This is a genomic window from Bacteroides sp. An51A, from assembly GCF_002161565.1.
In the GTDB taxonomy this organism is placed as follows: domain Bacteria; phylum Bacteroidota; class Bacteroidia; order Bacteroidales; family Bacteroidaceae; genus Phocaeicola; species Phocaeicola intestinalis.
Genome location: NZ_NFIC01000002.1, coordinates 173,015 through 230,685, shown reverse-complemented (window position 1 = coordinate 230,685; position 57,671 = coordinate 173,015). Strand labels below are relative to the sequence as shown.

Annotated in this window: 47 protein-coding genes and 1 pseudogene (2 of these 48 running past the window's edge); 8 read left to right on the top strand and 40 right to left on the bottom strand. The window is 42.3% G+C overall.

Annotation, left to right across the window (positions count from 1 at the left end; translation table 11 throughout):
* The 8 genes from secDF to dapB form a co-directional block, all read right to left on the bottom strand.
* Nucleotides 1–2,528: the 5' portion of a protein translocase subunit SecDF gene (secDF, locus tag B5G04_RS04560; RefSeq protein WP_087396021.1), read on the bottom strand. The gene continues 466 nt to the left of window position 1, outside the view; only the first 2,528 of its 2,994 coding nucleotides appear in the window; it begins with the start codon at nucleotides 2,526–2,528; its stop codon lies beyond the left edge, outside the window.
* A 291-nt stretch (nucleotides 2,529–2,819) separates the two neighbouring features.
* Complete coding sequence (locus B5G04_RS04555; protein ID WP_087250004.1) at nucleotides 2,820–3,899, bottom strand: endonuclease/exonuclease/phosphatase family protein; 1,080 nt, start codon at nucleotides 3,897–3,899, stop codon at nucleotides 2,820–2,822.
* A complete protein-coding gene (locus tag B5G04_RS04550) occupies nucleotides 3,896–4,795 on the bottom strand; it encodes a rhomboid family intramembrane serine protease (protein WP_087207121.1) in 900 nt (299 codons plus the stop codon). The genes B5G04_RS04555 and B5G04_RS04550 overlap by 4 nt, the downstream gene beginning before the upstream one ends.
* Nucleotides 4,767–5,444, bottom strand: a complete 678-nt coding sequence (locus B5G04_RS04545; RefSeq protein WP_087207123.1) for a rhomboid family intramembrane serine protease — start codon at nucleotides 5,442–5,444, stop codon at nucleotides 4,767–4,769. The genes B5G04_RS04550 and B5G04_RS04545 overlap by 29 nt, the downstream gene beginning before the upstream one ends.
* A gap of 81 nt (nucleotides 5,445–5,525) precedes the next feature.
* Nucleotides 5,526–6,170: a WbqC family protein gene (locus tag B5G04_RS04540; RefSeq protein WP_087396018.1), complete on the bottom strand. Its 645-nt coding sequence runs from the start codon at nucleotides 6,168–6,170 to the stop codon at nucleotides 5,526–5,528.
* Nucleotides 6,171–6,173: 3 nt separating this feature from the next.
* Nucleotides 6,174–7,085 (bottom strand): S26 family signal peptidase, encoded by a 912-nt coding sequence (locus B5G04_RS04535; RefSeq protein ID WP_022039294.1) that lies wholly within the window; start codon nucleotides 7,083–7,085, stop codon nucleotides 6,174–6,176.
* A gap of 77 nt (nucleotides 7,086–7,162) precedes the next feature.
* A complete protein-coding gene (locus B5G04_RS04530) occupies nucleotides 7,163–8,587 on the bottom strand; it encodes a S26 family signal peptidase (RefSeq protein ID WP_022039295.1) in 1,425 nt (474 codons plus the stop codon).
* A 9-nt stretch (nucleotides 8,588–8,596) separates the two neighbouring features.
* Nucleotides 8,597–9,352, bottom strand: a complete 756-nt coding sequence (dapB, locus tag B5G04_RS04525) for a 4-hydroxy-tetrahydrodipicolinate reductase (RefSeq protein ID WP_022039296.1) — start codon at nucleotides 9,350–9,352, stop codon at nucleotides 8,597–8,599.
* A gap of 84 nt (nucleotides 9,353–9,436) precedes the next feature.
* Between dapB and B5G04_RS04520 the strand changes: the two genes are divergently transcribed.
* From B5G04_RS04520 to B5G04_RS19655, 6 genes are all read left to right on the top strand, one after another.
* Entirely contained in the window at nucleotides 9,437–10,708 is a 1,272-nt protein-coding gene (locus tag B5G04_RS04520; RefSeq protein WP_022039297.1) for a DUF2851 family protein, read from the top strand.
* Between the two features lie 146 nt (nucleotides 10,709–10,854).
* On the top strand, nucleotides 10,855–11,259 hold the full coding sequence (locus B5G04_RS04515) for an acyl-CoA thioesterase (protein WP_087396016.1): 405 nt from the start codon (nucleotides 10,855–10,857) through the stop codon (nucleotides 11,257–11,259).
* Nucleotides 11,256–12,368: a DNA-processing protein DprA gene (gene dprA, locus B5G04_RS04510; RefSeq protein ID WP_022039299.1), complete on the top strand. Its 1,113-nt coding sequence runs from the start codon at nucleotides 11,256–11,258 to the stop codon at nucleotides 12,366–12,368. The genes B5G04_RS04515 and dprA overlap by 4 nt, the downstream gene beginning before the upstream one ends.
* Nucleotides 12,369–12,410: 42 nt before the next feature.
* Nucleotides 12,411–12,650 carry a hypothetical protein gene (locus tag B5G04_RS19660; protein ID WP_158100045.1) on the top strand — a complete coding sequence of 80 codons (240 nt, stop codon included), beginning with the start codon at nucleotides 12,411–12,413 and terminating at the stop codon, nucleotides 12,648–12,650.
* Between the two features lie 40 nt (nucleotides 12,651–12,690).
* The gene (locus B5G04_RS04505) at nucleotides 12,691–13,659 is read left to right on the top strand and encodes a DUF5106 domain-containing protein (RefSeq protein WP_087396320.1); all 969 of its coding nucleotides are present in this window, start codon (nucleotides 12,691–12,693) and stop codon (nucleotides 13,657–13,659) included.
* Nucleotides 13,660–14,086: 427 nt separating this feature from the next.
* Complete coding sequence (locus tag B5G04_RS19655) at nucleotides 14,087–14,257, top strand: hypothetical protein (protein ID WP_158100044.1); 171 nt, start codon at nucleotides 14,087–14,089, stop codon at nucleotides 14,255–14,257.
* Here B5G04_RS19655 and B5G04_RS04495 read toward each other — a convergent pair.
* The 27 genes from B5G04_RS04495 to B5G04_RS04365 form a co-directional block, all read right to left on the bottom strand.
* Nucleotides 14,254–15,486 (bottom strand): hypothetical protein, encoded by a 1,233-nt coding sequence (locus tag B5G04_RS04495; RefSeq protein ID WP_087249993.1) that lies wholly within the window; start codon nucleotides 15,484–15,486, stop codon nucleotides 14,254–14,256. The genes B5G04_RS19655 and B5G04_RS04495 overlap by 4 nt on opposite strands.
* Nucleotides 15,473–16,186: a hypothetical protein gene (locus B5G04_RS04490; RefSeq protein ID WP_143270426.1), complete on the bottom strand. Its 714-nt coding sequence runs from the start codon at nucleotides 16,184–16,186 to the stop codon at nucleotides 15,473–15,475. The genes B5G04_RS04495 and B5G04_RS04490 overlap by 14 nt, the downstream gene beginning before the upstream one ends.
* 347 nt (nucleotides 16,187–16,533) lie before the next feature.
* A complete protein-coding gene (locus tag B5G04_RS04485; protein ID WP_087396010.1) occupies nucleotides 16,534–17,691 on the bottom strand; it encodes a hypothetical protein in 1,158 nt (385 codons plus the stop codon).
* Between the two features lie 498 nt (nucleotides 17,692–18,189).
* Nucleotides 18,190–18,684, bottom strand: a complete 495-nt coding sequence (locus B5G04_RS04480; RefSeq protein WP_087396009.1) for a hypothetical protein — start codon at nucleotides 18,682–18,684, stop codon at nucleotides 18,190–18,192.
* Complete coding sequence (locus B5G04_RS04475; protein ID WP_087396007.1) at nucleotides 18,681–19,208, bottom strand: type II toxin-antitoxin system antitoxin SocA domain-containing protein; 528 nt, start codon at nucleotides 19,206–19,208, stop codon at nucleotides 18,681–18,683. The genes B5G04_RS04480 and B5G04_RS04475 overlap by 4 nt, the downstream gene beginning before the upstream one ends.
* A 252-nt stretch (nucleotides 19,209–19,460) precedes the next feature.
* A complete protein-coding gene (locus tag B5G04_RS04470) occupies nucleotides 19,461–20,873 on the bottom strand; it encodes a hypothetical protein (protein ID WP_087396005.1) in 1,413 nt (470 codons plus the stop codon).
* A 39-nt stretch (nucleotides 20,874–20,912) separates the two neighbouring features.
* A complete protein-coding gene (locus B5G04_RS20695; protein WP_087396003.1) occupies nucleotides 20,913–21,584 on the bottom strand; it encodes an acetyltransferase in 672 nt (223 codons plus the stop codon).
* Nucleotides 21,585–21,600: 16 nt separating this feature from the next.
* On the bottom strand, nucleotides 21,601–22,743 hold the full coding sequence (locus tag B5G04_RS04460; RefSeq protein ID WP_087396000.1) for a DegT/DnrJ/EryC1/StrS family aminotransferase: 1,143 nt from the start codon (nucleotides 22,741–22,743) through the stop codon (nucleotides 21,601–21,603).
* A 10-nt stretch (nucleotides 22,744–22,753) separates the two neighbouring features.
* Nucleotides 22,754–24,160 (bottom strand): lipopolysaccharide biosynthesis protein, encoded by a 1,407-nt coding sequence (locus B5G04_RS04455; RefSeq protein WP_158100042.1) that lies wholly within the window; start codon nucleotides 24,158–24,160, stop codon nucleotides 22,754–22,756.
* 36 nt (nucleotides 24,161–24,196) lie between these two features.
* Complete coding sequence (locus tag B5G04_RS04450; RefSeq protein ID WP_087395996.1) at nucleotides 24,197–25,129, bottom strand: glycosyltransferase; 933 nt, start codon at nucleotides 25,127–25,129, stop codon at nucleotides 24,197–24,199.
* Nucleotides 25,130–25,330: 201 nt separating this feature from the next.
* Entirely contained in the window at nucleotides 25,331–25,927 is a 597-nt protein-coding gene (locus B5G04_RS04445; protein ID WP_087395994.1) for a sugar transferase, read from the bottom strand.
* 10 nt (nucleotides 25,928–25,937) lie between these two features.
* Nucleotides 25,938–27,098 carry a glycosyltransferase gene (locus tag B5G04_RS04440; protein ID WP_087395992.1) on the bottom strand — a complete coding sequence of 387 codons (1,161 nt, stop codon included), beginning with the start codon at nucleotides 27,096–27,098 and terminating at the stop codon, nucleotides 25,938–25,940.
* A 19-nt stretch (nucleotides 27,099–27,117) separates the two neighbouring features.
* Complete coding sequence (locus B5G04_RS04435) at nucleotides 27,118–28,212, bottom strand: glycosyltransferase family 4 protein (RefSeq protein WP_158100041.1); 1,095 nt, start codon at nucleotides 28,210–28,212, stop codon at nucleotides 27,118–27,120.
* Nucleotides 28,202–29,224, bottom strand: coding sequence for a Stealth CR1 domain-containing protein (locus B5G04_RS04430; protein ID WP_087396318.1), 1,023 nt, complete (start codon nucleotides 29,222–29,224; stop codon nucleotides 28,202–28,204). Before B5G04_RS04430 ends, B5G04_RS04435 begins: the two co-directional genes overlap by 11 nt.
* On the bottom strand, nucleotides 29,214–30,209 hold the full coding sequence (locus tag B5G04_RS04425; protein ID WP_087395988.1) for a glycosyltransferase: 996 nt from the start codon (nucleotides 30,207–30,209) through the stop codon (nucleotides 29,214–29,216). The genes B5G04_RS04430 and B5G04_RS04425 overlap by 11 nt, the downstream gene beginning before the upstream one ends.
* Entirely contained in the window at nucleotides 30,199–31,032 is an 834-nt protein-coding gene (locus B5G04_RS19280) for a hypothetical protein (protein WP_140406936.1), read from the bottom strand. The genes B5G04_RS04425 and B5G04_RS19280 overlap by 11 nt, the downstream gene beginning before the upstream one ends.
* A 454-nt stretch (nucleotides 31,033–31,486) precedes the next feature.
* Nucleotides 31,487–32,701 carry a hypothetical protein gene (locus tag B5G04_RS04415; RefSeq protein WP_087395986.1) on the bottom strand — a complete coding sequence of 405 codons (1,215 nt, stop codon included), beginning with the start codon at nucleotides 32,699–32,701 and terminating at the stop codon, nucleotides 31,487–31,489.
* An 11-nt stretch (nucleotides 32,702–32,712) separates the two neighbouring features.
* Nucleotides 32,713–33,954: an OmpA family protein gene (locus B5G04_RS04410; RefSeq protein ID WP_087395984.1), complete on the bottom strand. Its 1,242-nt coding sequence runs from the start codon at nucleotides 33,952–33,954 to the stop codon at nucleotides 32,713–32,715.
* Nucleotides 33,955–33,981: 27 nt separating this feature from the next.
* Nucleotides 33,982–36,381, bottom strand: coding sequence for a tyrosine-protein kinase family protein (locus B5G04_RS04405; RefSeq protein ID WP_087395982.1), 2,400 nt, complete (start codon nucleotides 36,379–36,381; stop codon nucleotides 33,982–33,984).
* A gap of 10 nt (nucleotides 36,382–36,391) precedes the next feature.
* On the bottom strand, nucleotides 36,392–37,180 hold the full coding sequence (locus B5G04_RS04400) for a polysaccharide biosynthesis/export family protein (RefSeq protein ID WP_087395979.1): 789 nt from the start codon (nucleotides 37,178–37,180) through the stop codon (nucleotides 36,392–36,394).
* Nucleotides 37,181–37,202: 22 nt separating this feature from the next.
* A complete protein-coding gene (locus B5G04_RS04395; protein WP_087395977.1) occupies nucleotides 37,203–37,748 on the bottom strand; it encodes a UpxY family transcription antiterminator in 546 nt (181 codons plus the stop codon).
* A gap of 575 nt (nucleotides 37,749–38,323) precedes the next feature.
* Nucleotides 38,324–38,983 (bottom strand): tRNA (5-methylaminomethyl-2-thiouridine)(34)-methyltransferase MnmD, encoded by a 660-nt coding sequence (gene mnmD, locus B5G04_RS04390; protein ID WP_204246996.1) that lies wholly within the window; start codon nucleotides 38,981–38,983, stop codon nucleotides 38,324–38,326.
* Nucleotides 38,984–39,041: 58 nt separating this feature from the next.
* Entirely contained in the window at nucleotides 39,042–39,503 is a 462-nt protein-coding gene (locus B5G04_RS04385) for a YqaA family protein (protein WP_087213074.1), read from the bottom strand.
* Nucleotides 39,479–40,420 (bottom strand): hypothetical protein, encoded by a 942-nt coding sequence (locus B5G04_RS04380; RefSeq protein WP_087213072.1) that lies wholly within the window; start codon nucleotides 40,418–40,420, stop codon nucleotides 39,479–39,481. The genes B5G04_RS04385 and B5G04_RS04380 overlap by 25 nt, the downstream gene beginning before the upstream one ends.
* Nucleotides 40,421–40,470: 50 nt before the next feature.
* Nucleotides 40,471–41,745 (bottom strand): phosphoribosylamine--glycine ligase, encoded by a 1,275-nt coding sequence (purD, locus tag B5G04_RS04375; RefSeq protein WP_087395973.1) that lies wholly within the window; start codon nucleotides 41,743–41,745, stop codon nucleotides 40,471–40,473.
* A 110-nt stretch (nucleotides 41,746–41,855) separates the two neighbouring features.
* Nucleotides 41,856–44,138, bottom strand: a complete 2,283-nt coding sequence (locus B5G04_RS04370; RefSeq protein ID WP_087395971.1) for a DPP IV N-terminal domain-containing protein — start codon at nucleotides 44,136–44,138, stop codon at nucleotides 41,856–41,858.
* 131 nt (nucleotides 44,139–44,269) lie between these two features.
* Complete coding sequence (locus B5G04_RS04365; protein ID WP_022038717.1) at nucleotides 44,270–45,784, bottom strand: THUMP domain-containing protein; 1,515 nt, start codon at nucleotides 45,782–45,784, stop codon at nucleotides 44,270–44,272.
* Nucleotides 45,785–46,082: 298 nt separating this feature from the next.
* On the opposite strand from B5G04_RS04365, the pseudogene B5G04_RS04360 reads away from it, so the two are divergent.
* Nucleotides 46,083–47,424, top strand: a pseudogene (locus B5G04_RS04360) (phage integrase SAM-like domain-containing protein).
* A gap of 70 nt (nucleotides 47,425–47,494) precedes the next feature.
* Nucleotides 47,495–48,793: a PDDEXK nuclease domain-containing protein gene (locus B5G04_RS04355; RefSeq protein WP_087395969.1), complete on the top strand. Its 1,299-nt coding sequence runs from the start codon at nucleotides 47,495–47,497 to the stop codon at nucleotides 48,791–48,793.
* Between the two features lie 85 nt (nucleotides 48,794–48,878).
* Here B5G04_RS04355 and B5G04_RS04350 read toward each other — a convergent pair whose 3' ends face one another.
* The 5 genes from B5G04_RS04350 to B5G04_RS04330 all read right to left on the bottom strand — a co-directional run.
* Nucleotides 48,879–49,859 carry an IS982 family transposase gene (locus B5G04_RS04350; protein WP_087395967.1) on the bottom strand — a complete coding sequence of 327 codons (981 nt, stop codon included), beginning with the start codon at nucleotides 49,857–49,859 and terminating at the stop codon, nucleotides 48,879–48,881.
* Nucleotides 49,860–49,985: 126 nt separating this feature from the next.
* Nucleotides 49,986–52,316, bottom strand: coding sequence for a GH92 family glycosyl hydrolase (locus tag B5G04_RS04345; protein ID WP_225226155.1), 2,331 nt, complete (start codon nucleotides 52,314–52,316; stop codon nucleotides 49,986–49,988).
* A 16-nt stretch (nucleotides 52,317–52,332) separates the two neighbouring features.
* Nucleotides 52,333–54,267 carry a glycoside hydrolase family 97 protein gene (locus B5G04_RS04340; protein WP_087395965.1) on the bottom strand — a complete coding sequence of 645 codons (1,935 nt, stop codon included), beginning with the start codon at nucleotides 54,265–54,267 and terminating at the stop codon, nucleotides 52,333–52,335.
* Nucleotides 54,268–54,290: 23 nt separating this feature from the next.
* Nucleotides 54,291–56,462, bottom strand: coding sequence for a GH92 family glycosyl hydrolase (locus B5G04_RS04335; RefSeq protein ID WP_087396314.1), 2,172 nt, complete (start codon nucleotides 56,460–56,462; stop codon nucleotides 54,291–54,293).
* Nucleotides 56,463–56,494: 32 nt separating this feature from the next.
* Nucleotides 56,495–57,671 carry the 3' portion of a glycoside hydrolase gene (locus B5G04_RS04330; RefSeq protein WP_087395963.1) on the bottom strand. Its footprint extends 851 nt past the window's final position, so the window shows 1,177 of its 2,028 coding nt (coding positions 852–2,028); its start codon lies off the right edge, out of view — the gene reads right to left on this strand; the stop codon is at nucleotides 56,495–56,497.

Here is a 57,671-nt window from a genome sequence, read left to right as displayed (position 1 = left end):
TTGAACCGAATCAAGATATACAGACCGATAGCAATCAAGGCAAAGATGACCGACCATACAGCAGATGTCTTCAAGTCGTCTGCTACGCTCGGACCCACCTTCTGCGAACTGATGATGGAACATCCTTCCGTATTGTCACGGTCAACAAACTGCTCGAGAGTCAAGCCATCGGGCAACAGATTGCCTTCCTTGAAAGCGTTATACAAAATACCTTCTATTTCGGCATCTACATTCGCACCATCCTCTGCTATACGATAGTTGGTGGTCACACGGATACGGTGTCCGTCAGTTCCCAAGGCAATGGCTTGGATATTGGCATCATCCACCTTGTTTTCCAATAAGTCGCGTACGGTTTCTGGCTGAACCACCTTGTCGAACTGTACAACAAAGTTACGTCCACCTGTAAAGTCAATACTGGGCGACAAACCACGAACCACAAACGAAACCACGCATACCAGAATAAGAATACCCCATACGGTAAACGAACGTTTGATGATTCCCATAAAGTTGAAATGCACATTCTGGAACAGGTTCTTCGATATGGAAGTAGAGAATGTCAGGTTACGGAGCTTTCCTTTTGCCAGGAAATGTTCGTAAACCAGACGGGTCATATACACTGCTGTAAAGAACGAGCAGATGATACCGATAATCAATGTAGTAGCAAATCCGCGGATAGGTCCGGTTCCGAAATAGAACAGGATAACACCCGTAATGATAGATGTCAGGTTAGAGTCGAAGATGGCCGAGAAAGCACCTGAATAACCCGCATTGATTGCTTCTTTCATTGTCTTTCCAGCCTTCATCTCTTCCTTGGTACGTTCGTGAATCAACACGTTGGCATCCACCGCCATGGCCAGCGAAAGCACCATACCGGCAATTCCGGACAATGTCAATGCGGCTTGGAACGAAGCCAGAATACCCATCGTAAAGAAGAAGTTGAATATCAATGCAAAATTGGCAATCATACCTGGAATAAAACCATACATCAGGCAGAGGTAAGCCATCAAGGCAATCAAGGCTACTATAAACGAAACCAATCCCTGATTGATAGACTGCTGTCCGAGCGAAGGTCCTACGATATCTTCCTGTACGATACGGGCAGGAGCCGGCATCTTACCCGACTTCAGCACGTTAGCCAAGTCTTTAGTTACTTCCGGAGTAAAATTACCGGTGATTTCCGAATTACCTCCCGTAATCTCAGAATTTACACGCGGCGCACTATATACATAACCATCCAGTGCAATAGCTATTTCCTTGCCGATATTTTTCTTGGTCAGTGCAGCCCAGCGGCGCGAACCGTCGGTATTCATCGACATTGTTACACAAGGCTTGTTAAACTGGTCGTATGAGTCGCGTGCATCTGTGATGACATCACCTTCCAGCGGAGCACGTCCGTTACGCTCGGTTACGCGGATGGCATACAATTCGAATATGTGACCCGTCTGGTCCATTTCCGAAGCCTTCACGCCCCACATCAACTTCAGGTCACGCGGCAGGATTTCTTTCACTTGCTTCAGATTCAAGATGTTGTTTATGGCAGCTGTATCCTTATAGTCAGCATATCCTACGATAGCTCCTATACCGCTTTGGTTGGGCTGGAAAACAGCCAGCAACGGATGTTCTTTCTTCAGTTGTTCCAAATCGGCGGTGCTTTGAGCTTCGGCCGTCTCTCCCTTCAGTACTGCGGCCAGGCTGTCTTTCGAAGAAAGAGCGGCTTTGGCTTCTTCTTTCTTCATTTCCACCGAGTCGGTCTTCACCGAATCCGTAGCAGTCCCCATCGCAAGACGGGCACGTTCATCTGCCGACATCAATATAGGAACAATATCCTTGGCTTCGTATGTTTCCCAAAACTCCAGATTGGCAGAACCTTGCAGAAGGTTTCTCACACGTTCCGGTTCTTTGATACCCGGCAATTCCACCATGATGCGTCCCATCGAACCTTCTACTGCCTGAATATTGGGCTGAACCACACCGAAACGGTCGATACGTGTACGCAACACGTTATATGAGTTGTCGATGGCAGCCTTCACTTCTTCACGCAAAGCTCTTTCCACTTCAGCATCGGTGCTGCGGGTATTCACCTTGTCCTTCATCTGCTGTGTAGCGAACAACTCGGCAAGCTTGCCATCGGGAACCAACTTTTTATACTCTCTCACAAACAGTGTGATAAAATCTTCCTGACTGGTCACCTGTTTCTTGGCAGCTTCTGCCACAGCCTTGTTGAAAGCTTCATCAGTCTTGTTGTCGGCAAGTGCCTTCACTACATCCGGCACAGAAACTTCAAGGATGACGTTCATACCACCCTTCAAGTCAAGGCCCAGTCCGATTTCCAATTCACGACATTTTTTCAGCGTATAACTGAACCATACCTTCTTGTTCATTACCGAATCAAGATAATGTGTCTCGCCTTTCGGATCTTCCTCCGCCTTATTCATGTGATAGCGGGTCACGAAAGAAAACGAAAGGTAGAACAAGCAGACCAGGGTCAGTAATAGCGCAAAAAACTTTACGAATCCTTTGTTTTGCATGTTACTTTAATTTATTATTTACTTTTTAATTAATATGCGTTTATTCAAGGTTGCAAATATAGTTCTTTTCATTTACATGAAGAAAAGGATTTTAATTATTTCGGCATTTCAAAGCAAAAAAGATGAATTTCAACGGCAACAGGCATCAAGAAACAATCCTTTTCGGACAAAGAAGTGACCCGATTGCATATAAGTGCGCGGCTCTACGCATATAAGTACATCGGACAACGCACCCATATGCATAAGCCCATGTAAGTAAGTGCTTTCCTCATCTCAAGTTTTCCAGACGGTTCACCGCTCCAAGATGCACCATACGGGATAATGGTCGGAAGCACGGATGCTGCGGTCCACCTTACATTCGAGTACACGAAATGCCGGAGTAGCAAAGATATGGTCGATGCGAAAATAAAAGTGGTTCTGATTATAAGTAAATCCAGGACCGGCACCAGCCTCTACGAATACATCGCACAGCCCTTCACCGATAACCCGATGGGCATACGAAAGGGGAGAATCATTGAAATCACCGCAAACCAGCATATAACGTGAGCGGTTCCGCCGGATAGCCTGTGCCACCGAATCGGCTTGCGGACCTCGGAGTGCCCCGGCATCTGCCAATTTGCGCAACAGGTATTTGCTCTCGCTCTTCACATTGCCTTCAGTGGGCGACTTCAAGATATCGTTGTACACCTTCTTGTCGTAACTGTCCAATTTATTCGACTCCAGATGGTTATTGATAACTACGATTGTATCTTCATCCACTTTCAAGCGGTACATCACACTCCCGTTAAACTGACTGGCATACGCAATGCGCTCTTCCGACAAAATGGGATAGCGTGAATAACAAGCCAAGATGTCTCCCCCTTCCGTACGTGTCGTTTTCGAATACGGATAAGCCGCCAATGCTTCCTTTATTTGTGCCTTCGAAGCATGGGCTCCCGGCATAAACTCTTGCAGGCAGATAATGTCTGCCCCACTCTTGCGCAAATAAGCCAATACAGGATTCTCTCCGTCGGTTTCCCCTTTCTCGCCGGCAGCAATGCCCTGTGTGTTATACGTGAGAAATTTCAGGTTCTTCGCTCCTGGCGTACCCTCTTTGATAGAACCTACGGGGAAATATATCCGCAAGCTGTTCCATGCAGCAGCAAAAAACAACAAAGGCAAACACACTCCCCATGGCTTCAGGCAAAGCCAGACGAAACAAAAAGCCAGGTTCAGGCACATAAATATGGGAAAGAACAAACCTGCACACGCTCCTACCGGATGTTCTACCGGAGAAATATAAGGACTATAGGCACAAACCAGAAAGGCTATGCCTATCAATCCATTCGACAAGGCCAAAATGGTCAGTATGAAATGCTTAACGATTTTCATTTCTTGCTTGCATCAAACAGACTTTTCTTTTCGTCTTCGGTCAGACTATTGTAACCTGACTTTCTGAGTTTGTCCAATATACGGTCAATCTCATCAGCACGTGCTTTCTTGCGTGCATTGAAGTCGTAATCTTTTTCCTTGTCTCCATAATGCACTTTCATCTTCGGCTTGCGGGGAGTCTGACGCCAACGACCCGAACAAAAATCTAAAGCCATGTTAATCCATCGGGTTAGGTCGCGCCCCTTTACCAGACCAGAAGCAAACCACCATCCAGCCAAAGCACCTCCCAAATGAGCCAGATGTCCTCCAGCATTGTCTGCAGTCATAAACAACAGGTCGAGCACTACCATAAAGATAGCTACATATTTCAAGCGTACCGTTCCGATAAACATAAATTGTACGGGATAATCGGGCTCACGCACCGCCGTAGCCACTACTATGGCAAGTACTGATGCCGAAGCTCCCAGCAAGTATGAAAAAGCGACTGCATCCCGGAAGTAAGGGAAAAGATTATAAGCCACCATATAAAGTACCGCACCGGCTATGCCTCCCAACACGTATAATCCACGCAGGTGTCTTGCCGAGAAAAAGTTCAGGAACAGCCGTCCGAACCAATACAGCCACAACATATTGAACAGGATGTGCAAAATACCGGCATGCATGAACATATAGCTCAGTACCGACCAAGGCTGGCGGATAAATCTCCCCAACGATGCCGGAAACATGAGGTAATTCATCCACTGTTGTCCTCCCCCCATATTAAATAAGGTAAGGAAAAGGTTCACCAGAGCAACAAGCAAAAACACGCCGACATTAATGTAAATAAGTTGGGTCACAATATCCCCACGCCTGAAGTTCTCTTTCAGGTTAGTAATAAATCTGCTGTCCGCCGCCATTTTTCTTTCTCCAATAAATGATTAATATGAATCCAAAAAGCATGCCTCCCAAATGAGCGAAGTGTGCCACCCCGTCTCCCCCACTGATGCCCAGCACCAGTTCGAGTACGGCATAACCAATAACAAAGTATTTCGCCTTGATAGGCATCGGTATCGGAAAGATGAACATCTCGCTATTGGGAAACAGCATACCGAAAGCCAGCAAGATGGCATATACAGCCCCGGATGCTCCCACAGTGGTCAGCATATTCAAGTATTCTGCCATCGAAATGACACCCATACCGGTATCTACCCCATCGTATTGTGACAAACTCACTACATATTCGATGTATTGCACCGCTTCCTGTATCAGTCCGGCGCCGATACCGCACAAGATGTAATAGAATAAGAACCGCTTCGGTCCCCAAACATTTTCCAACGTACGTCCGAACATCCAGACTGCAAACATATTGAAGAAAATATGTTGGAAATTGGCATGCATGAACATATAGGTAATCAGCTGTGCCGGGTTGAAATCAGATGCCAGGAAGAAATGCAGCCCCAACATATCGTTCAAGTCGATTCCGTACCGTTTTGCCACGACATAGCCAAAAAAGCACAGTACATTGATAATCAGTAGATTTTTTGTTACAGTTGGCATATTGTTCATATCGTTGTATTCTTTAGTTTTTAAGTTTATAAGTTTTTAAGTTTATAAGTTTTTAAGTTTTCAAGTTTAATTCTTCATTCATCATTCTTCATTATAAAAGCTTTCCTTCAGCACCAGTAATCCTTCGGGTCCCATATTGAATAACAAATCGATGATGCTTAGGTTCGGAAGGAAACCGGTTTGCGCATCGAACACCTGATAATAAGGCTTAGGCACGAACTGCGGGTCATTAGCCTCAAAAGGCTTTTTCGGATGAATCCGTTCGCGGAAGTCTTCTACCCCTTCGGGTGATACACAAAAATCATCAGTAGGTACAATGCAAGGTTGCATATCCAGTTGCCTGCATATCCACTGGCACAAATCAGCATTGAAATCATACAAGAAAGTATACCTCCGCTTGTAAAACTCCTGGAATTCATCAGCATAATAATCAAAGAACGGGCTGTGCTTATAGCCCGCCACAAACGCATTCCAATGCACATGCCGCCAGTTCCCATGGTCGGAAATGCGCACATCTTTCATCAAACATTTCTGTTCGTCACTCTTTTCGGTAGGAATGGTCAGAGCCAACGGTCCTGCCGCCGAAGCGATAACACACCGGTTCCGGTAAGTCTGTTTCGCATAATGGTCGAACCGTTCCACATATACCTTATCATACGCATAGAGTTTCGTATAATACTCTACCGGTGCCAGATACGCCGAACTTAACAATATTTCTTTTTCCATTCTTTATTCTACACGTTGTAAAAAACGCCCCTTCCGGGTAGTAAACCAAATGCGCCACGCTTTGCCAATGATGCATTCTTCGGGCACAAAGCCAAACAAACGGGAGTCGGCAAGATTGACCGGGTCATTCGAAGCCATCCAATAATAATCCTTACTGAATGTATACGAACGCACCGGCTTTCCTTCCACCCACAAGGTATCTCCCTGCACGGTGGCATTTTTCCCCTCATGCGACACAATGGTGTTGCAAAGCAATACCGCATTCCAAGGATAGACCATCACCGGAATACCTTTTTCGGGCACCACATAAGGATGTACCTCCTTTGCTAGTTTGGCATTCAACGGTGTAAAAATTACCTTCCCTTTTCCCTTTTGCGCAACGAGATACAATTCATATCGGCTGAAGCTCCGGATGAAATCGCCTTCCTCGGTATATCCCACCAAAGGATTCTCAGAAATACCTACTGCCTTCAATATTGCCTGTACAGTATCTTCTTGTGCCGAAGGATATACATACAAAGCTTTGTTGTCGGGACTCCAGACTTCATTTTCCGCATCAATCAGCTCGCGGTTCAACAACAATGTATCTCCAGCCCTACCTATACAACGGCTGATAAACACACCACGCCCCTCCATCCATCGGGACGGATTACCCGGACTTGGGTCGTTGAACAAGACTATATCTCCTTTCCTGATATCGCAAGAACCGATACGGTGGTATCCGAATACCGATGGAAAAGGCATACGCAAACCGTAGCTCCACTTGTTCACCAATACCCCTTCGCCTTCGTAAAGGCTGTTTTCCATTCCCGACGAAGGAATAAAGCAAGACGTAACAAGGAAAGCTTTCACCAATACTACTGCCAGCACACATCCGGCAATTCCTTTCAGTATGGTTTTCCAGCTTGCATTCATATAATTAATCAGGTACTGGCTGACCAGGTTTTCAATACATCAGGTATCTAAAGCCTGGCCAACCCGTACACGCTATGTTATTTTATCGAATCCACAAACTTAAACAACCGGTTCCAACGAACCTTACCGTCCAGCCATCCACGGTCTTGATCCAAGGACAACCAGATAAATATCGGCTTGCCCACAATATGGTCTTCAGGCACAAAGCCCCAAAAACGGGAATCGGCCGAATTATGCCGGTTATCACCCATCATCCAGTAATAATCCATTTTAAATGTATAACGGGTGGTCTCCTGTCCGTTGATATAGATTCTACCCTCCTTTACTTCCAAGGTATTTCCCTCGTAAGCATGGATCGGACGTTCATAAAAAGGCAGGTTGTCCAAAGTCAAGTCGATGGTCTCCCCCTTCTTTGGAATCCATATCGGACCATAATTGTCAAGTGTCCATCCGGTCACCTTATTTACGGGGTAAAGTCCTTCGATAGCCTCATCAGGCATGTTTTCGATAGAGACCACGATATCCTTGCGTGCCAAAAGACCTGCTTTCGCCTTCTCCGTCAACGGTATATTATAAACAGATTCCTCGGGATAATACATAGCCCGGTCCTCTGCACTGATACCCAGTTCGTGACACAGGTCATCGGGTAACATGCCTTTCGTATGTACGATATAGCGGTATTGTACATTGTCGGGCTCTTTGTTTGCCTTACCGTCCAGATATACAATGCGGTCTTTTATCTGAAGCGTCTGCCCCGGAAGTCCGACACAACGTTTCACATAATTCTCACGCCGGTCTACCGGACGTGCGATGACTTTTCCATATAGTTGCGGGTTTTCATCGATATACTTGCGTCCGGCTGCGTAATAATAATCAAATACTTGCCGTTGCTGCTCGGCATCCAAGCGCGAGAAATCGACCTGTTGTGACAATTGTCTGCCTGCATCATAACTCAACCGGTACAAGTCATCAGCAGGTATGGCTGTAGCCACGCTATCTCCTGCCGGGAAATTAAAGACCACGATATCATTCAGTTTTACCGTACCCAATCCGCCCACACGCTTGTAATCCCAATGAATCCATTCCAGATACGACTTACAATTGAAGACCGGAAGCGTGTGCTGAGTGAGCGGCATATGCAAAGGAGTCTGTGGAATACGAGCCCCATAACTCATCTTGCTTACGAACAAATAGTCGCCTACCAACAATGATTTCTCCAACGAAGAAGAAGGAATAACATAGTTCTGGAAAAAATACAGGTTGACGAAATAAACCGCTACCAATGCAAACACAATGGCATCTACCCACCCCATTACCGTGAGCACCGCCTTATTCTTCGATTTTTTCCACCACGTCCAAGGTATTTTCTTGGTGATATAGGCATCGAAGATAAAAGGGATGACGACTATACCCAGCCAGCTTTTCAGCCAGATGAGAAAGAGAATGTATAAAAACAAGACAATGCCGAATTTCACCCATTGCCTGCGCGATGCTTGTATCATACCCGTTCCTTAAAATTGAAATAAGTCATTCATTCCCAAAAAGCCTTCGTGAACAGCTGTATATTCAGCAGCCAGCACAGCCCCCAAGGCAAACCCTTTCCGGTTTTTTGCATCGTGTGTAATGATGATGGAATCGGCTTCCGATTCGTAGCGGATAGTATGGATACCCGGCACTTCATCCCGCCGGATAGCACTGACCGGCAATTCATCTGGAGCACACTCCGTCGTTCCACTTACAGTACCGTCGGGAGCAGTTAAGGTACCCATTACCCATTTACTCTTACGGTCCAGGTTTTCCAGGATACCTTCGGCAAGTGTGATGGCTGTACCGCTGGGTGCGTCCACCTTATGGATATGATGTGTTTCCACCATCGAAACATCATAGTTGGGAAAACGGTTCATTATCTTAGCCAGATACTTGTTAACCGCCGAGAATATAGCTACCCCCAGGCTGAAATTGGATGACCAGAACAACGTCTTTCCTTCTTCCTTGCACAAGCGGCGCACCTCATCACCGTGTTCACCCATCCAGCCAGTACTACCTGATACAACTTTCACTCCTTGCTTGAAAGCCTCCATACAATTGCCGTATGCCACTGCAGGAGCTGTAAACTCAATAGCTACGTCTGCCGAGCGGAAAGCATCAGAATCGATGTCCTGATGATTGTCCACATCTATGATACTTACTATTTCATGTCCGCGGGAAAGAGCGACCTTTTCTATCTCTTTACCCATCTTTCCATATCCGATTAATGCTATTTTCATAAATAAATCAATTAAATTCAGCCACAAAGATAGCGTTTTTCGTTATTAATCATTACATTTAGCGAACATTTACACCTCATTAACATGGAACAACTCTTACATTACGTGTGGAAACACAAACTTTTTGCCCTTCAGCCGCTACAAACAACCGATGGACAAACAGTGGAAATCATCGACGTGGGACTGCCCAATATACATGCAGGCCCTGATTTCTTCAACGCCAAAATCAAGTTAAACGGTGTGCTGTGGGTAGGCAACGTGGAAATACATCTGCAAGCATCCGACTGGTTTGCCCACCGGCACCACCTTGACCCGGCATACGATTCAGTCATTCTGCATGTAGCTTCACGAATGGATGCCTCCCCAGTCCGTACCAACGGCGAACCTATCCCGCAAATGGAGCTGCATTGCCCGCCAGCCTTGCTTGCCCATTACGAACAATTGCTGCAGGAAGACCGTTATCCGGCTTGTCATGAACTGATTCCTTCCCTATCAGCGTTCTTCTTGCACAGCTGGCTATCCGCCTTGCAAGTAGAACGGTTCGAAAGCAAGACAGAACAAATACACCAGCGACTGAAAGCCTGCAACAGCGACTGGGAAAATGCTTTCTTTATCACTCTGGCGCGCAATTTTGGTTTCGGAGTGAATAGTGACACCTTCGAATTATGGGCAAAAACCGTACCTTTAACAGCAGTCAACAAGCACCGCGATAGTCTATTTCAGGTAGAAGCCCTATTTTTCGGACAAGCCGGACTGTTGCAGGAGCTTCCGATAGACACTTATACCGAAGCCTTGATAAAAGAATATGCTTACCTCAGCCATAAATTCGGACTTACTCCCTCGGCAGACTGCCATTGGCGTTTTCTCCGGCTGCGTCCGGGCAATTTTCCACATATACGTATTGCCCAATTGGCTTGCCTGTACCATCGTTCACAAGGATTACTTTCTCAACTGATGGAAACAGACAACCTGAAGCAAGTACGTGAACTGCTCCGAGGAGGTACTTCCGAGTACTGGCTGACACACTATACATTCGGCGAAATTTCTCCCGCTCATCCGAAAACGTTAAGCAACAATTCTATCGACTTGCTTATCATCAACACGGTAGTTCCTTTTCTATATGCGTATGGCAAACACAAAGCGAACGAAGCCCTTTGCCAACGTGCCAACCGCTTCCTCGAAGAACTGAAACCGGAAAACAATTACATCATCCGGACTTGGCAGGAATGTGGACTGAAAGCCAACCATGCCGGAGACAGCCAGGCGCTTATCCAACTCAAAAAGAACTATTGCGACCCAAAGAAATGCTTGTATTGCAGAATCGGGTACGAATATATGAAAAAGGTAACGAGGTAACAAGGTGACGAGGTGACGAGGTGACTAGGTGACGAGGTGACAAGGTGACGAGGTGACAAGGTGACGAGGTTTTAAATACCTTTACTATCCGAGGCCTTATCAACTTGCCAACTTAAAAACTCAATAACTTAAAAACTCAATAACTCATGAAATATATCTATGAACTGAAAATGAAAGTACGCGACTATGAATGCGATCTGCAAGGTATCGTAAACAACGCTAACTACCAACATTACATTGAACACACCCGGCATGAATTTTTATTGTCTGCCGGCATCAGTTTTGCCAAACTTCATACAGAAGGTATTGATCCGGTAGTAGCACGGCTGACCATGGCATTCAAGACACCACTGAAAAGCGGAGACGAATTTGTTTCCAAACTCTATCTGAAGAAAGAAGGCATCAAATATGTCTTCTACCAAGATATTTTCCGTTTGCCTGATATGAAAATAGCCATTAAATCAACAGTTGAAACCGTATGCCTCATCAACGGACGGCTGAGTGACGGTGAACTTTTCAACAACCTTTTTGCACCTTATTTCAACGAATGAACACACAAGAAACACTTTACCGGCTTGCCTTGACCCAACTGCCCGGCATCGGCATCAATCATGCCCACAATCTGCTACAAGCGGCAGGGAATGCCACCTTTCTCTTTACACATACCAAAGAGTTACGCGACTTACTACCCCAAGTCAGCCCCAGACTTCTACAAGCATTCGACCATCCGGAAATACTTCGCAGATGTGAAGCCGAACTTACTTTTGCCGAGAAAAACCACATTGCCTGCCTTACCTCCGATGACGAAGACTACCCTTCCCGGTTACGCGAGTGTAGTGATGCTCCACTGGTCTTGTTTTATCAAGGCAATGCCGACCTAAACAGCCGCCACATCATCAGTATGGTAGGTACACGCAATGCCACAGGTTATGGCAAAGCCTTGTGCGACCGCTTCATACACGACCTGCAAGAACTGATGCCTGATACTCTTATCGTCAGTGGGCTGGCATACGGCATTGACATCCATGCCCATCGCGCAGCCTTGCAATACCAATTGGATACAATAGGTGTACTGGCACACGGACTAGACCGGATTTATCCATATATTCACCGGCATACGGCTATTGAAATGACAACCCACGGTGGACTGCTGACCGAATTTATGAGCGGAACAAATCCCGACAGACAGAACTTCGTAAAACGGAACCGGATTGTAGCAGGTATCAGTGACGCTACTATCGTAGTAGAATCGGCATTGAAAGGAGGCTCACTGATTACTGCCGAAATAGCCGACAGTTATCATCGGGATTGTTTTGCCTTTCCCGGACGGGTAGACGATACTTACTCTGAAGGCTGCAACCGGCTTATCTGCTCCAACCGTGCCATTTTACTTCAAAGCGCCGAAGAACTGGTGAAAGCAATGAACTGGAACCGCCCCAAAGAAATACCTGCGGCTATCCAGCGGCAACTGTTTCCCGAACTGAACGCGGAAGAGACACAAGTAGTACAACTCCTTCAAAAACAAACCGAAGGCATGCAAGTGAATAGCTTAGTAGTAGAAAGCAATATCCCCATAACCCGCATGAGTGGCATCCTCTTCGAACTGGAATTAAAAGGTATCATCCGCAATTATGCCGGAGGTGTTTACAAGCTGGTCTGAAAAATGATGAAGGATAAGAAGCTGTTTTGAATTTATCGTGCGATGATTTGGGATGAGTTTTTGAGGCATTTTTGCTTCTGTGATGAGGAAGATAGCGGGCTATCTGACGAAGAACAGGAGCGAAAAGGACCAAAAAATCGCCCAAAGCACACACGAAAACGGATACATCAAGCCAAGAAAACTTTTTGGAGAAATTCAAAACAGCTTCTAAAGATAAAGAATGTATGCCAAGCCAAATTTGCAAGGATTCTTTATGCTAAATCCTTCATTCTTCATTTATAAAATCGTATCTTTGCACTTGTAATATTCAAAAAATATGGGTATGAAAACACACCTTTATTACTACATCGCAATTGTATGCATCATTCTCGGAACTTCATGCACCTCCGGGCAAAAACAGCATGCGACCGAAGAACACACGTCCATACAAAAAGAAAATGTAGCCACACAACCAGACAAAGCACAGTTCCCTTTCCCCGACATTCCAGTGATGTTGACTGAGCCGGAGGAACGTCGTGAATTTCTATTGGCACACTATTGGGATAATTTCAACTTCTCCGATACGACTTTACTTAATAACCGTGACATAACCGAACAAGGATTCGTCAATCACATCTCGTTACTGGCAGATGGTGAAAGTTCTTCACAAGAAATCACAAAGAGTCTGGATGCTCTCTGCTCGCATATAGAACAGCAACAGGAAGCGTGCAAAACATTCATGCATTTGTTCGACGAATATTTATACAATCCCAACTCACCCTTATACAACGAAGCATTGTATCTTGTTTACCTGAACCGTATGCTGCAAAGCAAAACCATAGACGATGCGACTAAAAGCACATTGGCTTTCAAACAAAAGCTCATCAGCCGGAACCAGCCTGGTACACTTGCTTCTGACTTTACGTATTATCTACCCAACGGACAGGCAAGCAAACTTCATCAAACTCCAGCCTCAAACAACCGTCTGCTGCTGATATTCTATGATCCGGAATGCCCCAGTTGTCATGAAATCATGCAAGACATGCTGCACGACCAGACCTTGGCAGATGCTGTAACCGATGGGAAACTCACCGTATTGGCCATTTACACCGAAGGTAATCCAGAAGCATGGCGTAGCGATCTCTCCAACCTCCCGGCCAACTGGATGGTAGGCACCGACCGTGAGGCTATCAAGCTAAACGCTCTCTATGACCTGAAAGCCATGCCATCGCTTTACCTGCTTGATGGGAATAAAAAAGTCATTTTGAAAGATGCCCCCTACGCACGTATCCGTGCCGCATTACATTTTTAAGACATCAAGACGAGAAAAACTTTTTGGAGAAATTCAAAACAGTTTCTTCTATGTCATAGGCGGTGCAGGTATGTTCTAATTGGATAAGAGGACATGAATGGCATTTTCTTGTTTGTATGCAAAAATGCAGAATCTTGTCCAGATATGCGAACAAAAAAGAAAAAAATGCGTACTATGAGATGTTGGTAATACCATCATTTTTCTATCTCATGATAAATGGAATCAATTTCCTGTTGAAGCTGGATTATTTTTTCTTTTTGTTTATGTCTGTCCTGTACATTTATTACAATACCTGTTATATTTCCCATCAGCAACAGGATAAGTATCCCTATTAAAAGTTGGTTGTAATTAGTTTCGAGCCAGTATTTAAACATAATTCTACAAAAAATTTTTCTCGTCTTAGAAGCTGTTTTGAATTTATCGTGCGATGATTTGGAATGAGTTTTTGAGGCATTTTCGCTTCTGTGATGAGGAAGATAGCGGGCTATCTGACGAAGAACAGAAGCGGAAAGGACCAAAAAATCGCCCAAAGCACACACGAAAACGAACACATCAAGCCAAGAAAAACTTTTTGGAGAAATTCAAAACAGCTTCTTAATGTTTCCGATGATTTTTCAATAATGCCTGGTGCCGTTCCATAGCTTCCGGGCAATTCCGCCTCACATACCCTCCTAAGCTATTGTAGACCAATCCCAATTTTTGTGCAATGGATTTCAGGTTTTCAGTTGTGGTTTCGTATAGCCGGATTGCCTCAGCATATTTTTCAGCTGCAAGTTTTGAAACATATTTCCCATCAGCGGTTTTCATCATGCCGTACCGCATGGCAAGCTCAGGTTCATGTTCTTTCAGGTACATTCTGAAAGTTTCAGGGTGCAGGCCAAAGTTGGTTGCAGCCTGCTGTATCGATTTACTTCCTGCTTTCAGACTAGCTATGGCATCGGCATATTTACTCGCAGATGATTTCAGGTAACGTTTGGTTTGTTTTAAGTCTATACAGTCACGATCCACTGTTGCAATGTTGACTCCTCTACGTTCCAACATCAAATCGCGGTGCCATGTGCGCAGGTAATACCGGAAACCTTCCAGTGGGACGCCTGTCTGCTGTACAATGTCTTTTACTATCATGCTTGTATGCTTATACAGTTCCAGGGCTTTCTTATATTTCTCCACGGTCTCAGGTTCAGGTATATGTTTCCGTCCGTTTCCAGACGGATGGCCTATCCGGTTATGACGTTTGGCTTTTTCCCGTTCGGCAGAACGTTTTCTGATAACTGCTTTATGATAGAAACGCATGTATTGGCTCAGTCCGCCCAATGACACTTTACAATCTTCTGCCACTTCAGAAATAGTCTTTTCTGTCGTATTATACATTTTTACCGCTTTGTCATACATCTCTACAGAATGCCGGCGGGCTCCTCGTTTTTTGTTGTCACCGATACCTCGTTTCATTCTTTCTTTTTCCCTGCGTTCCAGTATGTCGGAATAATGCAAACGTAAAAAATTACCCAGACCGGTTTCGCTGACTCCAAACATACGGGCTATTTCCGAAATGTTCAGTCGGATATATGTCAGACTGTCGCAAGCCGCTACCGCATCCTTATATTTCTGGTGCGAACTGGGACGTTGTCCTTTCTTTGGACGAAGCTTGACAGGTACTTCTGTTTCTTTTATTCCATACCGTTTTAAGACCAACCACCGGTGGTAGCGATACAGATAGGCACGGAATCCGGCAACAGCGACCTGACATTCTTTAGCTATTTCCGCACCAGTCAAATCTGTTTCAGCATAGAGCTGAAGAGCTTTCTCGTATTTTTCATGGATAGACATAATGACAGGAATCTATTTGCCTGGAAACTTCTTTCATTATATGTTGACATTTGTTTTCGATAAGCACAGAGAGTGCGTAAAGCCATTCATCGCTATCCGCACGCAGTTTCAACAGGCAAGCAGACATAAATCTGACAACAGCTTTCATCGTGTCCCAGTCTGCCGGATATGCCTTGGTAATGCCTGCTTGTTCATACAGCATGCCTGCTTGTTTTACTATACAGGTATCTATGTTGCCTTTCAATGGCACCCGCATACGGTAGTAATGATAAATGGCGCAAATAATATTATCGTAAGCATCATCCAAGAACATATAAGAATTGCCGTTCAATACCCGGAGTCGTTGCAAAGCCTTGCAGACAGAAAGGTTCTGCCATTGCCCGTCGGTATCCCAGTCGATTATCCATTTTTCCAGTTGTTGCCTGAAACGCAAGAAACATTCTTCTCCTGCCGATTCGTCAGATAAAGGGTAACAAGAACAAGCCACACACCACAACCATTGGGGAATATCCCAGTTTTTTACCATCCGGCTTTTCTGTTCTACGAATTGCCACATCTGTCTGTAACATGTATCCTGCCATTGCGAGTCCAGGACACCGGGCGCATAAGCTAACGACTGCATTACGTCTGCCAACCGGCATGCGCCGATGATATCTGCTCTTTTATATCGATTGCTGCAAGTCTTATACAATTCTTTCATTCGGGTAAAATACTTTTCCCGTTTTCCATAAATAGAATCTAAAGCATCGGTTACAATCATTCCATATAAGGAAATATGAATCCGGGAAAGTGATTCAAGCCCCCAAACTGACAGGTTATGGCAGGGCAAAGTCAAAATCCATTGGGCGTATTTTTGTAAATCGAAATCCATGAATACTCTAAAATAAATCTATACCGTGCAAGGTACAAAGCTTCAGTTTCAGAAACCGACGCGCATCACTGCGAATCGGTTTCCTAAGATTACTAAATTAAGTCAAAAATGTAGAAACGCTTTTCTACGGGTTTTGATAGAGATATAAAAAATAGTAAGTGCACAAAAACGGAAGCCTATTGGGTTAATATATTCACAAAAGACACTTCATAAGGCAATAGCCGAAGTCTTATCTTCTCACCCGTGGCATGCACCTTCTTGCCTTTCATCTGTATCTTGTATTCATCCAAGCGGACATTTTTTATTCGGACATCCACTTCTTTAGACTTGTCCGAATCGTTCACTACCATGATGCCCATTTCTTTCTTCCCGTCCGTAGCTGCCAATACATAAGTATCTTCCGGCACCTTGTCCGGCTTTACCTCATAGCCCAGTTCATAGAGTTTGCCGAAGTAGCGGAATACATCATACGCCAGAAGCAAGACCACTTTACCCTCACTGTCCAGCTTATACAATCCCGTCCAGAATCCGGGCATGTCCGAGGCATAATACACGGCTCCTGCCAAATCTTCCGCCGCTTGCATGTGGATGAGCTGTTTGGCATACCAAGCGGCAGCCTGCTGGGTCTGAATCGCATAAAACGTAGCGGCTAAATTGTTCCATTTCCCATCCGGGGAGAGGTAATTCCATTCATCCATGATAATATCCGCCTCCAGTCCATACTGCTTCAATTCATTCTTCAACTTCTTCGCATCTTCTCCGATTCCGGCAAAGTCGTTCCAATAATGATGCACGAAACAATGACCGATTCCCAATCCGTTATCCCGTATGTATCGGTAAAGTTTCGCTCGGTTTTCCGCGCTATAAGCATACGAAGGCGAAATATCCGCATCGGGATGCTTGGCGTGTATACACCGCCATACCGTTTTATAAAACTCACAATAGGCATCGAATGAACCGTTCCAACACTGATGATTATCCGGTTCGTTCCATATTTCCCACATGATATTTGTATAACGGAAACCATTATTCCACCCGTCTTCATAATGGGCGACAATCCGTTCGGCTATTCTTGCCCATTTGTGGAAATCTTTGGGAGGAGTATTGTCTCCTGTGGCAGAACCCAGATTCTGGATGTTTTCTCCTAATCGGAAAATAATCCGGGCACCGGTTTCTGTAGCGGCTTTCATCAATTGGTCGGTTGCAGAAAAATTGTAAGAAGACACTTTAGATTCATCTGCGTTAGGATTGGAGAATATGGCACTGATATTAACTGCCTGATTGTTTTTATTTATGTATTCTACATCGTGATAACGGATAATAGGAATATGCAATTCTTTAAACTCAGTTGACCAATTTATGATATACTGATTATTTTGATATCTATATAATGGACCATTCCCTATTCCATTCAAAGGCTTTATCTTATGTTTTACTATCAGCTTCCCGTTAGGGTCTATAAGGTCAAAAACGATCTCTTTTGAAGTAGAAGAAAACAAATTGCGAGCATCCAAATTCGTTCCGCACGAAACAACGCTTAGATGCGTTATAAGTACAATAATGAAAGGAAATAAGTGTTTCATATATAGAAAAGTAAGAAAATGAAAATCCGCTGTAAATGTTGTTAGACAAATGCTTTTGCTCCAACATTAGTCATACTATGCGCGGCATGGATTTGTGCATTTTCCTATACACCTCGCAGTGTTTTTGTAGAGACGATGTACACATCGTCTCTACTATGATGGCATCCACAAAATGCACAAATAACTACTGCAAGAAGTATAAAGATGAAAAGAAGTTTAAACTAAAACGAACTGGCTTAAGGAAAAATATCAAGGATTTATTTCATGATAAGGGTCAAAAAAGAGCGGATAAATAAATCCATACGTACCTAACATAAAATACACACGAGGAGACCTTATGTCTTTATTTCTGTCTGCTTGTTGTTTGCTGGTATAAAGCGCAAAATGATAAATAATAGGATTAGACTGAATAGCTTCGGGCATAGCTTTTGCCATTACTTTCATTAGATTGCCTTTGATTTCACTCCGGCGGAAATGATAAGCATTTGCTTTTGCCGATAGGCTATTAATCGTATTCGAGGATATTTCTTTCATCATTTCAAAATATTTTTGAGTATCCTCTAATTTAAATGTTTGCCGAAAATGATAATCAGTGCGTTCCAAATCCAAATAGTCATATTTGATGACAATAGGTAAGTCCATCGACATTCTGGAGTCTTCAAATTTGATTTCCTTTTTAAAGCGATCTGGGGAATTGATTACCCTGATTTCGTCAGGTTCTAAATCGATACTCTCCAGTTTCATGCCTTTCCCTCCCTGTTCTTGTCGTGTCTGGCCTTGTAGTATTCATACATGGTATCCAATGAAAGCTCTTTTTCCGAGCGTTGAAAAGGAGACAATCCTTCCCGTTTTTCAGCCCAAGGCTTTTCTGCATGAGTATATAATATCAGCTCATTTTGTGTTTTGGCACCATATAGCATGATAATGGATTCTATCAACTCTTGTTCTTCATCTGTAAAGTTCAATAGGTTTGAAATGCGCTTCAAGGCAACAGACGGATCTTCTTCTCCACAAAAGTCTGTAGCTTGCAAATGGTCGCACATCCCGGGCACACAACGACGATACTTACGGTAGACCGACGGATAGACCGGTCCATTGACCCAAGCTTGTGGTATTTCTGAAAACAATGTGTGCTTTCGCCCGAAAAACACCATATACCATGCTTGCACGTAATAGAGTATTTTTTGGAGTTTCAACGGACTTACCGACAATCCTTTGGAAAGCAAAGATAAACCGACATATTGAGCTACTAATTGTATATCCCGCATAATGTGCTTTTGATTTATTTAACTATCTGATGCGAAGGTACATCTATTCTATGAAAATGCCAAAAGAATTGACAGAATTTCAGCTTACAACACTATAAATCTTTGTAAATCTTTGTATATGATATTTCCATGCAGCATCTGTTTGGACAAGGTTTGTCTCAATTTTCATAATTGCTTGTTTGTCGTATAAATTATTACAACGTAGCATTATTATAAATCTTGTATATGAACATGTTATAAGCTTCTGAGATTTTATTGTTTCAATTCAGAAATGCTGATGAAAGAAACTTCATAGTGGGACATTTCAATATCAATATATTCTGAATCAAGTTGATATGGGATTTCGTTGATTAAAATATCTCGATTTTGCAAAGAAATATTGTTTATAGCTATTTTTGTATTCTTCTTTTTGTCCGAATAATTTACAACCATAATTCCCATTTCTTTCCCATCCGAAGCTGCTAAAGCAGAAATGTCTTCCGGTAGATTATCAGCAGCAATTTCGTTACCCAATTTATACAATTCACCAAAATATTTGAATATATCGTAAGTGGGAAGTAATACAATATCGCCCGTGTTATTTAATCTATATAAACCGGTCCAAAGCCCAGGCATGTCTGATGTATAGTATACGGCACCCGCTAAATTTTCCGCAGCTTGCATGTGAATTAATTGTTGTGCATACCAAGTTGCGATTAATGGGGTTTGAATGGCAATAAAAGTTTTTCCCAAATCATTATTATTAAAATTATCTTCAGATGAAAGAAAATTCCATTCATTCATAATAATGTCAGCTTCCAATCCAAATTGTTTCAGTTCATTTTTCAAATCTGTTGTATATTCTTCAACAGTAGAAAAATTGTCCCAATAACGATGGTAAAAGCAATGCTTGATATCTAAATTATTTTGAATAATAAATTGATATAATTTAGTGCGATTTTCCTTATCATACGCATACGAAGGTGAAATGTCAGCTTTCGGATGTAAAGTATGTATGCATTGCCATACTATTTTGTAGAACTCGCAATAATCATCGAAGGTTCCATCCCAACATTTTTCTACATCAGGCTCGTTCCATACTTCCCACATAATATTTTTATAGAAATAACCATCATTCCAACCGTCTTCGTAATGGGCAACAATTCGTTCAGCTATTTTTGCCCATTTATGGAAATCCTTAGGAGGTTTATTGCTTCCTGTGGCAGAACCTATATTCTGAATATTTTCTCCCAATCGAAAAATGATTTTTGCACCAGTTGACATTGCAGCTTTCATCAATTGGTCTGTTGCCGTAAAGTCATACGATGCTTCTGTCAATGCATCGGCCTGTTCATCAGGAAATATGGCACTGATATTTATTGCTTTATTTTGTGCATTGAAATATTCTATGTCATGGAAACGAATAATAGGTATATTCAAATCTTTGAAAGAATTTGTCCAATCATTAATGAAATGACCATTTTGATAAGTATATAATGGACCATTCCCCATACCATTCAAGGGCTTGATTTTTTGTTTAATGAGTAGATTCCCTTGAATATCGACTGGTGTAAAAACGATAGTATTTGCATCCCAATGGACGATTTCGTTTTCAATAGTTTCTTCTGATTCTGTTCCGCATGATATAAAGAAGAATGAAGTAAGAAATAAAATTAATGATCTCATAAGAAATGAATAAAATCAATTTATATCAATTATGTTCAATCATTTTTTGATATTTTGCAATATCATTTTAATCCAACTTCTGCTTTCTTGGGCAGGTATACCCATTACCGTGGCTCCCGCTGGCACATCACGTGCAACCACACTTCCAGCATTAACTACAGCATTTGCACCGACCGTTTTATGAGGTAACACTTTGGTGCCAGTGTATAATAAAGCTCCTTTTTTTATTCTTGAACCACCACCACAAAAAACATGACAATCAAACATGCAATAATCTTCAACAATGGTATCGTGTCCAATCAATACTCCCGGCAACATAGTAACAAAATTGCCGATTTCTGTATCGGCATCAATAGCTGTATGGCATAATATAATACAACCTTTACCTAACTTTTGATTGGTTTTGCTGAGTTTCAAAGACTTAGATAACAACGAAATAAATTCCCCATGTTTTTCTAATATAATTTCTATATACTTTTGTTTCATTTTCGGATCACCCAAAGCACAAACAAACACATCTTTTTCTTGTACCTCATAATCTTCAACTGAAGATATAATTGGTGGATACCCTTCGAATCCATCCAAAACATGAGGATTATCATCCAAAAAGCCCTTGATTACAAACGTTTCATTATACCCGATAAAATCTTCTCTGAAACCATACAATTCTCGTCCTGTACCTCTCGCACCGATAATCAGTAAATTTTTCATGTTTCTTTCATTTAGTTTATTTGACAATCTGTTCAATTACTCGTTCTATTTCTTCTTTCGTCAATTCCGCATGCATGGGCAGACAAATCACACTATCAGCTACTTTGTTTGCTACGGGCAAATTATCCGGTGCTGCACTTTCTAATGCACTATAGGAAGACAAGTTGCTTATCAAGGGATAAAAATATCTTCTTCCCAGCACATTATTCTTTTTCATCTTGCCGTATAGTTCATCTCTTGTCATTCCATATACATCTGCATCTACGAATATGGGAAAGTATGCATAGTTGTGTTTGACTTCGGGCAAATCGGGTAGGAAAGAGATTCCTTCTACATCTTTCAAGGCTTCCTTGTATGCCATAGCCACCTGCCGCCTTGATTCAATCGCGGCATCTACTTGTTTCAGATTCAACAGGCCGTATGCTGCCCGCAGTTCGTCCATTTTTGAGTTGATGCCTGGTGCAACGATTTCAGTTTCTCCCGAAAACCCGAAGTTCTTTAAGTGGTCGATGTATTGTTTGGTTTCTTTATCGTGCATGATCAACGCACCGCCTTCTACCGTATTGTAAACCTTGGTGGCATGAAAACTAAGCGTTGACATATCTCCTGCTTGCAAAATAGACTTTCCGTTTACTTCTACGCCGAAAGCGTGGGCTGCATCATAAATCACTTTCAGTCCATACTTGTCGGCTATGGCTTGTATCCGTTCCGTATCGCAAGGCGTACCATACACATGTACAGGCATTATAGCTGTAGTCTGCGGAGTGATGGCCTCCTCTATTTTATCGGGATTCATGTTGCAAGTCACCGGGTCTATATCTACGAATACTGGCTTCAGCCCATTCCACCAAATTGCATGAGTTGTTGCTACAAAGCTGTAAGGTGTAGTAATGACCTCTCCTTTAACGCCTAATGCTTGTAAAGCGGTAATCAAAGGCAATGTTCCGTTGGTAAAGAGTGAAAGATAATCTACATGTAGGTAATTGCATAGCTCTTCTTCCAATTTTTGATGAAACGGGCCATTATTCGTTATCCATTTGTATTTCCATATCTGTTCAAGCGACTTCATCAGTTCTGATAAGTCGGGAAGTAAAGGAGACGTGACGGTTATCAACTTATCTCTGTGTTCTAAGTCAAATCCAATTTTTGTAGTGTCCATGGTTGAAATATTATTTGAATGAATGATTATTTTTAAGACCTGATATGATATATCTTAATTCTTTAGACCGTGAACAAAGAGCAGTCAAAAGAAAAGAAGAAATGCCCACTACGATTCCTATTAAAAGTTGCCCATAATCAGTCTTGATATAAGTGTTGACCAGCATAATGCATACTCCCATACATAATGTATATCCACCTATGGGGAACATTCCTCTTACTTGTTTAAAAAAACCGACTTTTATCAGTTTTCCTGTATAATATGTATTTAATATCCAAGCCAATAACGAAGCGATAACACCGCTTATACAAATAGCCCGTATCCCGAATGGCAGGGCAATTAGCAGTAATGCCAACATCAGCACCTTTTTTATCACCTCCAACCGTAAGAACAGGTCAGATCGTCCTTTTACCTGAAGCAAATTCAGGTTTAGCGCATGAATGGGGTAGAGCATAAAAGCAAAACAAAGTATTTGCAGGTATTCTACGCAAGGCAGCCATTTGTCCGTTATCATCAGTACAATCAGCGGACGTGCCAATAAGGCAAGTCCGGTCATCAAGGGGAATGTGACGAAAGCCGCCAAGTTCAGCATCTGTTGGTAGACTTTTGCCAGTCGCTCGTCATCTTCTTGTATCCGGCTGAGCATGGGCAATGTTACCCGTGAAAGAACTCCTGAAAGTACACCTACAGGCAGATAGGCGTAGCCGTATGCCCGTGTGTAATAGCCCAAACTGGATGCCGCGAACTTTTTGCCTATAATCAGGGTGAACAAATTGTTTCCCAATACATCCAATACGCCCGACAGCATCAGCTTGGAACCGAAACCAAATAGTTCGCGGAACGAACGCCAAGAAAAGCAGAGCCGAAGTTTCCATACCGAATGCCACCAATAAAGTATGCACGATACTACCGCTCCGGCTACTCCCGACCAGGCTATTGCCCATACGCCATAACCTGCGTATGCCATGCCGATGCCTGTACCTCCTTTTGCCAATGCCGATACCACCGATATTTTTGACTGTGTCTTGAAATCCATCCGGATAGTCAAGTAAGTGCGTTGCACCAAGAAGAAAGCATTGACCACAAAAGGAATGGCGGCTACTTTTATAAGGTCTTGCAACAAGGGTATTTTATAAAAAGCAGCAATAGACGGTGCCAAAAGGAACAAGCCTCCGTATAACATTAATCCGACTACAATATTGAAATAAAACGCCGTAGCAGCATCAGTATCGGTGCGGTCGATCTTCCGTATCAAGGCTGTAGAGAAGCCGCCGTTCATAATGGCATCCGACAATGCCGTAAAGATGAGCAGCATTCCCATCAATCCGTAATCGGACGGGGACAGAATGCGTGCCATGTAAATGCTAGTGACAAACTGGATAACCTGTACGGCAAGGTTATCCGTCAGGTTCCACATGATTCCTTTAAAAGCTTGTTGGCGAAGCGACATGGATTATCTGAAACATTTATCAACCGTTTTTCTGCATATATATCCGCATAATCCTAAAATACCCCTGCAACCGCAATAGCGAATAGCCCAGGGAACTACTTTCCAAGCTTTGCGAAAGTTTCGCCCGTAGCGTAAATAAAATATCAGTAATTCTCCCAAATTGGTTATCACCATCCGGCGTGTGTCCGCATTTTTATCTTCTTGGTAAATATCGTATGCGTTAGCCAAGCTTGTAATTCTTTTCTGTTCGTATGAAATGCCGCTCCACACTCCGTTATCATGTCTGCGATAGACTGACATGCATTCATCCATGAAATAACCTTTCCCATGCTGCAACAACGAATAAAATGTATGTACATCCCTACATAGTGGGAAAGAAGATAAAAAGTAAACATCTAAACAGCTTTTCCGTAAAACGACCGACAAGGGCCAGAAAAACCATCCATAATGCGTCCAGTCACGACAAGTAAACGAAATATTTCTTCCTTCCACTTGTCTGGGTAATTTCCATTTACTTAACTCGCCGGTTTGCTGGATATATTGTTTAGTTGCATGGCAACACAACGAATAGTCAGGGTGAGCTTCTAAAAAGTTGACTTGCTTTTGCAGCTTATATGAATCTGTCCAATAATCATCTCCTTCACAAAAAGCGATATATTTGCCTTTTACTTTTGGAAAAATATATTCAATGGTCACATGTATCCCTTTCGAATACTGGTTTTCCGTTTGAAGAATCAAATGGAACAAATCGGGATATTTCTCCTGATATTCCCGGAGTATATCTTGTGTTCCATCGGTTGAGGCATCATCGTGGATAATGATTTCGATGGGAAAGTCCACCTGTTGCATCAGGAAACCGTCCAAACATTCCCGGATGTAAGGAGCATGGTTGTAGGTCAGGCAACAAATACTGACCATAACAGTATTGTCGTTCATATATAAAGGTTGTTTATTCGTTCCAACTGGCTGCTCTATACAACTTATATAGCTCACCAATTTTGCCTATATACTTGCTTTGCCGACAAGATTAATAATCTTACACGCGCAAGATTAATAATCTTCCGGCTGTAAGATTAATAATCTTACAAACGAAGCACCTATATGCATCAGACATCGCAATTAGTTGCACAATAAAAATCAGATAAGCTTCCCACCGAAAACACTCAAGAATGTATTTGCCATAATCTTGAAATCGAACCATAACGAAGCATGGTCTAAATAAAACAAGTCATACCGCAAACGCCGGAGCATCTTTTCCAATGTGTCGGTATAGCCGTTATGCAAAGTAGCATACGAGGTGACTCCCGGTCGCACTTGATACAATAGCCGATAGCGTGAATCCGCCTGCATAATCTGGTCAATATAAACTTTTCGTTCGGGACGTGGACCAACAAACGACATATCCCCGATTAAAACATTCCAAAGCTGAGGCAGTTCGTCCAAATGATGCATCCGCAGGAATTTCCCAACTTTAGTTAACCGTTTGTCCTGTTCTCCGCTACAAAGCATGGCTCCAGACCTTTCGGCATCTGTCCGCATACTGCGGAACTTATAAATGTAAAACGGACGTCCGTGCAGCCCGATACGTTCTTGCCTGAAAATAGCAGGCCCGCCGTCTTCCCACTTGATAAGTATATAGCAAATCAAGAAAACCGGCGAAAACAATAGCAGCAAAAGGAAAGCAATCATGCGGTCGAATATGAACTTCACGCCGCGTTCGAATGTATTCATCATAACTAAGAGATTATTGATTCATAAACTTCCAGAATTGTTGGCTGATAACCTGTTGGGAGAGATTCTTTATGACATACTCACGTGCCGCTTTCCCCATGCTCTTACGTTTTTGCTTGTCTTCCAGCAAAGAAAGAATCGTCCGTGCCATATTGTCTTCATCGGCAATGGCTAATTCATCATGTTGGATATTCAAACCCTCGGCACCGATGGAAGTTGTTACAACGCAACATCCGTATGCCATTGCTTGTATGATTTTGTTTTGTATTCCTGCACCTGTCAGCATAGGGCAAGCTACAATGGTAGCTTTCTGATAATAGGGTTCCACAGTATCTACATAACCGGTGACAATTACGTTTTTATAAGTTGCCAACTTTTGTACACGAGCGTCAGGTAATGCACCTACAATAACGAAGCGCAAACGAGGGTAACATGATGTCAGTTTTGGGAATATATGTTCTGCAAAATAAGTGACAGCTATTATATTCGGTTCATAATTCATTTTGCCTACGAAAACGATATTTCCCCAGTCTTCATGTCGGGATACAAGTGCCTCATTAGGTATGTCTACTTTATTACCTACAATGTGAAGCAATGAATGAGTATGCCGTAAAAGGTATTGTTTATCAACTTCTGAAATGATGGCACAACGATCGAAAGAGTTGAGCACTTGCTGTTCATAGGCTGAACAACGTTTGTATTCTATTGCGTAAATCCATTTCCAAATGCCGTAACTGCGTTTTCGGGCTTTTTCATAGTTCATAGAGAGAGCGTCTACAAAGTCGATGCATTTAAGAATGTTTTTAGTTTCTATGACATATTGGGCGGTACGGATATTGTTGCAGAATACAATGCTGTATTCACTTAAATGCTTGTCTATATAGGCTTGTATTTTCTTTTCGTAATAATAATTCACTTGCAAGGGTAAACGATTGAACAAGAAACGCAAAGTCTGTAAGTAGCTTTTCCACTTTGGCAATTTGAAACAAATGATCTTTCCCACTTTGGGCAATTGTTTGCGAAGCAATTTTTCATCCTCCTTTTCTTCAGACTGATAGATTACATCCACGTTATAGCGTTGCAGCAAAAACTCCAATTGCTGAACTGTCCGAATCTGAATGCCGCTTATAATCGGATAAAGAGGACGAGAAGAAATGAAAAGAACTTTTTCCATAAGCGTTATTACTTATCATTCATTCCATGAACAAAGTCTGCCATTTCCGGTAAATCGCATTCGGGGTATATTCCGATGCAACCTGCAGACCTTTCTTAGCATAAGCTTCACGAAGCTCCGGATGTTCTATCATCCGTATTATAGCATCGGATAATGCTTGTATGTTTTCAGGTTCTACCAAAAGTCCGGCTCCATCCTTCAATAAAGCTGCTGGTCCATTAGGACAATCGAAAGAAACAACTGGCAGTCCGCATGCAATAGCTTCCAATAATACCATAGGGAAACCTTCATGCCGTGAAGACATTACATAAAATGAGGCTTCTAAATATGCGTTGTGTATATTGGAAGAAAAACCTAAGAAATGAACATAAGGAAGCAAACCTAAATCATCCCGAAGTTTTTCAAGCATAGCCCGTTCGTCACCTTCTCCATAAATGTCTATAGACCAATCTGGGTATTTAGTAAAAACAGGTTTCAATGCCTGCAACAGTAAATCGTATCCTTTTTCCGACTGGAGCCTGCCTGCCGAAATCATTTTTTTTGCATTGCCGGCATGAATATTATCAACAATAGGAAATGGAAGCATATTGGGAATTACTGTTGTTTCCACACCATGGCGTTTATACTCTTGCGCATAACAATCGGTTAACGTAATGACTTTTTTAAAACGACAATACATCCAATTCCGGAAAGCACGAACAGGACGATTATATAACCCGTATTTGTAGTGTTCACAAGCAAAGGCCTGCCGGGCATATCCACTCATCCATAAAAAGAAACATACTAAAAATGCCTGTCCGATAATTATATCTTGTGGATTGTGCTGATAATACTTGCGTATAGCAATTATGGCTTTTATATATTGTACGAATATGGATAAAACCGATGCTTTATGAGTATAAGGCTCTGGTATGAGATAGTCGACCGTAACTTTTTCGTTTAAGGGAAAACTTGGTCTGTCTCCTTCCTTAAAAACAGAAAGAATAGACACTTTATGCCCTTGCTCTGCAAACTTATTTGCCAACAAAGTTGTTGTCCGCTCCGTTCCATAACAACGGGTTATATCAAGAATGACAAATGATATTCGCATAACTTTAAAAGCTTTACTTTTCAAAAGAAGATTTTTCTGGCAATATCTGTTGGAACACAGAAAGAATACGCTGGCGACATTCCTCAAAAGGAATCCGTACATTTTGTTCGACATCATTCAACACGAGAATCTGTTTCTTCTGCCTTAAAATCACTTGTTCTATTTGTGGCAAAGTCCGTTCGTTTATTCTGTAATATACCGAACTGCGATAAACATTAATGGGATTGAATTGTCCGGTAGCCAGTTGCCAATAACGGAACAACCAGTGATTATAGTCATACTGCGTGCGGAACTTATGCGTGCTGGTGTCTGCCAGCAGCTCCCCATATGCACTCCATACGGTGTTTAGTGTAGACTTCAGGTATGCATTCGGCAAATGAGGATCTCTGAAACCCACAAAATAAGGCCAAGGGAGCAAGGCTAAAGTACGAAGCAAATAAGAGCCATATTCTACACGAAACCATTTACTCCAATTTTTACGAAGTACATTCCGTTGTTTAAATTGTTGATTAATAGCTGTAACATTATTCAATACGGTATGAGCAAAATTATTGGCAATACACGTACTTGCTACAATGTCAAATGTGGCCATATCACACGGCAAACCATTGTGAAAGAAACGTTTTGAATCCACTTTGTCTATAATAAACATATCGTCATTAAATAAAACAAAATGCTCAGATAAGCTATCCAGCCGATGCAAATGCAATTCGATAGGATTTGAATTAAATGTAGGAAGATACTCGGAAGGAATATAATCTTCATGCCGGACAAAATGCAATTTCGGATGTGCTAAATTCAACCATTCAGGATAATGTCCGCACGTAATGAAATGAATCTTATTCACCCAAGGAGCGAACTGTTCTACTCCGCGGAACCAATAAGGAAGCAATCCCCAATCACGGTAACGGACATCTCTCACATCGTCTGATTGCTTGCTTTCCGGCAGATGTTCCAAAAAAGATTTACGCCATTCAGAATCGTTACCGTCTACCCATAACAATACAAAATCTATTTTTAAATCCTTATTTCCCATTAGCTGTATAGAAATTTACAGGCAATATACCACAACGACATAAAAACCGGCGAATAAAAAGCCATGTTTTCAACATAAATTTTGCTATCTTATAGTGTCCAGATAAGCAAATCCAGACACTAATGGAAATCGGAGATTTGCATTTTTGATAACGTGGATACACTTTGTTTATTTCTTTATATAGATTTATAAAATCTTCTTTCGAATAAGCTTGTGAACACCAAGCAATTTTTTTTACAGAACATTTCATACTATTCAATTCTTCTTGATAAGCTTGAGGTAATTCCTTTTCCATATAAGAAATAAAAGCGATGCGAGATACAAGAGAATGTTCATTATAATTTAAGGATAAACTTTCTTTATTGATTGTCCGGTCATAATGATAAAAAGCTTTGTTTAAATAAACAATGTGTATGTTGTTCAGACACAAACGACAAACGACAAATAAGTCTTCTAATATCATATTTGCCGGAAATGTCAAATTATAATCATTATAACAAGCACGTTTTATTAATTTATTCCAACAATACCCCATCAATTTACTAGTCAACAAATTTTTCAACACAATGTCAGCTGTTAATGCTGTTGGTTCTTGTTTTACATATCGTTCTTTTAATTTTATTTCAAAATAATCACAAATTACCATATCGGCATCTTCTTGCTTTGCTTTTTGATAAAGTTCTTCCAACATGTTCGGCTCTACCCAATCATCAGCATCCACATGAATAGTATATTCGCCTTGCGCATGATCTATACCACATTGCCGGGCACTTGATACTCCACCATTTTTTTTATGAATAACACGCATGAACGGATATTTTTTAGCAAACCGATCGCAAATATTTCCACTGCTATCCGGACTTCCATCATCAATTAACAAGACTTCATAATCCTCAAATGTTTGTTCTGCCAAACTATTCAAGCAACGGTACAAATATTTTTCTGCGTTATAAATAGCTACAATTACAGATATTTTAGGATTCATATGCAGATGTTTTTAATGTTTCGTTGTCATTAATCGTTTCATCTTCTTCCCATGAATTTTCCTCAGCATCATTTAAATAACTGGCATTAAATAAAAGCATCCAAAACAAAGAACCTCCCGCCACGCCAAAATTTGCAATAGTTTTTTCTCCAATGCCGGAAATAAACATTACCACTATGACAGAAAGCATTGCCGTAGGAACCAAATCCTTATACTTTACCAGCTGAAAATAACGGCAGATAAATATTCCAACAGCCACAGCACCACCTATACACAACATAAAAGCAATCCCATTATCGACCGGAAAGTCGACATTTCCCACCATATCAGATTGTAATCCTGTCAGGAAAGTAGACGGGGAAGAAAACATATTCATTACAATGTGCAGGTTATTAATCCGACCACTTACCAATGTATTGAAATCTGTCAAGAATTCGGTTAAAAAGATAAATGCTATTAATATGATAGGTATCAGACTTAAAAATAACTTGTTATAGACATAACGTTTCAAGAAGTTTTCCGGGACAAGATATGTCAATAATAAAAGTATGCAAGCAAAAAAAGAAGTGCGGCTGGCTGAGTATTTAAAAGAAATAATGCTTATGATCAAAATTAAGCTAAAAGACAACCATCTCCATCGTCTGTACATTAAGATATACAAGCAACACAAGGTAACAAAGATTGTAATGCCTGGAGTATTAGGATTTCCGTAGCCCAAATCGTAGGATACACCGTCAGCTACCTTGTCCGTATATGTGTAATTTACTTCTAATATGTCATTTTGTATTAAAATACACCTCATCAGTAAAACCATAACTTCCATAAAAAAGAATGATTTTACAATGAATCTGAAATCTATATCCTTGAACGCAACAGCCGACAGGAACAACGGTAAAAACAATTTGATACCATTCAAATTAAGAGGGATAATCGCTATGTAAAAACAAACGACACATCCAATCAACCATATTGATTTGCGTGACATACGCCGATGCAGTATTTCCCGTACAATAATAATGCAAGGAAGTAAAAATATCAATGCTAAAAGTGGGAGTACAGATATACCCATATTAGGTAAAATATCCTTGAGCCCCAAGCATATTATTGACAAGCATAAAAAAGTTTTATCAATGAAATGATTGAATGGTATATATAATTCTTGTTGATACATAACCAAAATAAAACCTCTGAAGAAGATGTGTCAGAAACGACTCTGATGCATCTTCCTCAGATAGTTACTATGCTAATGAGAACGAATTAGTATATAAGTGCTTCATTTATTTCATCACCGCAAAATTAACGCTCTGCTCGTATCCTGTCACGCCATACTTGGCATTGACATCATACGTGCGGATATCGAAACGGTTGGACGCGATGCCGTAACGGTTGACCAAGATGTCGCGGATGCGTTCGGCACGACGGCGGGCAAGACGTTCGGAAACGCCCCCTGTATTGCCTACAATAGTCACTTTCATATTTCTATCTCGTTCCATATAGCGTGCCACACGGAAGATATTAACTTCCTGCAACTCTTCGTTGAAAGAAGTCTTGTCTTTTTCGAATACGACCGAAGGAATCAGCAAAGTATTGGTGATTGCGCCTTCCTGCTGAACGGTCTGGACAATTTCTTCCTTGGGCAACACTTCTTCGCTCCGAATGGTAGTTATGACATTGTTGAGTGCCGCAACCTGCTCTTGGGGCACCAATCGTACCACCCGGAAACCTTGCCTGCCAATGCGGTAACTCAAACCGATATTCCCGTTCAAGATGCCGGCGAACTTATCGCCTTTGCCCAACTCTCCGTCGAAACTGGAATTGGTAATCGTACCGCCTATGCTGGCGTGTATGCCCAAACGGGAAGTGATGTTATAGTTGCCTGTCAAACCCAACCGGAAACCGACTTTGGCGTTTTTTTCCATACCATGGTATTCCATGGGACGAAGCAAACCTACGCCTACATAGCCTTGCGCCGTCCAGCGGCGGTTCAACCGGTTATTGGATGTAAAAGCATTATAGAGGTCGAACAGGAAATCGGCATTCAACTCAAAGTATTTGATATCCTGACGGTAACCGTTCTTCGTATCCACTCCTTGCCCTTTCCAGTATTGTTCTACCGGGTCGCCTTCATCGGTCCATCCGTGGTCGTAGGCGTAAATGCCTGTAGAACCACTATTCCAGCCTTTCAACCGCATTCCGCCAAAATTAATGCGAACACCGAAATCGGGATGAAACCATTTGCCCACGGTAAGGCTGAAACCCGGTTTCAACCGCTTGCCAAATGAAAGCTGTGAATCATCTTCACCCATCAGCATCCGTCCGGCAAAGTCGGCTTCGATATAAAAGTTGCTCCAGAAAGGTGCCGTATAACGTGTCTTATAATCAACCTTGAGCGTGTCCATCCGTACGGTCCGCTCTATTTCCTGCTGTTGGGCGTGCAGCTTAACCGTTGTGCACCCCAAAGCCAAAACTGCCAGTGCCAATATCTTTTTCATATCTTCAGTCTTTATTTTTCGTTTTTGTCGTTGACAATTCTCATAATTACCACGCGGTTCCAACGGTAGTCTTCATTGTATACCCGCTCGGTATCTCCTTTTGCATTGATGGTGAGGCGGGAAGGAGCGATGCCGCATTTGTCTACCAAATAATCGTAAACAGCTTTTACCCTCCGCTCGCTCAACTTCATATTATATTCCGGATAAGCAGTCTCCTTATCGGCAAAACCTGTCAGTTCCAGTCGTGCTTCGGGATAGCGCAACAGGTAACGTGCCACACGCTCGATGTTCAGTTTCTGGTCTTCTTCGATGTTCGACTGGTCAATAAAGAAACGAACCGCAAAAGCGGTGACTGTAGTATCCTTCACTACCGGACGAGTTTCTTGCTTAGGAGCCGTCCGGTAACGAATCTGTTCGTAAGTGACCGGATTAACCTTGGCATAGCGTTTGAACTTACGCCCGCCGAACTTATAGCTCAACCCTACCGACAAACCTCCATAACCTTCTACCGAACGGTTCCGCTTGTGAGTAATACCTCCGATTTGACCATCAAAAGTTTCATCGACAATCGTTCCTTGAAACTCGCCGAAAACATCCCAATGCTTGTTCAAATTCACATTCAACTGGATTCCAGCCTTGAAAGCAAACGAATTATTGGCACCCATGCCTTGCGCACCAAACGCATGGGCAAATCCCGGACCTGCGGAAAGAATCAACCGTACCGGCTTCATGTCATTGGTAAACCAACGGACCGCATCGGTGATGACACTGACCGACCAATCCATATACGCAAATTTACGGTGCAACCAATATTCGCCATATTTTTCGGATATATTGTATTTCAAATCGGCTGGAATCTCTGTGCGGTCGGCACCTTCGCCATAAATGTCAGAGAATTGGAAAGCGGACAAACGGGAGTGACCTGACAAACGACCTGCTCCCATCTGCACCTTGAATCCCCATACGGGAGTAAACCATTTGCCCACACTGATGCGCCCTACGAAACGGCTGCGCGCCATAAAATTATCATAAACCCGATTGGCTTCCGCTGCCAACGAGTTGATACCGCCGGAAAAACTAAGAAACCAGTTTGATGTGCCGTCTCCGGCTACAACCAAATCGGTAGAATCTCCTATCGCTTCAATAAATTCAGCCTGCAATCCGGTACGGATTGTGTCTGTCTTCACTTCTTGGGCAATAGCCACAAAAGGCAACAGCCCCAAAAACATTCCGATAAAAATCGATTTCTTCATAAGCCATCTTATTTCTATTTACTAATCTCATTTGTATTTCCCATAGCCGTAATGGTAACCGTAACGGCTGCCATACTTATAAGCGTACCCGTGCTTGCGGTCGCCTAAATTGATGGCATTGACCACACAAAGCAACTTAGATAACCCACATTGGTTTTCTAAAATATGAATGTTGTCGAGGCTGTTCTTAGGCGTATAGTCCATGCGGCACACATAAATTCCGCAATCGGCATAACGTGCGATGATGGTAGTGTCGGCAACCATGCCGATGGGGGCGGTGTCTAAAATCACGTAATCGTATTTTTCTTTCAGTTGTGCCAATGCACTTTCGAATGTTCTTTTTTCAAGTAGTTCGGTGGGAGAAGGAGGGATGGAACCGGCTGTCAAGATGTCCAGTCCTTCTATTTTGTCGGATTTCTGAATCAGGTCCGACAGGCTTTTATGTTCCATGTCCTCCAGATAATCGGTCAGTCCTTTGGTTTGGCGAGGCAGGTCAAACAACTTGTTTAAACCGGGCTTGCGCAAATCCATTCCTACAACGATGACTTTCTTCTTCAAGAAAGACAATGAAACAGCAAGGTTTCCGGCAATAAATGATTTTCCTTCATTGGGCATGGTGGATGTGACAATTACAATTTTTCCTGTATCGCCTAAAGTCATCAACAAATTGGTCCGCAGGATACGAAATGCTTCTTCAATGATGTCGTTGCGGTCTTTGCGGATGGCAATCCCTCCGAATTGTTTTTGTTTCTCGAACGGGATTTCATAAAGAGGAACCTTTATCTGATTCTCCACGTCTTCACTATCCTCTATTTTATATTTTAATAAGTCGCGTAGGTAGATGATTCCGGCAGGCACCCCTAAACCGAAGAGAAAAGCGGCAGCCATAAAGATTAGTTTTAAGGGGAAAACAGGCTTTTTCCCAGCCGCTGCATTTTCTATTATACGTCCGTTAGTAGCTGTAGAAGCCAAAGTGATGGCATTTTCTTCGCGCTTTTGCAACAACATGGTATAGAGTGAAGCCTTGATTTCCTGCTGGCGGGAAATATTCAAGAAGTCTTTTTCGTTTTGCGGAACTCGGCTGATACGGCTCTCAAACTTACGCGCTTGACGGTCAAGGTCGTCTTGAGTTATCTGCAACCCATGAAGCACATTGTTAACCGATATTTGAACATTGTTTTTCATGGTTTCAATGCTTGCATTAATATTGATGATGGCCGGGTTGTTTTCGGAAGAAGTCCGCAACAAGCGTTTCCGTTCCATCAACAAATCATTATACCTGCCGATAACCGTATTAAGGTCGGCATCTTCCAGTCCGATATTGATAGGAATCACCTCATTTTGGTTTTTGGGATTGGTGATGTATTCTTTCAGGTAGTTGACTAATCGGATTTGTGTAGCATTGGCAAGGCGCTGTTGCTCATATTTAGAGCTTTCTTGTAAAGCCAGTTGGGTGTCATTAGTCAGGTCGGTCAAACCGGATTGTTGTTTGAAATCTACCAGCTGCGTTTCGGTCTGACTCAACTCTTGGTCAATAATCACCAACCTTTCTTCAATAAACTCGGCACTTTTTTGTGCTACTTCATTCTTTTCGTCATTTGCGTCTTCATTATAGTTCTGTATCAAACGATTGACGAAATCAATGCCTCTTGCTTTTACTGTATTTTTGAAAGAGAGTTTAGCGATGGTAGTGGTCTTCGATGCCGGTTTTATCTCAAGATAATCCTTTTTATAACTATTCGCTACACCAAAAGGCGTATTGATATAAGCCACCAAATGCACGCTGCCGTCCTCGCTTAATATTTCTACGGAATCGTTACGGGTAAAACTAATCGTACCAAACCGTGCCGGATAGATTGCCGGAAGCGAATCGAATGTCCTTTCCTCTTCTAATTCCTGTTCATCGCCATACTTGTCGGTATACTCGTACTCGACTTTTACGTGTAATTTCCCGTCCTGCTGATACTCTACATCAAGTTCCAGTTCCGATTCCAACTTGTCAGCTTCTTGCGGAGTAAGATAGATATTTATCGGCGTATCCTTGTAAAGGGGTTTATCGCCCAACAGACCTTTTTCACGAATGTCTATATACAACCCCAAATCGCACACCACCTTCTGAATCAGGGTACGCGACTGCAAGACCTCCAGTTCGTTCTCGAAATTACTGGTCATAGAAAACAGACCGAAATCTTGCCCGATAGCCATATTCTCGCCCATGCCTTGATACTGATTCTGGTCGGCCACTTTAATCAATACGGCTGAACTGATTTTATAAACCGGCGCGACATAACATATAAATAAAAACATAGCCGCACAAAAGAAACATACACTTGCCACAAACCAAGGCCAATAGGAAAGGTATTTGAAAAATGTGGCATAAAGGCTTTCACTGCCTTTCTTCTTTTCTAATTTATTGGTAGTACGCATATTCGTTTATTCATTTTACAAAAACAGTAGCCAAAAGACTGGCTATGGATACCAGTATGGATGTCATGTTCAGCCAAAGCGAGGTAGTATTACCTATATCCGAGTTTTTTGCTTTCACTTTATTTGGCCGCACATAAAGGATGTCATTTTGCTTCAAATAATAATAAGGAGAAGTGACAATCCCCGCATTCGTCAGATTCAAGTTGATAATCTCCCGCTCTCCATCTGCATCTTCGCGGATAAGTTTCACATCATCACGGACACCGTAAATCGTCATGTCGCCAGCCATTGCCAACGCCTCCAACACATTCACTTTCTCATTGCTCACCGTGAAACTGCCCGGACGGTTCACCTCACCCAAGACGGATATTTTATAGTTCGCCATCCGCACCGTAACAATAGGATGTTCATTAACGATATACGCCTTTAATTTCTCTTGAATCATCTGCTCAGCTCCCCGCTTGGTAAGCCCGCCAACATGAAGCCTCCCAAGAACTGGGAAATCTATCATACCCTCATTGTCAACTAAATACTGTTGTAAAGTAGGCTGAGAAACTGTAGATATAGAAGTGTTGAGTGAAGTTTGCACCGTCAGGTTAAAAGGTGCAGCAGTCAAAGGGTCGGTTGCATTTACTGTGATGGTCAACAAATCTTTAGGCATGATTTTCGCATCATATAATGGTAAATCTTCTGGAAAATCATTGACTATTTGAGGATTTTGTAAATAAGGTACATTCTTATAGCTAGTACATCCTGCCAATATCAATGTAGTGAGGAATAAAAATAAGAACTGTTTCATTCAATATGGCTTTTAATTTAATTTATATTTTTTGTAAAAAGCACTGTGGTATATACGAAGTAGCCACTGCACACACTCCTTGTATAGCAACAATAAGCCGATGATTTCCTTTTATGCGCCGGATATATCCTTCTGCCCCCTTTAATGGTCCGTCTATTACCCGGACATGTTCTCCTTCATGATACGGGACAGAAAAATCCCCAAAATATTCTAGACCTTTTTCTCCAGAAGAGGATACAAGCATAAACATATTCATTTCTTTTTCGGGGATAGCTATGGGTTTTTTGTTTAAGCTGTTTTGTTTGACGTATAGCATTACGCGGTTATTTAAAAGTTCTTGTACTTCCAATGCCTGATGTTCTGTGGACTGAAAGAATAATAACGAAGAAATAACTGGTTTGCGAATTTTCTTTTTCACGCCATTTTTTAAGACAACAAAAGTAGTTTCACAAGGAATGTAACTATTGATTTGTCGTTTTTTTAGATAATCTTCAACCCAAAATACCCGATTGAAAAAAACTTTTAAAGCATACCAATGGATTGATGTTTCGGAAAGATTTTTTCCCATTTTTATTTATTTCAAGATAAATCTTCCATTCCTCTACATCCTGTATTCATTGGATATAAAGGTCTAAAAGAAAGGTATCTATATGTACATATAGCATTTACAACATTGCTCTTGATCCAAGAACAGATTTGTTGTTCCTTTAATATTTCTATCTGTTTATTACTATATCAGTAATTCTATCAATGAATCTTTTCTATACAAAAAGATGTGTGCAAAGATATAAATTTTATTTATATGACAAATAAAACAGTAAAGAAAATATTTTTTATTTAATAAAATAAATGTTGATGATTTTTGTCTGAGTTGATTTTGAAACAGTAATGGGAAAGCATCTTTGCTATAGTTTGCAGAGTGTTATTAATGCGAATCAGAAGTCAAACGTAGTTATGTTTCACTAGAGTTATCGCTTCGTTCAGGAATTAAAGGCCAATAGTCTTGCTGCTGAAACCGATGCAAAAAGTATTGGCATCTATACTTTAAGCAACATTAAAATGTGTATATTGTATATGCCACAGGATAGGGATAATGTGCACATCGTCTCTACAACACATGGTTGACAGAAATAATATTGTCTCTTAAAAGCGTTTACTTGCCCGTAATATCTCACGTTTACCTTCTGGAGGACCGGGCAAGCGTTCTACGGTAAAGCCTGCAGCTTGTAGGGTACGACGTACGATACCTTTAGCACAATAGGTAGTGAGGATACCTCCAGGATTCAAATGGGTAAAAAGACGGGTAAAGAGTTCCGGACTCCACATCTCAGGTTGTTTTTCGGGAGCGAAGGCATCGAAATAGATTATGTCGTACAAATCGGGGAAAGTATAGGTAGTAAAGTCGGTTTGTACCTTGTGTAAAGTGAAAAAAGGGGTAAGCGGAACGTCTTTTTCCCATGGTGCAGTATGAAGTGTACGGAAAGCTGTGGTATGTTCGGGAGAAATCTGTTCGGGATAAGCAAGACAGTTTGCCAGTTCGGGTGTTATAGGGTAGCGTTCAAGGGTGGTATAATGTACGGTACGTCCGGATTTTCCGGCTGCAAGCAAGGTAAGGAAGGCATTCAGTCCTGTGCCGAAGCCTATTTCCAATATGTGGGGAGAGGGAGAAGGATGGTGTTCCAGTCCCATTCGGATAAAGATGTGTTCCGATTCGGTGAGTGCTCCTTTTACAGAATGGTAGTGTTCATTCAATTCGGGGACGAAGAGTGTGTTGCTTCCATCAGCGGTTTGTTCGAGTTCTATCATCTTTATTTGTGGTTTAGTCAATATATTTCAAGTTTAAGCCAGATTTTTTCACTTCTTACATTAAATCAATTACCCCTAGCGTTGCAGCTACCAAGATAGTATAACGTGCCAGTTTTCCAAGGGTCATCGAGAGTGTTACTATCCATACGTTGGCGCGCATCCAACCCAGCACAATGAGGATGGCGTCACCTATCACAGGCAAGAAAGAAAACAATGCCATCCACGAACCTCGCCCACGAATAAAACGTTCGGCACGGTCCATCTGTTTTTTATCTACCTTCAGGTATTTCTCTATCCATTCCATTTTGCCCAGATGCCCTATCCAGTAGCAAGTAATGCCTCCTAATGCATTGCCACTGGTTGTAGCAATTGTAGACCATACAGGATCCAACCCTAATCCTACACATGCCAACAGAACAGCTTCAGATGAGAATGGCAAGACAGTTCCGGCAAGAAAGGCGGAAATAAACATCCCGATGTATCCCCAGTCTGTCAGAAGTTGAAAAAATGCATCCATAGATTAAATAAACAAAGTGAAACCCATAAGATAAGGGTAGTATTGAACAGGATATGCGAAACCCGGTTGAACGTCAGGGCAAAATAATGTGCACTTATCAAAGAGGCAGGAATCAACATCAATGGTAACAATGCCTGGAAATATTGTGGCTGTAACACACACAAAAGGTTAAGCCAAAGCATCATCCATACAAAGATACGCAACAGAATACGTGTCTGTACTTTGTCTTTGAAGGCAGACCGCAGGTAGAGTGTGCCGTAAATACCGGAGAATATCAGAACAATGCTCCATGACACATAATGAGTGAGCGTCAGTGTATGATAGTTGATGGGCTGGAATTGGAACAGACGCATCAGGTAAGGATAAACCGCTTCTAAGTTGTCTGTCCATACGTAGTATCCGAACAGTAGCCAGTAGGGTAGTGTAAAGCCGATAATGCCGGCAAAGAAACTACGGATATTGAGTGAACGCAGGCTGATAGTGTGTATATATAATAAAGGTGTAAGCCAGGCCAATGCAGGAAGTATAAAACTGCTTAGCCCCAGACAGAAGAATGCTTGAAACAGGGCTCCAGAAGCATAAGGAGACTCGTAGCTCCGAAAAAGGAACAAGAGCATCAGTATAAACAAAACTGGCAAAATACATGTCAGCGAAGTTTCGTGTAAGAACGGCATAGCTGCATAAAGCAACAGGAACAGAACTGCGGGAAGTGTAGTGCGGGTACGTATTAAAACGAACTTGGTTTCTGTTTCAATCAGCAGGTAAGAGGTAAGTCCATATGCCAGCAACGAACTTATGCTTGGCCAATCATGAACCGAAGAAAGTGTCCAAACGATCAGCGTAAGAATAGCAGCTACAGGAAGGGTCAATCTTCCTGTAGCTACTTGGTATTGGAATCTGTTTCTTGATGAAAACATAATTAACAGTTCATTGATTTATGACACACAGATAATATAACGAGTATCATTTATAAATCAAATCCGATGTCGGAACGGAAATATTTCTTCTCGAAATGAATCTTTCCGGCATTGGTGAACGATTGTCTTAAGGCTTCTTCTTTATTGGTTCCATACGAGCTGACGGCAATGACACGTCCGCCGTTTGTTACCACTTGCCCGTCTTTTATTGCCGTTCCGGCATGGAACACGATGCTTCCGCCTGCTTTGGCTTCTTCAATGCCGCTGATGGGGAATCCTTTCTGATAGGCTTCGGGATAACCGCCGGATACCAGCATGACACATACGGCTGAGCGCGAATCGATTTCCAAGGTCTTTTCATGGAGGTTTCCGTTTGCCACGCCTTCAAAGAGGTCTACCAAGTCGCTCTTGATGCGAAGCATGACGCTTTCCGTCTCGGGGTCGCCCATACGTACATTGTATTCGATGACCATCGGGTCTCCTTTTACGTTGATAAGCCCGAAGAAGATGAATCCTTTGTAGTCCAATCCTTCAGCAGCCAGCCCTTCTACCGTGGGACGGATAATGCGGTCTTCTACCTTTTGCATCCATGCTTTGTCGGCAAACGGAACGGGAGATACCGAACCCATACCGCCAGTATTCAGTCCTTTGTCGCCTTCGCCGATGCGTTTGTAGTCTTTGGCTTCGGGCAGAATCTTATAATGTTTTCCATCGGTCAGTACAAATACCGAACATTCGATGCCGCTCAGGAATTCTTCGATGACAACGGTTGCCGAAGCGTTTCCGAACATTCCTCCCAGCATTTCTTTCAGTTCTTTCTTAGCTTCTTCCAAAGTGGGAAGGATAAGCACGCCTTTGCCGGCACACAAGCCGTCGGCTTTCAGCACGTAAGGTGCCTGTAGGGTTTCGAGGAATGCCAGTCCTTCTTCCAAATTGGCAGAAGTTATGCTTTTATAGCCTGCCGTAGGGATGCCGTGACGTTGCATGAACCCTTTAGCGAATTCCTTGCTTCCCTCCAAGGTTGCTCCGGCTTTCGACGGACCGATAACCGGAATATTTTTCAAGGCTTCATCGTTGCGGAAGAAGTCGTAGATGCCTTTTACCAGCGGGTCTTCAGGACCCACTACCAGCATGTCGATGCCGTTTTCAAGGACAAAACGTTTGATGGCTTCGAAGTCATCGGCTTTGATGGCTACGTTTTCGCCTACCTCTTGCGTTCCGGCATTGCCCGGAGCGATATACAGCTTTTCTATTTTCGGACTTTGTGCGATTTTCCATGCCAATGCATGTTCGCGTCCGCCTGAACCTAATAACAGTAGTTTCATATCCGTTCGATTTAAGTTGATGTCTTTTATTATATTTATTCACCACAGAGGACACAGAAGCACACAGCGTTTTTATTATTTCCTCTGTGGTGAAATCGGGTCATATCGGTTTATTTTAAATAATCAAGGAAATAACGCGTGATGTGTTCATGCAGGTGAACGCGGTCGCGTCCCATCATGTTATGCCCGTCTTCGGGATAGATGAAGAGGTCGGGATGCGTTCCGGCATCGATGCATGCACGCAGGAAAGTAATCGTATGTTGGGGAACGCACGTGGGGTCCATTCCGCCGATGATGATTTCCAACCTTCCTTTCAGATTGCCGGCTTTGGCTTTCAAATCCCGACTTTTATATCCTTCGGGATTGGTTTGCGGCGTGTCCATATAGCGTTCGCCGTACATCACTTCGTAATATTTCCAGTCGATGACCGGACCTCCAGCCACGCCTACCTTGAAGAGGTCAGGGTAAGTCAGCATCAGGTTGGTGGTCATATAGCCGCCGAAACTCCAGCCGTGTACGCCTATCTTTCCGGCATCCACATACGGAAGTGATTGCAGGAACTTGACTCCTTCCACTTGGTCTTTGGCTTCTTCTGCGCCTAATTGGCGGAAGGTGCAGTTTTCGAACTGAATGCCCCGGTTATCACTTCCCCGGTTGTCTACCGTAAGCATTACGTAGCCTTGTTGTGCCATATACAGGTCCCATCCGCGTGCATCATAGAAGCGTGTGTTGTGAATCATCTGTGCATGCGGACCGCCATATACGTAGATAATGGCAGGGTATTTCTTGTTCGGGTCGAAGCCCACCGGCTTAATCAGGCGATAATACAGGTCGGCCTTTCCGTCGGCGGCTTTGATGGTGCCGATGCTGATTTCGGGCAAATCGTATTGTTCTTTCATCGGGTCGGTGGCAGTAAGCAATGTAACGCCTTTTTTCCCGTCGGTAGGCAGGATGCTGATTTCACGTGGAACATCGTTCGAAGTGAAATTGTCTATCAGGAATGTTCCGTTTTCCGAGAGTTGCGCGCGGTGCATTCCGTCCCGTTTGCCTATCAAGGTACGTTTCCCGGCCTTTACATCGAGGCTGAAGACATTGGTCTGGAGCGGAGAGATTTCCGTGCTTCCGATGATGACGGTCTTCATCTTCTTGTTAAAACCTAAGATTTCCTGCACCAGCCAGTCTCCTTGGGTGAGCGGGGTGGTCTGCAGGTATTCGCAATACGTGTCGTCCGCATCCTTGCCGGTTTTCCATTCGCCTGCCTGAGGCTTTTGGGTATCCATTAGATAAAGGTGGTGATACCCGTCGCGTTGGCTCCAGTAGACGAACTTGGTTTCGTCCCAGGGCAAGAAAGCCAAGGGGTGTTGCGGCTCTACGTAACGGGCATGCTTCTCTTCGTAAAGCACGCCTTTCTTCTCGCCGGTTTCGGCATTGTATTGCACCAGTTGTGCGTGGTTCTGGTCGCGGTTCAGTTCGATGACATAGATGTCTTTCTCGTCGGGCGACCAGCTGATGTTGGTAAAGTAACGGTCGGTTGGGTCACCTGCCTGCAGGTAAATGGTTTTTCCCGTCTTTACATGATAGATGCCGACGGTCACCTTGTGGCTGGTCATGCCTGCCATCGGATATTTGTCGGGCACGAGGGTTGCGATGCGGGTGGTGGTGTTCACCTGCGGATAATCGGTCACCATGCTTTGGTCCATCCGGTAGAAGGCCAGATACGTGCCTTTCGGGCTCCAGAACGTACCTTTCATGATGCCGAACTCGTTGCGGTGAACCGCTTGGCCGTAAACGATGTCGTTATCTATTTCCTTTCCACCCGTTGGGTGCGGGCTTACCGCGGTGGAAAAATCCCCGTGGTTGGCAATATATAAATGGTCGCCTGCCGTATAAGCAAGATAGCCGTTCTCTTTGCAGAAATCAAAGTTGGTGGCGTTTGCTTCTTGGATGCGGAACATGTTGGTTAACTTCTTCTGAACAAAGTCATAGAAGAAGACATAGCTTTCACTTTTTTCTTCATCTCCCACATAGTCCGAAAACATCAGGAGGTTCCGGTTTTCCCAAGGCAGGGAAGCGCCTTGCAGGGTGTGAAGCGGCTTGATGGGAGCTAAAAGTTTGTACGGCTTTTCTCCGTTTTGCAAGGCTTCGTTCACTTCTTTCAGTGTCACCAGTATAGTTTCTTCTCCGGTACGATTATCTATTTGCCTGATATCGTCCACATCTGCACGCACACATACATCTCCCCACCATTGCAACCCTGGTAAGTTTTGAGGAGTCAGGTTAAAATAATTGCTTCCACCGGGAATCACATCATCCAGTGTGAACGCTTTTTTTTCTTGGGCGCACAAAGTAACGGTCATGCAAAGTGTTATAATAAATGATAGAAATTTTTTCATATAGGTTGTGATTTTAGTTTTTGAGTTCTTTAGTTTGTAAGTTTTTCAGGCTCTTGAGTTCTTGAAACTTTAAACCAAAGAACTTACAAACTCAAAAACTTACAAACTTACAAACTTAAAAACTTACAAACTTAATTTTCTTCTTCCGGTTTCCGGCGGCGATGCATATAGCGCAGGTTTGCCGGGATTCTGGCCAGTTTATCACTTTCTTCATTGCGTGAGAAACGTTTCGGTTCTTCGCGATTGAAAGCTTGTTTGCGTTCCCGTGTAAACTCTTTGCCGTCTTCAGCCCTGCGAGGACGGAACGAACGACGGTCATCTTCTTCCCTGCGACGGTCTTCACGCGGACGAAATCCCGGTTTATCCCATTCCCGACGGGCGCTGTCACGGAAACGTTCTTTACCTTCGCGCCGTCCGTATTCCACTTTTTCACCGTGATGACGCGCACGTACTATCTTTTCTTCACCCTTTGGCTTGAATTCTTTGTCAGGATTCTCACTACGGAATTCACGATATTTACCGTCAAATAGTTGGTATTTGCGGAACTGACATTCCAAAGCACCGTTGAAGAGCGGAATTTTTACTGATGCTTTCAGTCCGATCTGGTCGAAACATTCGTCCCGATAACTCAATATCCACGCATCATTACCTGTAAATGCGTGTTTCAACCGTTCGCCTATCATCTGATACAATCCTAACAAGTCATCTGAAGAGATGCGTTCGCCATAAGGCGGATTCATAATGATAAGACTCTTTTCTTTGGGTTGCTCAAATTGTTGGAACGCCTGTACCTTCAATACGATGTCTTTGGTCAATCCGGCTGCCTTTACATTATGAGTTGCTATTTCATTGGCTTTCGGATTGTTGTCGTAACCGTAAATTTTGTGGGTAAATTCACGTTCCTGTGAATCATCGTTGTAGATGGAGTCCAGCAGTTCCTTATCAAAGTCTTTCCATTTCTCAAAAGCAAATTCTTTACGAAACACGCCTGGAGCTATATTTCTGGCTATCAATGCCGCTTCAATGGGGATGGTGCCCGAACCGCACATCGGGTCTATCAGGTCGCATTCTCCCCGCCAGCCTGTCATTAGAATCATTCCGGCCGCAAGCACCTCATTCAAGGGTGCCTCTACTTGTTCTTGCCGATAACCGCGGCGATGAAGCGATTCGCCCGAACTATCAAGTGAAAGTGTGCATTGATCTTCGGCAATGTGAATATTCAGTGCCAAGTCAGGGTTATTGATCCGTACCGATGGACGACTTCCGGTTTTTTCGCGGAAATAATCAACAATGGCATCTTTTACTTTATAGGCTACAAATTTGGAGTGACGGAAAACCTCCGAAAATACCACTGCATCTACCGAAAAGCTGGTCGTATTATCCATATAATTCTCCCAAGCTATGGCTTTTACGGCATTGTACACCTCGTCGGCATTTGTCGCCTGAAAATGTTTGATGGGTTTCAGCACGCGGATAGCAGTGCGCAAGTTGAAATTGGCGCGGTACATCATTGTTTTGTCTCCGGTAAACGATACCATACGCCGTCCGATCTGGATGTTTCCTGCTCCCAGTTCGGTGAGTTCTTGTGCCAATATTTCTTCCAATCCCTGGAAGGTTTTGGCGATCAGCTCGAATTCTTGGTTCATCTTATAGTAAATTACGTAATTTCAAATAATTGTGCAAAATTAGGAATTTTCATTCAGTCAATCAAACGTTTGCGTGTGTTTCTTGCGCACCTTGCTGTTATTTGTGCGGCTAGAAGGGGGAGTACTATAAAATAAAATCCCTAAGTTGTAACAACTTAGGGATTCATAAGCGAATATTTTTTGCGGTGCGTACGGGACTTTAACTTACGCAATCAAGAAATCTCACAAAACTGCAATATACTGATAATAATCAAGTTATTACAAATCAACTATATTACTAAATATCATTAAATACCTTTTGCTATTTCAATTATTGGGTGTATATTTGGGTGTTGATTTTAATACACCCAGCTATGAACATCAAAAGAAACATCATCTTTTCATTGGAAAGCCGGAAGAAGAACGGAGTTCCAATCGTGGAGAATGTCCCTATCCGTATGCGTGTTGTTTTTGACAGCCACCGCATTGAGTTCACAACGGGCTACCGCATTGATGTCGCCAAATGGGATGCCGACAAGCAGCGGGTAAAGAACAGCTGCACCAATAAGCTGAAGCAAAGCGCATCGGAAATCAATGCGGACTTGCTGAAATACTACACCGAAATCCAGAATATATTCAAGGAGTTTGAGGTGTAGGGATTCATGCCGACTACCGAGCAGGTAAAGGACGCGTTCAACAGATTGCACAATGAAAAAAAGGGAGATGAGGAACAAGCTCCAGTCGTATTTCTGCCTTTGGGGGTGTTTGATGAGTTCATCAAGGAGTGCGGTACGCAAAACGGCTGGTCTGATGCCACCTATGAGAAATTTGCCGCAGTCAGGAAACATCTTGAAAAATTTGACAAGGGGCTGACATTTGAATCGTTGGACGAGCCCAAACTGACAAAGTATGTGAATTTCCTGAAAGACACCGAAGATATGCGGAACACATCCATCATGAAACAAGTCGCTTATCTGAAATGGTTCCTGCGCTGGTGTACCAAGAAAGGGTATTGCATGAACAATGTCTACGAAGATTTCAACCCCAAATTGCGAAGCACACCGAAAAAGGTGATATTCCTCACTTGGGAAGAACTTAACAAACTCAAAAATTATCAGATACCCGACACAAAGCAATATCTTGAACGGGTGAGGGATGTCTTTCTGTTCTGTTGCTTTACCGGACTCCGGTATTCGGATGTACATAATCTGAAGAAAAGCGACATCAGGGACGGATATATAGAAATTACTACCGTAAAGACCGCCGAAAGGCTCATCATCGAGCTTAACAACCACAGCAAGGCGATACTGGATAAATATAAGGATGTGGAGTTTGAGGGGCATAAGGCTCTCCCTGTCATCAGCAACCAGAAGATGAACGATTATTTGAAGGAATTGGGTGAGCTTGCCGAAATCAACGAGCCAGTAAGCGAGACCTATTATAAAGGGAGTAAGCGGATAGACACCATTACACCCAAATACGCATTGCTGGGCACCCATGCCGGAAGAAGGACATTCATTTGCAACGCCTTGGCTCTCGGCATTCCGGCTCAGGTGGTTATGAAATGGACGGGACACAGCGACTACAAAGCAATGAAACCTTACATTGACATCGCCGACGATGTGAAAGCCAATGCAATGAATAAATTCAACCAACTGTAAAAAACAATCAGCAAGTTTCACGGGATGCCTGTTATTGGGCTTATCTTTGTAACTTTCAATACATACAACAATGAGCAGTAACGATAACAACAATATAGAGAAAAGAAGTTTCGAGGCTTTCGTCAGTGCCATCGGTTCAGAAATAGAGCAGGCGCAAGTCCGGCTCATCAGTGCCGCCAATGCGCAGATGCTGTTCCATTACTGGAAGATGGGCAACTACATATTGTACCACCAGAACCGACAAGGCTGGGGCGGCAAGGTCATCAAGAAACTGGCGCAGGCGATACGGTTCAATTATCCCGAAAAGAAAGGGTATTCGGTCAGAAACTTGGCTTATATGTGTCAGTTCGCACGCTCCTATCCATTGGGCGCATTACGGAGTTTTATAGAAACCGATGCGAAATTATTTACTCCAAGTGTGCAGAAAATCACGAATGAACTTCAAAGCCTGAACAATATGACATTTACGCAAGAGCCTCTTGCGCAAATTCAATCCACAGATAACAAGGAAGTTGCAATTGTGCAAGAACCTCTTGCACAAATTCAGGATGTAGTCCAAACAGTAGCCGCTGTTTATCAAGTACCGATTGAGGACATGGAAAAACTGTTCCTAGCATCACCTGTTGCAAGAATCAATTGGGCGAGCCATGTGATTCTGTTGAACAGTTCTCTTCCGTTGGGCGTGGAGTACTGGTATATGAAACAATCCGTGGAAATGGGCTGGAGCAGCAATGTCCTTAAAATGCAGATTGAGAGCAAATTGTTTGAACGGCAAATCAACAGCCACAAAGTCAATAATTTTACCGCCACACTTCCTGCACCCCAAAGCGACCTTGCCAACTACCTGTTAAAAGACCCGTATATCTTTGACTTGGCGGGAGCCAAAGAACGTGCGGACGAAAGGGACATAGAGGAACAACTGGTGAAGCACGTTACCCGTTATCTGTTGGAGATGGGCAACGGATTCGCCTTTGTCGCAAGGCAGAAGCATTTCCAGATTGGCGACAGCGATTTCTATGCCGACCTGATTCTGTACAACATCAAGCTCCATGCATACGTGGTCGTGGAACTGAAGGCAACCCCGTTCAAGCCGGAATATGCCGGACAGTTGAACTTCTACATCAATGTGGTGGATGACAAACTGAGGGGAGAGAATGACAACAAGACCATCGGGCTGCTGTTGTGCAAGGGCAAGGATGAGATTGTCGCGCAATATGCACTGACAGGCTATGACCAGCCTATCGGCATCAGCGATTACCAGCTCAGCAAGGCTGTGCCGGAGAACCTGAAATCGGCGTTGCCGAGCATAGAACAGGTGGAAGAAGAACTGACTATGCTTCTTGACAATGAAAAGAACAAACAAAAGTAGAACGCCTATGGCAGACAAGATACAGACGATGATTCCCCAATACGGGGAACTCAACAGAATATACAGGGATTACCCGTTGGCGGAATTAATTTAGTGCGTACTTAATTCTACCAATGGGCTTGTTATTGATATAGTTGACATATTGCGATACGGTCAGCGCACTAATCTTGCCTATGATTCTGGCAAACAAACCGTTTGTTATCTTTGCATAATTTCTAATGAGGAGGAATTGGCCTGACAATTGAGAAAATATTGTTTCAATCCTCTTGCGGGCTTTTGCAAAAGGGGTGAAAGTCGGTTTCCAATCCTTTTGATTCAGCCGGTAGGGACATTCAAGCCTGATATGCGCAGTCTCAAAGAGGTCGAGTTGTACATCAGCCCCGATATATCCCTTGTCCCCATAGATGCTGCAATCGTGATATTCCAGCTTCACATCCTTCATGTAATTGAGATCATGCACGCTCGCCTTTGACAAGTCATAGGAATGCACTACTCCACTTAACCCACAGATGGCATGAAGCTTATAACCAAAGTAGTATGTGTTTTGCGAAGCGCAATAGCCAAAGTCGGGTGCTTTGGAGAAATCTCCCGACTGTCCCATCTTGCAGCGTTTTCCCCTTGCGGGACGACAGACTTCTATCGGTTTGGAGTCCACAAGGAAGAAATCCTCATCACCATCTATTTTCAAGGCAATCCGCTTGCGGATGGCTTCACATAGGCCTGTGGTTTTCTTTCTGCGGTCATTGAATTGTCTGCGCGATATAAGATTGGGGATTTTCTCCTTGTACTCTTGCAGCTTGTAATCAAAAAGCCACTTCTCACTGTCGATGCTTTCCGATTCGGCAGCCAACGACAAAGCCACGACCTCTAAGTCTGAGAATTTAGGAACAGGACCACGGCGGACAATATTCCCATGCTCATTAACAAGATTATGGGAAAATTGCTTGCATATCTCAAGTATTTTGACAACTTTTGTATATAAGTTGTGCATACGATGATATAAACTTAATGATTTAGACAACACTAAGTTAATAAAAATCAGCGATATGCGCAACCTTTTAAACATAATTCTCAAACCAAATTAATTCCGCCAACGGGTTAAGTTTAATATAAAAACAGTAACGAAGAACCTATTTCCTAAATATAAGAAAAGAGATCCTTCGCTACACCCTCATACCTTAAAAATACTACTCTAGATCCCCCAATGCATATTAGGAGCATTTCCCATTTCCAATACCAATACTCCTCCATTCATAATATCTTGATAATCCAAGTAACATTGAGAGTATTCCTTTCCATTCAAACGAGCAGACTGTATATAAGTATTAGAGGTTGAATTATTGTGTGCTTTGATGACAAATGTTTTATTATCTCCTACCTTAATTGTTATCTCGTTAAACAACGGAGAAGTTATCTCATAACGAGTATCTCCTGGACAAATAGGATACAAACCACATGCCGATAATACATACCATGCAGACATTTGTCCGGCATCTTCGTTACCTACCAATCCCTCCACTTTATCATGGTAAGCATGTTCGCAAATAAACCTAGACCAATATTGTGTTTTCCAAGGTTCTCCCAATCTATTATATAAAAAAGGAACATGATGAACTGGTTCGTTGGCATGATTGTAATATACATTCCACAAAAAATTGTGAGGTGTATGGGCAAACATGCTATCAAGATCAGCTACAGTTTGTTGAATACCTCCCATCAACTCTACCATACCTTCTATGTCGTGCGGTACAAACCAACCTTGTTGCAGTTCATTGCACTCAGTACAACCATACCCTTCCTGCAATTTTCCTCTTTGGGGCCATTTTATAAACGAACCGTCTTCTTTTCTCGGACGGAAGGCATGTTTTTCCTTATCGTACAAATTCTTATAGGAACGGGAAAGTTTCAAATACTTAACCATATCCTCTGTTTTGCCTAAATCTATGGCCATACGTGCCATACACCATTCCGTATAAGCATACTCTAAGGTTTTTGAAATACTATAAGGGGTATAGCCTCGCTCAGTATTGCCAAAAAGGCGTGCTGTATTGTCAGCGTAGGTATAAGCCTTTTCCTTATCTCCTTTAAATATACCCTTTACCCACGCATCGGCCAATACTGAAAGCGCAGGATTACCCAACATACACCCACTATATGCATTCAGGAGCTCAAAGCGCTCATAATAGTGATTACCACTTTCTTCAGCTAAGGTCGTCAAAGACATCAGCAGGTCATTAACCACTTCGGGATTAATGATGCTTTGTAAAGGCATTTGACTGCGAAATACATCCCAACCGCTAAACACGGTCCGTTTAGTAAAGCCAATCGATGTATGTATCTTTCCATCTCCTCCAATATAATGTCCGTCTACATCTGTAAAATTTCTAGGATCAATCATTGTATGATATAGAGCTGTATAAAAGATACGCTTTTGTTCTTCCGTACCACCTTTTACTCGGATAGTTGCCAGCATATCATTCCATTGCTTTTTAGTAGCCTCCTTTACGACATCAAAATTCCAATCCGCAATTTCTTGCTCTAGATTTTTACGTGCCCCTTCTATACTGACGAAAGAAATCCCCGATTTAAACAAAATCTGCTCATTTTCCTTTGTCTCAAAGTTAGCAAAGAATCCGATGTGCTTTCCTTGGAATTCTTTTTTATCTTGTATGATTTGCGCTTGGGATGTAAGTTTTTGAAATTGAGCACTTTCTACGAATTCACGTTTGCGCGAAATTCCTTCAGGAATTTCAACATTCCAAAATCCATAATCTGTCAATGGCTTTGAGAACTGAGCATGGAAATAGACTGTATATCTGGCATTGCCATCCCCGTTTCCCCAACCACCACCTTCTGGTGTACATTCCATACGACCTTCGATTGTGTACTCATCAACCACCTTTACAAATTGGAAGGTAGACGTGCCACCAACGCGACGAGCCAAATCTATCTGTATTCGAGATTCCTTACTCTTCGGATAAGTAAAACGTAGCATACCACTATGCTCCATAACCGTAGCCTCTGTTTGTACACCATAATCGGGCAAATATACACTATAATAACCAGCAGAAGCCTTCTCTGATGCCTTATCATACCGAGTGCGATACCCCTTCACTCCATTCTCTTTTCCAGAATTAGTATACATTTTACCTACCGTTGGCATTACTAACAAATTACCAAGGTCTCCATACCATCCCACACCACTCATTTGGGTAAAAGCAAATCCTTCAATAGTTTGATGTTCATAGCTATATCCCGAACCATTGTCTCCTCCCGTAATTGTATTGGGGCTTATTTGTACCGCACCAAACGGGTAAGTCGCTCCAGGAAAGGTCTTCCCTAATCCATGAAAGGCTCCCGCAGCTTCGGTATTCGTACTAGCCCCAATAAAAGGATTTACATACCCGGCCAGTTCCTTGTCACTTTCTGTTCCGCAACAAGCATAACACAAGACTCCTGTCCAGAACAAGATTACTTTCCACTTTTTGTTGTATATCCTCATTAACATTCTAATCAAAGACAAATTGTGATACCTTTTATCATTTTTCTTGAATCAGCACACAAGCTCCACCTCCTGCTGCAAGCTCTAGTTTTAGCACAGTGTTACAATCCACACTTTCTTCAACGGATTGGTAAGATTCACGATTAACAAAATAGTGTGCATCTTCACCATCTTTGGTTATCTGCGCAATAAATTTTCCTTTAGGTAAGAAAGACAAAGGAATTTCCACTGTGCGTGCCAATTCATTGGTAACTGCACCTATTAGCCAAGCTTCTTGGGTTTGACGCATCATAACAATATATTCTCCAATTTCGCCAGCCAAAGTCTTACTTTCTACCCAGGGCATCTTCTGTGCACTGATAAAGCGAAGTAACTCGGGATATTTCTTATAATATTCAGGTATATCTGGAAGAATGGTTACACCTGAGAAGGTGATCAATGTTCTAGCCGCCTCAGATGTTACAGTTGAAGGAACAGGCAAGTTACAATCTACACGAGTCGTTTTTCCCGGGCGTAAATCAAACATACCGTTGTTCATATCCAGAGGACCTGCTAGCATATTCACAAATACGGAAGTACAGAAAGTTTCCGGAACAAACACATGATAACCATCCAATTGCGCATGACAATATTCTCTAGTAACAGCATTAGGCCATGTCCGCATTTGTCCATAAGGGTGAACTGGATTATCGTGATAGTCTACTAATAAATGATTCTCGGCACACAGACGCGTTACAGTTTGTGTCCATTTATTTTTTTCTTCTTGAGTACCGGTCATAAAACCATATTTTACACCGACAGCTCCCCATTTACTATATTGTTTCAAAGTTTCTTCAATGGGATATTGTTTTCCTCCAACATCATTTAAATACAACCAAATACCTACACCCTTTTGTTTACCATATTCTATAAGTCTACGTACATCATTCGCCTTATCACCATTAATAGGATCAGAATCTGTGGCAAATTCAGGACCATACCAGTTAGCATCCAATACAAGATAGGCAAATCCTTGTTCAGCCGCAAAGTCCACAGCACGAACCCAAGAAGGATAAGACATCTCATATCTAAACCCATCTATTTCTGCACCATTCATCCGCCAATCCCATAAAGCAATACCCGGTTTTACCCATGAAAAATCATATTTAGGATCTGGTTCAGGATTAAGTAACTCTACAAGATGAGAATCTACCAATGTACCAGGAGTGGTGCCATACATGATAACACGCCATGCTGAACTATAATTTGGATGTAACTTTCCTGGTGTAGATATTACAGAATAGGCTATCTCACCCTTTTTCGAGAATAAACGCAACGGTTCTCCTTCTTGCAAATAAGCCTCATGAAGAGCCATATAATTATGGTCATCAGCTTTAATTGTAACAACCGGAAGTCTCTCACCGTTACTATCTGTAAGCTTTTCAGGACCAATATTATGTTCTTCGCCATTATAGCTCCATGCAGTATAATCATCAGCAAAGTTATATGTAGTACATTCCATAGGCTCTCTTTCTAGTTTACTATTCCCGGTAGGAATCTCATAACGAAAAGCAACTCCATCATTGTAAACACGAACTACTACAAGAAGTTTCTCCAAGCCATCCACGGCCGTACTACTTATCGTGAAAGTCTTTTCATTAAAATGATCATTTACTATAGCTCTCTTTCCCCATACTGGTTTCCAAATATCCCGTACTTGACGTTCATTAGTCTCTTCAATACTACATTCAGTAATTGTTAAAACATTGTTATTCTTAAATTTAATACCCAATGATGAATTGTTAATCAACTGTTTATTATTAGCTTTAAAAGCATAAACAGGTTCACCTTTTTCACTTTTATAAATAGTAAACTCTAACTTTCCATCCGGAGATTTGACCGTATTCGATACAAGGGAAGAGGAACATCCTGTTACAACAAATGCTAAAATACAGATATATATCTGAAATAGTAGTAATAAGTAATATCTCATTATTTAATATATTTAATTGATTATTATTCAGAACAAAACTCTAGTACTCCACCTTTAAAAATATCTTGAATAGAGATAAAAGGCTTTTCCAAAAGTTTTCCATTCCAATACACTCGCAATAAGTAATCTTTTTTATTCAATTCTGGAGCTTTGATTAACAATTTCTTACCATCTCGTAGCTGCAGGATTATCTCTTTAAAATGAGGTATACCCAATGCATACTCACCTGATGCCGGAGTAAGCGGATAAAAGCCCAATGAACTGAATAGATACCAAGCTGACATTTGTCCACAATCGTCATTACCAGATAAACCATCAGGCTTATTCTTGTAATGTTGTTTTATTATCATTGGAATACGGTTCTGCACTTTATCAAGCTTGCCACAACAATCATATAAGTAAGCGAAATGATGTCCGGGTTCATTATCATGACGATAATGCCCTTCATCAAAGTTTTTGTCTAGCTCCTTACAAAATACATCCTCCCCACCCAGAAGATGAATCAGATCAGGTATATTTTGCATAACGCAGAAACGGTATGTCCAGCGTCCACCTTCAGTAAATCCCTCTTCTATATCTGCCCAGCTACCATTACTATGTCGTGCTTGAAAAAAACCTGTCTGTGGATTGTACAGATTCAAATAGTTGCGTGAGCGTTTCATTAAGATATGATAATCTTCCTCATGTCCCAGTTTTTTTGCCATTTGGGCTACACAATAATCATCCATAGCAAACTCCAATGTGCGTGATACAGACTCTGTTGTCTTGTCTGCAGCAACATAACCTAAATCCAAATACTCTTTCAGACCTCCACGAGCCTCGTATGAACCGTTCCAATAATGTCTGTCTCCCCAACGATAGTCATCACGTGGTGCTTGAAAAGCATCCTTGCGGATAGCTTCATAAGCTTTTTCTACATCATAATTACGAAATCCGTTGACATACGCATCAGCAATAACAGCATCAGCATGTGTACCAATCATGATGTTTGTGTAAGAAGGATTAGGCCATTTAGGCAGCCAACCACCTTCATTATACATTTGTATCAACGCTGTAATCATATCATCTACCCGTTGAGACTGTGTCAATTGAAGCCAAGGGTGCTGTGCACGGAATGTATCCCACAGTGAATACGCATTGTATGAAATGCCTTTGTGAATCTTATCATCAAACGGGCTGTAGTAGCGGTCGTACTCAGAAAATTCACGTGGATATTGCATAGTGCGAAAAAATGCCGTATAAAAAATCGTTGCATCATCATCGGTTGCTCCTTTAATTTGTATCTTATCTAAATTTGACTTCCAAACTGCCTTCACCTTCTTTTTAGTTTGTTCAAAACTGACAGATGTGGGAATTTCTTTCTCCAAATTCTCCGAAGCCTGTTCAAAATCAATAAAAGAAGAACCGATACGTACTTCTACAACCTCTGTACCCGGTTCAAACTCTATATACCCACCAACATGGGCCCCCTCTTCCTTACTCTGCATCTTGGACACTCTATCCTCATTCCAAGTGCCATACTGACTGAATGGACGTGAGAATTTCAGAACATAGCACCCTTTAAAATTATATAAGCGAGGACCTAGATGACTATCATGCCTTTCCTTGTTACAAATTCGAATCTCCTGTTTGTCTGGAAGGATTTCAATAGATCCCCCCTCTTTTTCCCGACCAGCCTCCAAAAATAGAATAGCTTTCTCGGTAGAAGGATAATTGAAGCGGAAAAAAGAGCAACGGGATGTAGCTGTAAATTCGGTCTTCAAAGCATGACCTTGCACGTCATTATAACTTATCTTATAATAATATGGTGTAGCTATTTCTTGTGCATGATCTATCTTTACAGCCCGTTTTTCTGGTTCTAAATTCAATATTCCTACTTGTGGCATTAAGGTGAAAAAACCATAGTCGCCCATCCAAATAGCAGGTTGATGTGTAGCTACAAATCCCAGAAGATGAGTATCATTGTAATTATATGCAGTACGTGAGATACCGTTTATACGGGTTGCTGCACACCATTGTGTCATTCCGAAAGGCTCGCTGACTGCTGGTGTTGTGCCTCCATATTCAGTGTTATGAGAACCCGTACTACCAATAAACATATTGACGTAATCGATACTACTTTGAGCCTTGACCAAGCTGACACCCCCAGCCAAGACACAACATACAATTCCCCAAATAGCTAATTGAAATTTCATATATCTCATCTATTATTATAAAAACATTTTTCCTAGTTGTTACATTGTTTAAAATCTTGAAAGTTGTATGTATTGGTATGAATATTTGTTACAATTTGTCCATCTATCAATGCACGTGATTGTTCTATTCTAGGACCTTTAACTGCAAATCCATATTGCGGCAGTTGATATCTTTTTCCACCTACAGTAGCTTCGTAAACAGATTCTCCAAAATTGACAACAACCTCTGTACCATCAGCGAAACAAGTGCGCTGTACCATTCCGTCCAGAGTCAGGAATTCATGAACTGTCATTTCCTGTCCAGCAATCACCTCATGCAGTTTACATACGTTACGATAAGTCTCTAGAAAAAGTTCACGATTGGCCACCCAAGAGCCAGGTTTAGATGGCCCTGCACCACCGGTTTCTTCGTTCGCCCATAACAAAGGTATAGTGCCATACAAAATATTGTAACAATTCTTCATGTCTGTAAATTTCGGGTCAGCCAACGTTAAGAAATCATTAGCATCCCCCCAATACCAAGTGGATACTACGCAGTCATGGAATACAAGTTCCCATAGAGGAACACGGTACTGGGGATTCATGCCCAAAGTCTCATACTGCTCCCATTTATTGCCCTCCTTATTCATAGGTGGACGAAGATAAGGAGCATCCCAAGCATAATTATCTGTTCCTCCACTCATCATACCTTCTACGTAATCAATGACAGGAACAGCCCACCAACGACCATGTTCTCCGCCTACTACAAGACCTTGTGATCGTATATAATCGAAAAGACGTACACCTAGCTCTCGTTTTTCAGCACGGGTTAATGGATGCCTTTCATCGTAACACTCGTACAAATCTTCGGCTGTAGTCACATCTATGAAGCGACACAAGAAAGGATATTTAGACAATACTTCAGGAATCACTAATTTAGCCGTGCGTTCCCAAAATACTGGGCAACGTTTCATAGATTGATGTCCATCCCAAGTACACCAAGCTAACATGCGAGTACTGTCATCTTTCAATACGATATTATCTGGCAAATATTCATGTCCACTATCAATTTTTCCATCAGCTTCTACCTGAAAAACATCCTGATATGCATCATAACAACTTGTCAAATAACCCAATTCATTGATACTTTTTAATTCTTCAGGTGTAGAGTTACCATTCATAATCATTTTTTCCACGCCTGCTTTCTTTGCTTCTTTGGCAAATTCTACT

Excerpts from the sequence above, each read along its gene's own strand:
- B5G04_RS04555 (WP_087250004.1), bottom strand. The coding sequence starts at position 3,899 with ATGAAAATCGTTAAGCATTTCATACTGACCATTTTGGCCTTGTCGAAT.
- B5G04_RS04550 (WP_087207121.1), bottom strand. The coding sequence starts at position 4,795 with ATGGCGGCGGACAGCAGATTTATTACTAACCTGAAAGAGAACTTCAGG.
- B5G04_RS04545 (WP_087207123.1), bottom strand. The coding sequence starts at position 5,444 with ATGAACAATATGCCAACTGTAACAAAAAATCTACTGATTATCAATGTA.
- B5G04_RS04540 (WP_087396018.1), bottom strand. The coding sequence starts at position 6,170 with ATGGAAAAAGAAATATTGTTAAGTTCGGCGTATCTGGCACCGGTAGAG.
- B5G04_RS04535 (WP_022039294.1), bottom strand. The coding sequence starts at position 7,085 with ATGAATGCAAGCTGGAAAACCATACTGAAAGGAATTGCCGGATGTGTG.
- B5G04_RS04530 (WP_022039295.1), bottom strand. The coding sequence starts at position 8,587 with ATGATACAAGCATCGCGCAGGCAATGGGTGAAATTCGGCATTGTCTTG.
- dapB (WP_022039296.1), bottom strand. The coding sequence starts at position 9,352 with ATGAAAATAGCATTAATCGGATATGGAAAGATGGGTAAAGAGATAGAA.
- B5G04_RS04520 (WP_022039297.1), top strand. The coding sequence starts at position 9,437 with ATGGAACAACTCTTACATTACGTGTGGAAACACAAACTTTTTGCCCTT.
- B5G04_RS04515 (WP_087396016.1), top strand. The coding sequence starts at position 10,855 with ATGAAATATATCTATGAACTGAAAATGAAAGTACGCGACTATGAATGC.
- dprA (WP_022039299.1), top strand. The coding sequence starts at position 11,256 with ATGAACACACAAGAAACACTTTACCGGCTTGCCTTGACCCAACTGCCC.
- B5G04_RS19660 (WP_158100045.1), top strand. The coding sequence starts at position 12,411 with ATGATTTGGGATGAGTTTTTGAGGCATTTTTGCTTCTGTGATGAGGAA.
- B5G04_RS04505 (WP_087396320.1), top strand. The coding sequence starts at position 12,691 with ATGAAAACACACCTTTATTACTACATCGCAATTGTATGCATCATTCTC.
- B5G04_RS19655 (WP_158100044.1), top strand. The coding sequence starts at position 14,087 with ATGATTTGGAATGAGTTTTTGAGGCATTTTCGCTTCTGTGATGAGGAA.
- B5G04_RS04495 (WP_087249993.1), bottom strand. The coding sequence starts at position 15,486 with ATGTCTATCCATGAAAAATACGAGAAAGCTCTTCAGCTCTATGCTGAA.
- B5G04_RS04490 (WP_143270426.1), bottom strand. The coding sequence starts at position 16,186 with ATGAAAGAATTGTATAAGACTTGCAGCAATCGATATAAAAGAGCAGAT.
- B5G04_RS04480 (WP_087396009.1), bottom strand. The coding sequence starts at position 18,684 with ATGAAACTGGAGAGTATCGATTTAGAACCTGACGAAATCAGGGTAATC.
- B5G04_RS04475 (WP_087396007.1), bottom strand. The coding sequence starts at position 19,208 with ATGCGGGATATACAATTAGTAGCTCAATATGTCGGTTTATCTTTGCTT.
- B5G04_RS04470 (WP_087396005.1), bottom strand. The coding sequence starts at position 20,873 with ATGAGATCATTAATTTTATTTCTTACTTCATTCTTCTTTATATCATGC.
- B5G04_RS20695 (WP_087396003.1), bottom strand. The coding sequence starts at position 21,584 with ATGAAAAATTTACTGATTATCGGTGCGAGAGGTACAGGACGAGAATTG.
- B5G04_RS04460 (WP_087396000.1), bottom strand. The coding sequence starts at position 22,743 with ATGGACACTACAAAAATTGGATTTGACTTAGAACACAGAGATAAGTTG.
- B5G04_RS04455 (WP_158100042.1), bottom strand. The coding sequence starts at position 24,160 with ATGTGGAACCTGACGGATAACCTTGCCGTACAGGTTATCCAGTTTGTC.
- B5G04_RS04450 (WP_087395996.1), bottom strand. The coding sequence starts at position 25,129 with ATGAACGACAATACTGTTATGGTCAGTATTTGTTGCCTGACCTACAAC.
- B5G04_RS04445 (WP_087395994.1), bottom strand. The coding sequence starts at position 25,927 with ATGATGAATACATTCGAACGCGGCGTGAAGTTCATATTCGACCGCATG.
- B5G04_RS04440 (WP_087395992.1), bottom strand. The coding sequence starts at position 27,098 with ATGGAAAAAGTTCTTTTCATTTCTTCTCGTCCTCTTTATCCGATTATA.
- B5G04_RS04430 (WP_087396318.1), bottom strand. The coding sequence starts at position 29,224 with ATGGGAAATAAGGATTTAAAAATAGATTTTGTATTGTTATGGGTAGAC.
- B5G04_RS04425 (WP_087395988.1), bottom strand. The coding sequence starts at position 30,209 with ATGAATCCTAAAATATCTGTAATTGTAGCTATTTATAACGCAGAAAAA.
- B5G04_RS19280 (WP_140406936.1), bottom strand. The coding sequence starts at position 31,032 with ATGGAAGTTATGGTTTTACTGATGAGGTGTATTTTAATACAAAATGAC.
- B5G04_RS04415 (WP_087395986.1), bottom strand. The coding sequence starts at position 32,701 with ATGAAAAAGATATTGGCACTGGCAGTTTTGGCTTTGGGGTGCACAACG.
- B5G04_RS04410 (WP_087395984.1), bottom strand. The coding sequence starts at position 33,954 with ATGAAGAAATCGATTTTTATCGGAATGTTTTTGGGGCTGTTGCCTTTT.
- B5G04_RS04405 (WP_087395982.1), bottom strand. The coding sequence starts at position 36,381 with ATGCGTACTACCAATAAATTAGAAAAGAAGAAAGGCAGTGAAAGCCTT.
- B5G04_RS04400 (WP_087395979.1), bottom strand. The coding sequence starts at position 37,180 with ATGAAACAGTTCTTATTTTTATTCCTCACTACATTGATATTGGCAGGA.
- B5G04_RS04395 (WP_087395977.1), bottom strand. The coding sequence starts at position 37,748 with ATGGGAAAAAATCTTTCCGAAACATCAATCCATTGGTATGCTTTAAAA.
- B5G04_RS04385 (WP_087213074.1), bottom strand. The coding sequence starts at position 39,503 with ATGGATGCATTTTTTCAACTTCTGACAGACTGGGGATACATCGGGATG.
- B5G04_RS04380 (WP_087213072.1), bottom strand. The coding sequence starts at position 40,420 with ATGTTTTCATCAAGAAACAGATTCCAATACCAAGTAGCTACAGGAAGA.
- purD (WP_087395973.1), bottom strand. The coding sequence starts at position 41,745 with ATGAAACTACTGTTATTAGGTTCAGGCGGACGCGAACATGCATTGGCA.
- B5G04_RS04370 (WP_087395971.1), bottom strand. The coding sequence starts at position 44,138 with ATGAAAAAATTTCTATCATTTATTATAACACTTTGCATGACCGTTACT.
- B5G04_RS04365 (WP_022038717.1), bottom strand. The coding sequence starts at position 45,784 with ATGAACCAAGAATTCGAGCTGATCGCCAAAACCTTCCAGGGATTGGAA.
- B5G04_RS04355 (WP_087395969.1), top strand. The coding sequence starts at position 47,495 with ATGAGCAGTAACGATAACAACAATATAGAGAAAAGAAGTTTCGAGGCT.
- B5G04_RS04350 (WP_087395967.1), bottom strand. The coding sequence starts at position 49,859 with ATGTTTAAAAGGTTGCGCATATCGCTGATTTTTATTAACTTAGTGTTG.
- B5G04_RS04340 (WP_087395965.1), bottom strand. The coding sequence starts at position 54,267 with ATGAGATATTACTTATTACTACTATTTCAGATATATATCTGTATTTTA.
- B5G04_RS04335 (WP_087396314.1), bottom strand. The coding sequence starts at position 56,462 with ATGAAATTTCAATTAGCTATTTGGGGAATTGTATGTTGTGTCTTGGCT.